The organism is Algoriphagus sp. SE2, from assembly GCF_039563885.1.
Lineage (GTDB): Bacteria > Bacteroidota > Bacteroidia > Cytophagales > Cyclobacteriaceae > Algoriphagus.
This window is the reverse complement of sequence record NZ_JBCLWJ010000022.1, coordinates 1-56,491: the sequence shown is the minus strand read 5'-3', so window position 1 is coordinate 56,491 and position 56,491 is coordinate 1. Positions and strand designations below refer to the sequence as shown.

The following is a 56,491-nucleotide window of genomic DNA, read 5'->3' as shown; positions in this document are numbered from 1 at the left end:
GGTCGAAATGACAATGAAACGAATCAATCTTTTTGGAATTTTAAGATTTATATTTTTCAAGCATTCCTTTGCCCCTTTTGTCTCCTCACGAACATAAATAGCCCATGGTTTAAACCATGGGCTAGGAATTTACAACCCGAATTTCTCTCCCATCTCCCGAATCATCTTGTAGCCATTCTCGGCCATATCCCAAGGTTCGGAGAAATTCCTCCATACCCCGATGGAATTTGCGAAAGCTGGATCATTTCTGGTAAAGCCCTCGATAGTCAGCCAGCCCTTATAGTTCACATCGGCTAAGGCCTTAAACGTTTCATCAAAGTTCACATGACCGGAACCCGGGGTACCTCGATCATTTTCCGAAATATGGAAATGCCCTAGTTGCGGAGCAATAAACTTGATCGCATCACCAAGCTTCTTTTCTTCGATATTCGCATGGTGCGTATCAAACATCGCCTGCACATTCGAATGATTGACTTTTTTGAGCAGATAGGAAAGTTGCTGCATGGTATTGCAGAGGTAGCACTCGAATCGGTTTAAGGCTTCTGGAGTTAATAAAACCCCGGCATCTTTTGCATAATCTGCAACGCCATGAAGGACTTCTGCCGACCAGTTATACTCGTCTTCAATCGGTTCGCGGGAAGCAAAAACCGTAAAAGCCGAATGAAATGGACCACAAAGCACCTGAGCGTTCAGATCGTTAGCACGATCGATCACCCATTTGAGTTGCTCGCTTGCGGCAGCTCTAACTTGGGCATCCGGTGAAATCGGGTTTTGTTCCGGACCCATCACGGTAACCGCAGTTACCTCCAATCCAATGTCCGCACAATGCTTTCCGATCATTTTGAAGGATTCTTCCGGTGAACCCCCAATAAAAAATTCAGCCCCATCATATCCGATTTTCTTCAATCGATCGAGAATGGGTAAAAGTGAATCCGACATTTCAGCCGACCAGGCCAGCACATTAAATCCTATTTTGTTCATGAGTTTATTTATGTTTTTTAAATCCCCCTACCCCCTTAAAAAAGGGGGAGTCGATCTTCTTTAACCTCAATCTTTTCAGAAGAAAATCACAATTCTTGCTTTGAATATTTAAAATATATCTAGGTCAAATCCCCCTTCCAAAGGGGGCAAGGGGGATTTTTGAATTATTTAAAATCACTAACCTTCATTCCTTTTCGGAAGCTATCGAATCCAAACATCGTTGGATCATAGTTCCCTACGATATCCACAGACAATTCAGGAGTAATAACTTCAGGCATTTTCAGTAACCAAAAAGAAGCATTTAAGATTAATCTTCTCATATCTTCTGATTCAAAATCGAGTGAAGATCCCAAAGTGCTCCCAAAAACCATCCCGGTCTTCCCGCCTTCCAAAGAGTATTCCTTGGTCCAGGCAATCGGCATGATGGATTTTTCATACATCAAAGGAGCTTCTGCTGTCATTCCCGCAGTGGATTGTCCGTAAAGTAAGACATTGGCTGAGGAAGGAAGATTCTTGATAGAATACACATCGGTCGGTGCCCAAATATCATCTACTCCTCGAAGAATAGGATGATCTGCATCCCGGTCCACTCCATCGATCAAAGCACGTGTTCCCTCAGATTTATGGATGCCGTGGTGGGCAACCCAAGTTTCTCCAACAACCTGCTGACCGAATCCACCCTCCCAGCCTGGGACTTTACTGTTCCAGGTCCATTTGAAATAGGGTGAGTTTTGATCCTTGATAGCAAAAGGATGCGTGGATGTTCTTAAGGCAATGAAAGGTTTCCCAGCTTTAAAATAATCCTCTAAATGTTTCATCTGATCCATTGGCAAATCCCGAAAACGGATCAGCATGATCATCAGATCAGCATCTTTTAAATGCTCTAGCCCGGGAATATTATTTTGATAACTTGGTACTACATCCCCGGTTTCGGGGTTGATTGGAAATAATACGGTAGTGGTAAAACCATATTTCTCAGAAAGTATTTTTGCCATCATCGGCATAGATTCCTCGGAGCGATATTCGTCGTCACCGGAAATCAAAACGACATGCTTGCCTTTTCCCGGACCAGATTTACCTTCGAACTGCAAGAAAGTTTCTCCATTTTGGGCACAAGCCAAAGAAAATATCAAGGCAAAAGCCACTGTCATAATGCCTGTAAATTTCCTTCTAAAAGTTGTTTTCATAGTATTTTGGGATTGAGGATAGAAGAAATAAAATAATCACCCCCTATCCAAGTAGTTTTTATAATTACGGTTATTTCGCTTCAAAAATCAATGGGAAAAATTTCCCGTCCATTTTTTCACCTTTGGGGATCACAGGAACACCTTCCAGCAAAGGTTCATCCGTATCTGAAAGTGTTCCATCTGCAAAGACATTCAATACAAAAGCTCTTCTTGATCGATCTGAGAAATTCGCATAGCTCCCATGTACCATTAATGGGTGATGAAACGTGGCATATCCTGCCTTCAGGGGAACAGCAACGGGATTAAATGCAGCCAACTGCTCTTTATTCAGCATGGCTTTTAGTCCATCCATTTCTCCGGCAAGAGCAGGCTTATCCAGTAATCCCCAATTATGGCTTCCGGGAATGTAATTTAAACAACCATTCGCTTCAGTAGCATCATCCAGACCGCACCAGCAAGTCAGGTGCTGCATGGCAATGGTTCGCGTCCAATAGGAATAATCCTGGTGCCACGCGACATTCCCTCCATGTTTTGCTGGCTTGCAAAAAAGCTGATCGTGCCAAAATCGAACTGATTTATTTCCTAGCAGTTGACTTGCTGCCATGAGAAAGGCTGGATTCCAGATCACATCATGAAATGCCGGATGAATTCTCCAATGGCCCAATGAGTGAAAAAGCACTTGATTTGGGTCCGAAGATTCATTGCTATGAAATTCATGAAATAAATGGTGCATCGGATGTTTTGGATCAGAAACTTCTTCTAAAGCTTCTTTTAATGTCCGGATTTGATCTTCATCCAATAATTTGATTCCTGATAAATAGCCATTCTCGTGAAAAAAATCGACTTGATCCTGGGTGAGTCGATACTTCTCCCACTCGGTTTTTGTTTTTGGCTGATCAAACAGATTGGTAATCGGTTGAGAATAATCAGATAGATCTCTCATAATATTGCTGCGTTAAGTATGCTAGGAAGTTAAGAAAAAGAAGAATTTTAAATGGTCAAATTCACTTGAAATTCATCAATTGTTTCGAAATCCATTCCGTTACTTTTCGTTATTGCTAGCTGTAAATCGAAACAAATAACAATGAATTTAAATAGTTTTTAATTACTATTAAATTAGCAAAACCCTCTAATAATCAAGATATGAATAACAAAAGAAGAAATTTTTTAAAAACCAGTGCCCTTGGGTTTGCTGGTATTTCCTTTATCCCTTCCTCGGTATTAGGAAAACCACTTGGCCATGTCGCTCCAAGTGATAAAGTAGATTTAGCCTGCTGCGGCATCGGTAATAGAGGTGCACAGATTATTAATGATCTTTATAAAACCGGTCTTTGTAATATTGTCGCACTCTGTGATGTGGATATGGGTGCGCCCCATACCCTGGAAATCATGAATAAATTCCCAAATGCAAAGAGATTCCAGGACTTCAGAGAAATGTTTGACCAGTTTGGAAATGGTTTTGAGGCAATCACCGTTGGAACACCGGATTTTTCTCATTTCCCCATCACCATGCTTGCCATGTCTGAAGGAAAACATGTGTATGTAGAAAAGCCAATGGCCAGAACCTTCAATGAAATCACCTTGATGATGGATTGTGCCAAAAGACACAGCGTAGTTACCCAAATGGGAAATCAAGGACATTCCGAGGGAAATTATTTTCAGTTCAAAGCATGGAAGGATGCTGGAATCATCTCGGATGTTACGGCTGTGACAGCTCATATGAACAGCCCAAGAAGATGGCATGGATGGGATGTAAACATGCAAAGTTTCCCCAAAGCCGAGCCCCTACCAAGTACCATGGAATGGGACACTTGGTTGATGGCAAGAAGCCAGCATGACTATAACAAGGATTTTGTCAATGGCCAATGGCGCTGCTGGTATGACTTTGGAATGGGAGCCTTGGGAGATTGGGGAGCACATACTATGGACACGGTTCATGAATTCCTTGAATTGGGATTGCCTTATGAGGTAGATCCGGTTATGCTGAGGGGACATAACAACTTCTTTTTTCCGATGTCCACCACCTTGGCTTTCAAATTCCCAGAAAGAAATGGTATGCCTGCACTGACACTTTCTTGGTATGATGGGGTTGACAATATCCCCCCTGTTCCGGAAAATTATGGCGTATCTGAATTAAATGCAGATATTCCTGCAGCAAGCAATGGACAGATTCAGCCTGCGAAACTAAATCCGGGTAAAATTATTTATGGAAAAGATCTAACCTTCAAAGGCGGATCCCATGGCAGTACCTTATCGATCATCGGTGAGGATAAAGCAAATGATATGGCAAGCAAACTTCCAGAAGTACCGGAAAGCCCATCCAATCATTTTGCGAACTTCCTGAAAGCTTCGATGGGCCAAGAAAAAACACGTTCACCTTTTGAAATTGCGGGACCTTTAAGTCAGGTATTTTGTTTAGGAGTTTTGGCGCAGCAGCTAAATGCTAAACTGGAATTTGACAGGGAAACGCATCGAATCACTAACAACCCACTGGCTAACCAATTGCTGGCTGGTGAAGCACCAAGAAAAGGCTGGGAAGAATTTTACACTTTGTAAATAATCTGACAAAAACCAAAAAAGCTGAAGCGAGTAATCGTTTCAGCTTTTTTTACGATCTATTTTTTTCTCCTTTATTAAAATTTCGGGCAAGGAAGAATGGTATCTCTTCTATTTGGCTGTCCCTCATATTTATTCGGTAAAGTCCAGGAAAGACTGATTTCGTGTGCCCCTCCAGATTGTATACCTAATTGTGAAACGGTGTAATCAAAACTGTAACCAATGTTTAGTCCGCTGAGTAAATTGACACCAACCATCATGACAATTGCATCTCTATTACTTTGATTTTCCACAGGTTTGTAAGGTAAGCCTCTGTACCAAAGTCCAAAAACTATGGGTTCCACATAGAAATAGGCTCCAACATCCAACTGCTCAAATGGCCCTTGTCTCTTATAATTGATAGTAGGCGTGAAATAACGTTTACGACGAATATGAGTAAAATCCTGTCTCATGCTACCTTCTCCCAAGTCAAAGCGATAGCCTGCATGCAAGGAAAACTTGGCAGGCAACTTACTGACTCCATCTAAAAATGATTGATTTGGTTCGTTTACATGATGGGCAGAAACTCCTACCCAAAAATCATCTGTGAAAAACATTCCACCAAGTGAAAGGGACAACATACTAACTGGATCACCTAATCCCGGTATATCTGTACCTGGAAGAATTGGACCAAAAGGATCACTTGGGTTTATTTGGTTGGCAAAAATAAGATTTTCATAAAACCCAATTTCTCTTCGGATGTATGAAGCTTGAAAACCTGGTCGGAAATAAGCATTATCACTTATTTTTAATTCATAAGAATATAATGCAGAAATAGTCGTCGATCTTAACTTTGAAGCTCCTTCTGTATCTTGCATGACCATAACGCCAATTCCAGAATTGTAATTTGGTAAATATGTGTCATAATAGGCGGAGAAAGTGGTAAACTGTGCATCGATGCTCGGCCATTGGTTGCGATAGTTGAATCCAACCCGACCCGTCAACTCCCCTCCTGTCATTGCCGGGTTGAGATAAAGTGGCGCGGCATAATATTGGCTATATTGAGGGTCTTGCCCAAAGGCATGAAACTGCAGTCCGAGAAAGCAGAGTGAAAAAAAAACTATTAAATGCAGAGACCGTAACAAAGATTTGTTCGTTTATTTGATTATTCAGTTGGCTTTTAAAACGATTTACATGTTTGGTTGTTTTAAAAGCAGTTCGAAAATTATGAAAAGCAACCCTAATTCCATAAGGTTCAAGTACATTTTTACCCTTTCGCTTCTATTTACCCTATTTGCGATAGATTCAAAAGTCCTTTCGCAGGGATATAATGAAAACGAATGGATTTTTGGAAGCTGCGAAACCGGAGAAAGTAATTACCTCTCTTTTGGTAAAGGTAGCACACCTACTGTTCAAACCTTACCAAATACCGTGCTACTTGGTAAAAATAATAGTGCAATAGCAATAGATCCCATAACAGGTCAGCCTCTTTTTCAAACAAACGGGGAATTAGTCTACGATTTTAGCCAATCTCCCATAGAGGGATCTGCTCCAGGACTCAACGGAAATGTAGACGGGACGCAGCAGGTGGCAACCGGTTTTTTGGAATACGACCCGGAGGGAAATAAATTATTCTACATTTTTTACATTTCACTTTCCGGCGAACTCCAATATTCACTGGTGGATATGAATGCTCCTGGACAAGCAGCAGGAAATGAACGGCCTTTGGGTGAAGTTATTTCAAAAGATATTAGTATAGGAAATGCCTCTGGGGCATTACTTGTTGTCAAAAATGCCTCCTCACCTTCTTATTTAATAAGTTTTGATGGGGGGAATTTAGTGTCTCAAAGATTGGATGATGGAGAGGGAAATTTCACAACCACAGACACAAAAGGGGTACCGTTCACTCCAGAGAGAATTGTCTATAAGGAGGAAATGGGTCAATTGATTCTAATTCCCTCTGATAGCAATGATCAAATTCAGATTTTAGGTTTTGATGCATCCACAGGAACTTTTGGCGCTGAAAACCCAATCACAAATGTTACCGGATCAGGAGCTTATGGAGGTGCAGATTACTCTCCTGATGGCGGATTTATTTATTATTCCTTGGGAAATCAGCTTTTTAGAGTCCCAACCAACAATCTTGCTGCAGAACCTGAGGAGATTCCACTTGCTGCTGATTTAAATGGTGTTTATGATGTTAAAGTTGGTCCCGATGGAAGCCTTTATTACATCTATGAAGAAGTAGCAGGAGGTCCTCAATTAATTGGAAAGGTAGAAAACCCGAATGAAGTAGATTTGACTTTATTGAATTTGGACGAAGATCCATTTATGGGTGCGGATTTTTGTGGCCGGGTATTTCCGGTGTTTGCTCCCAATGCAGACATAAATCCTAGTGTTGATTTCACTTGGGATCCGGAAATGCCCTGTGCAAATAATCCCATTCAATTAACAAGTACACTCACTCCAGAAAATTATAGTCCTGCAAGTTACACTTGGGAATTTAATCCTCCACTGACAGATTCTGATGGAAATCCAGTGGAAGCAGATTATAATCAGGAACATTTTTTAGTTCCGGCAGATGCCGCTCAGGGAACAGATATCACGGTCACATTGACTGTAGAATATGAGGATGGGGAAACTCAAACCTCCACGAAAACAATCCCCTTAACTGAGAATAATTTAGAAGCCAATTTCTCTCCTTCTGATACTACCCTTTGTAATACCTGTATTGACATAGGACCTTTATTGCAAGCTCAGGCAGCCGGTCAAGATGGTGAAGGCCCAGGGGGAGGCGGTACAGGAGGCGGAGGCGGTGCTGGTGGCGGTGATAACTACGAATATTTTTGGTCAAATTATAGAGATGAAGGATGGGGAACAAGACAGGAAAATGAGGTTTGTCAACCAGGATTGTACTGGGCGCTTGTTAGAGAGCCTGGTTCATCGTGTTATGCTTATGCAGAAATCCGAATTAAAATCTGGGACTTAGATGATCAAAGTAACAATATCTGGTATTTTGGTGATGGGGCTGGATTGGATTTTAACCCCGATCCCGATGATCCCGATGCACCAACTCCAAGACCCATAGAAAATCGTCATCCTCAGGATATTCCAGCAGGAACAACCACAATCTCAGATGAAACTGGACAAGTTCTTTTTTATACCGATGGAGCCACTGTCTGGGATCTAAATGGAAATGTCATGGAAAACGGTGACTCTATCGGTGGGGATAATTCTGCCAGTCAATCAGTAATGGCAGTCCCAGTCCCAGATGAACAAACTTTATTTTACCTATTTACCACCCAGGAATCAGCAAATGGAACCAATGAAGTAAGCTATTCTTTGGTTGATATTAAAGCTGAAAATCAAACCGGAGTCGGAAATGTAGTATCAAAAGATAACTTTTTATTCAGTCCTTCCACGGAACATACTGCCGCTTTAAATGCGGGAGATACCACTTGGATGATGTTTCATGAGCTCGGAAACAATACTTTTAGAGCATATCCTGTTTCCGCATTAGGAATAGGCCCCCCGGTATTAAGTTCAGTCGGCAGTAATCACGGATTTAATTCCGGCGTGGGAGCGATGAAATTCAATTCAGATGGTGACAAATTAGCTGTTACCATCTCTGAAGGCGGGTGTAATAAATTAGAAATTTTTGATTTCGATCAGAGTACAGGAGAATTGACTGAATATGCAAGAATAGATCTTGGTTGTGATGGGGATGTCTACGGTTTAGAATTTTCGGAGGATGGAGATCGAGTATTGGTTTCCTATAGAAATGGGGGGCCAGGGATTGAAGAATTTATTATTAAACCAGTTGAAAATGATGACCCGGATGCCGCCATCTGTCCAAGCTGTTTTGAAAATGCAAATACAAGAGCAGAGATAGAAGCCTGTATCAATAGTACAAAAAATGCTATCAGCGGGACCTCAGGATTGGATCTAGGTGCAATCCAAATTGGTCCTAATGGACAGGTTTATGTGGCAGTAGTGGGATCAGATAGAATTGGTCAGGTAAGTGTAGGCTCAGGCTGTAACTCTTCCAGTACTTTTACTACAGATGCTGTTGAACGAATGCCCGGGACAACCAATTTAGGTCTTCCTTCCTTCGTGCAAAATTCAGGAAGCTCTATTCCTGAACCGTCTTTATCAGGACCACCAAGGATTTGTTTGGATCCCGATGAGGGTGGCGGAGCATTGTTTGAAGGTGCCGGAGAACCTGATATTGACAGTTATTTCTATACCATAACCGATGAAAATGGACTTGTAGTATTGGATAATTTTGGAGGACCAGGAGATGAATTCCAGAGTTATGAGCATAATTTTTCAGAACCAGGTTTATACACTGTTGACTTGAGAGTAGACAGATGTGGTGATCCAACTTATTATGAAGCCAGCCTGGAAGTTCAGGTTGATGCACCACCCGTTTTAACCCTGGAAGACGATGTGACATTATGTTCCGATGCGCCGGTTACTTTAACCGCTATTGATGGCTATGATCCAGCAGAAGGAATCTATGATTTCCAGTGGACAAACGCAGCCGGTCAAGTAATTGGAGATGAAAATTCAAATGAAATAACGGTAGAAGAAGAAAGTATCTATACTGTAACCGTAAGCTATAGACTGCCTGATGGCCTTTCAGATGATGAAGCCTTGCTTTATGAAACCTGTCCATCTACTGCAGAGGTTTTTGTTGGTCCTGCTTTTGAGTTTGATTTGACACAAACTTCAGAAGAAGTATGCTATGAAGAGACTACCGTCACTTTTGCTCCAGATACACCTATTTCTGGTGAATGGTTCTATACCCTAAATGGAGACCCAGCTAGAACCTCTTTGGGTACCTTCTTCGAATTGGAGTTATTTATTACCAGCTTACCTGGCCCAGGTGAGTATGAGATAATTTTCGTCACTCAAGATCCAATTTTAGAGGGTTGCACAGTAGAGAAAAAATTAGATTTATTGGTTAATGAATTGCCAATTTTCATAGCTGCGCAAACCACTCCTGCAACAGATTGTAATACGGCAGACGGATCATTTGAAATCACCATGCAGGCTGATGCTGATGAAGTCAGAATTCCTGAATTAAGTCAGGTATTTTCCAATGTATCTGCAGGTGACATTATTCCTGTAACCGGTCTTTTTCCTGGAGCTTATACCATTGAGGCAGAAAATTCAACAGGCTGTCTTTTTTCAGCCACAGTAACAATTGAAAATTCAAACCCTCCAGTAGGATTTGAATATACTGTTACCCCAACAGATGAAATCTGTAGTGAAGACGGAATTGAAAATGGTGTTTTAACGATTGATTTCACCTCCTCGCCACAATCTGGAAGCTATACTATAACCAGAGAGGGAGATGGACAGGTCTTTTCAGGGGTTTTCACTAATACTTCTCAGGTGATAGTCAATGTGCCATATGGTGACTATGTTGTAGAAATTCAAGATCCTACAAATTGTGCGATACCTGACCCTAACATTTATACCATAAATCAAAAATTCGAAGTCACTTTCTCTGTACCTTCAAATTTCACTGCTTGTGGCAGTTATACCTTTACACCGGAATCTCCAGAAACACTTGAATATTCTGTTACAAACAGCTTGGGAACGACCATTTTCCCTGAGGCAGATGGCAGTTTCACGATTACTCAAAGCGGAGATTATACTGTACGAGGGGTAGACCCTAGCGGAATCAACTGTCCTAAAGAATTACCAATCACGGTGACAATTACAGAGCCCATTGATTTTGAGGTTTCAGAGCCGATAGTTGACTGTCAAGTGGGAACGAGATATGAGGCAATTCTAAATAATGCAGACCCGGCTGATGTCATTTTCCTTTGGAAAGATGAAAGTGGAATCATTGTAGGAAGATCTCAAAGTTTTGTGCCTGTCCGTTCAGGAAATTATTCATTGGAAGTCCAACCTAGAGCTGGTGGTTTATGCCCAGTTGATAGAAAGCCATTCCAGGCTGAAGTAATTTCTCAAAATCTTGACGTAGAGTTAGATGTGGTTCCATTCTGTATCGACCAAACTAGTACTACAATCACTATTGTTGCAGATCTAACTACTGTTGCCGAAATCGAATGGTATTCTGTGCAGGGAACGACAAGAACAAGAATACCTGCTTTTGACAACCTGCCAATTATCGAAGTTTCTCAAGAAGGTACTTATGAGGCACTATTAAGAAGTGCGGCAGGATGTGACCTTGGAAGGGCCAGCGGAGTTGTTGCGAAATCTGTTATTATTCCTCCTGTGCTTCCTACTTCAATTACTATTTGTGCTGTTGAGGGTGTAGACCAAAGTCTTGACCCTGGAGTTTATGATAATTATTCCTGGATCTTAAATGGAGAGGAAGTTTCACAAGAAGCTGTTTTCACTCCTTCTCTTCCTGGTATATATACTCTGGTAGTATCTGACAACCTTGGATGTGAGTATAGTACAACGATTGAGGTAATTGAGGATTGTGCACTGAAAATCTCATTTCCAAATGGTGTTGTATTGAATGATCCAAACAGAAATTTTATTCTTTATGCTAACGATTATATTGACTTTGTAGAGGTCTATATTTATAATCGATGGGGAGAACTGATTTTCTATTGTGAACATGAAAATATAGAACCGGCACAGGCATTTTGTCCTTGGGATGGAACATTAAATGGAAATTTCGTACCAAATGGAACATATGCGGTCGTTGTGAAGTTAACTAGTGAAGACCAAAATATTACCCAAAAAATCACTAAAGCTATAACAGTAATTCAGTAATGCTTATCCTTATTTCACCTGCCAAAACATTAGATTACAGCGTTCCACCTATTAAATCCCATTCTTTGCCGGATTTTCAATCTGACACGCAATCCCTTGTCAGAATAATGAAAAAGAAATCAGCAAGTGAGATTTCTGGACTAATGGATATAAGTGATTCCTTGGCCACACTTAATGAAGAGAGATACAAAACCTTTCAAAAAGAGTTTAATTTTGAAAATTCGAAACAAGCACTTTTAGCCTTCAAAGGGGATGTCTATACTAAAATTGATGTTGACCAATACGATGAGTCTGATTATGATTTTGCTCAAAACCATCTAAGAATCCTTTCCGGTCTTTATGGTCTTCTAAAGCCTTTAGACTTAATTCAGCCTTATCGGTTGGAAATGGGAACGAAGCTAGAAAACAAAAAAGGAAAAAATTTATATGCGTTTTGGGATAAAAAAATAGCAAAAGCAATCAATAAAGTGGCTCAAGGAGAAACAATTATTAATCTAGCAAGCCAAGAATACTTTAAAGCTGTTGATCAAAAATCATTAAAATCCCCAGTAGTTACTATTCATTTTAAAGAATACAAAGACGAGACTTACAAAGTGGTTGGATTTTTTGCCAAACAAGCTAGAGGCATGATGACTAACTTTGCCATTAAAAATAGAATTACCGAGCCTCAGGATCTTAAGAGCTTTAACCAGGAAGGGTATGAATATTCAGAAAATCTAAGTTCAAAAACCGACTGGGTTTTTGTAAGATAGATTTCTAATTTTTGTCCTGAACGAGTTTGGAGTAAATATTTCAGAAATTAATTGGTGTGTTTAAATAAATCTGGAATAAACTTTGAACTACTAAAAATGAACTTTATAAACATTAAAGTTTATCCGGTACAAATAGGTAAATTTGCACGCATCCAAAAAAGAAGAGATTTTGCAAGCACAAAACCATTTTCCACTCTGGAAGATTGGAATAATGTTGATATGGATCAGTTTAGTCACTGGTTCTACTTCTAATTACGCCTTCAGTTTTAATGAATCCGATCAACCCAATTTTGAAAAAAATGAGTTTGCGGCGTTAGAACTTACAGGTTCGGAATACTTATGTATCATTTTTGGAGGAGTGATTGGGACTTACAGCGCTGGAGGAGACCCTGCAACTGACGTGTACTCTTGGGTAGTCACCAATCAAAATGGGGATGAAATCTTCAACCAATCAGGAGGTGGTACTCAATATGAAACAATTAAAGTTTCATTCAATGAGATTGGGATTTATAAAGTAAAGGTGAATGTAAGAAGGAATAATGACAGTGACTTCTATGAAGAGACCATGGAGGTAAATGTTAAGAAAGGTCCAGAATTAGTCCTTTTACCAGATTACTTACTTTGTAGCGGAAACCCTGTTGAACTAACAGCGATCAATGCTTCTACGGCAAATGTTGAAGAATACTCAATCATATGGAAAGATGTTCTGGGAAATGAGCTAGCTACTGGAAATACAATTCAAGCCTATTTTGAAGGCTATTACAAAGTTGAAATCTTTTTATTGAATTCTGAAGGTGGACAAGATTGTTTGATTACAGCTTCCACCTTTGTTGGGCCTTCTTTAGATTTCAAAATTATTCAGAGCTCTGAAGAAATTTGCGAAGGTGAGAACATCGTTTACTCTTTAGACACTCCTCTTTCTGGGGAATGGTTTATTAGAAAAGATAATGAAACCGAAAAAACAAGTCTTGGTTCAGGTTATGAAAAAGTAATAACACCAGAATATATTAATGGGCTCGGATATTTTGAAGTATCATTTCGCGCTATTGACCCTGAATTTCCTGATTGTAGTTCAGAGAGAAAGCAGTTTTTCTTTGTTAAAGAACCTCCAAAATTCAACTTGGTAATTACCAGTCAACCTCAGGATTGTTCTGATCCATCCGGCGGATTTCAAATTACTGCTCAATCAGACCTTGACTCCTTGTTTATCCCTGAATTAGGTATCACTGAAACAAATATTTCAGTAGGACAAACGCTTCCTTTTTCAAATATAATTCCTAAGATCTACACCGTAAGTGCTTATCAAAACGGTTGTCAAGTCACCAAATTAATAGAAATGGCCGGCTTACCGGAAAATCCGTCCACGATCCTTGAAGTTAAATATGAGGAAACTCCGGAAACCTGTAACCCTAGAGGGATAGAGCCAGGCAACCTTTCAATAAACTTCCCAACTTCAGTGACTGGTGAGTATAGAGTTCTTTCTAAACGCTCTGGAATAGTTAAATCAGGATTATTTCAAAACGAATCTAGCAAAGAAATCAGTTTATCAGATGGGGCATATCTTGTTGAATTAATAATAGGAGGTTGTACATATCCATTTAAATCTGTTGTAATAGGGAAAGCCGAACAAGTAAAATTCTCAATTCCTGAGACCATCAATATTTGTGAAACTTTCGACTTAATACCAGAAACTGACCAGGATTTGATTTTTACGCTGACATTTCCAGATGGACATGAGGAGCAATCAAACTCCGAAAATGGCTTTTCCCTGACAGAAGCTGGAGAATATGAATTATTAGGAGTTTCCAATGATCCAAACCTTGATGCTTGCCCCAAAGTGCAAAAATTTACAACATCGCTATCAGAGTCCCTTTCATTTGAAGTCGAATTAATAGAAGAGGATTGCTTTGGCAATAAAATTTACGAAGCTAAAATTCAAGGGATTCCCTCTGATCAAGCAAGTATTCGCTGGCAAAATCCAGCAGGTGAAATTGTAGGAAGGGGCCCTATGTTTTATCATTCTGAATATGGAACCCATTCTCTTTTAGTGCAACCTTTAGGTAGTGGGTATTGCCCTGTAGAAAAAATCTTCTTCGATATCACCCGACCTGTTTTGAATGTTGAGGTGGAATTAGAAGCAACCAAAATATGTCCTGTACCCTACGAAGCCACTGTTACATTACTGACAAATGAAGAGGAAGTCAACCACACAGAATGGATCTTCTATGATTCTGATAACAACAGGCTTAATCTGACGCAATTCGACGATTTATTTGAAATTCAAGCGGAACAAGAGGGTACCTATGAGGCAGTCGTGTTTAATAAACTTGGATGTGAGATAGGTAGAAATTTAATAGAGGTGGAGGAAAGTATGTTTACCACACCTCCAGCGATAGAGGATTCTTATGCTTTTTGCTCTATCAAAAACAATACTATCGCTCCAATAAACCCTGGGGAGTTTGCAGAATATAAATGGTACTTTGAGGATCAATTAGTTTCTTCAAATCCTACCTATAAGCCTGAAGATGTCGGAGATTATCAATTAATAGTTACAACAGAAGATGGCTGTGAATTTTCTGCTGAATTCAGCACCTATGATGCATGTAATTTTAATGTTATCTATCCCAATGCAATGGTACTAGGTGATCCTGCAAAGGACTTCCGCGTCATTCTGAGTGAAGGCGTTTCAGAGGCCGAATTATTTATATTAAATCGCCAAGGATCTTTGATACACCATGATATTGCAACCGAAATAGCTATCGAATCCCCCATCCTATTATGGGATGGAAATGTGGAGGGCGGCACCATACCAAGTGGGACTTATGTAGTTGTAATTTTGTTAAGAAACGATGAGTACGGTTTTGAAGAAAAAGTAACCGGCTCACTTTTGGTAATAGAATAAGATTTCATTTTTTAATCCTTGAAATATTATTTAATCGGAAAAGGCCAAATCCGATATTTTTCCTATTTTCAACCGTGTAAAATGTTTTAATTAATGACCCTATAACCAAAAAACCTAGCTTATGACTCAAGCCATCAACAAAAGTGCACTCTTCAACGCAAGCTGTTTCGCACTAATCACAACTGCCTTTACATTTGCGATTAGGGCAGGAATTTTACCCCAGTTAGGAGACCAATTTGGCCTAAATGCAGAACAGTTGGGGTTTATTAACTCTATGTGGTTCCTTGGATTCCCTATTTCAATGATTCTTGGAGGATTATTCTACCATGTTGTAGGACCTGCAAATATCATGAGGATAGCATTCGTAATGCATACATTGGGGATTATTCTTACAATTTTTGCAGGTGGATACACCACATTATTGTTATCCACATTATTTATTGGATTTGGAAATGGATGTACAGAAGCTGCTTGTAATCCGATGATTGCAGATATGTATACCGGTGTCAAAATGAATAAAATGCTTAATAGATTTCATATGTGGTTCCCTGGTGGGATCGTACTAGGAAGTCTCATTTCAAAGTTTATGACAGATTTTGGCTTCAGCTGGCAGATGCAAATGTGGGTGCTGATGGTGCCTACTATTATCTATGCGGTACTTTTCTTTGGTAAGACATTTCCAAAACCACATGAAGATGATGCAATGTCTATTACTCAGAATCTGAAAGCAATGTTTTCTCCCGTATTTATCTTCTTGTTCATAGCCATGTCCCTAACTGCAATTTCAGAGTTTGGACCACAGCAATGGGTAGGCTTAATCATGGGAGCGAGTGGCGCTAGTCCAATGTTGATTCTAGCCTTGACCACAGGTGTAATGGCTGTTGCGCGATTCTTTGCAGGTCCGGTAGTAAGTAAATTAGGACAAACAGGAGTATTACTTGCAGGTGCCGTACTAGCTACTTTGGGGATTTATTTATTCAGTACAGTCACTGGACCCTTGGCTTATGCTGCAGCAGTTATATTTGCTTTGGGAGTAGGTTATTTCTGGCCCGTAATGGTAGGCGCAGTAGCTCAAAGAGTTCCTTTAAGCGGTGCTTTAGGAATGTCAATTATTGGAGGTATAGGTATGTTTTCTACTGCTATATGGCAACCCGTAATTGGATCATGGATTGATGGATCCCTAGCTGAAAAAGCAGCAGAAGGACTTAGCGGCGAAGCATTAGAATTAGCAGCAGGTCAGGCAACACTTCAAAACATCATGCTATTCCCTGCTATATTAATTGTATTGTTTACGATTTTCTACTTCTGGCAAAAAGGTTCTAAACCTGCAACAGCCTTAGCTCACTAAAAATTAAAGCAGCCTTCGGGCTGCTTTTTTTATCTAATTACCACAGGAATACGATTCATATTCTTCCTTAAATAAGGACCAGATTTTTCCATCTTCATCACGGTAGGTGATGCCTTCATACCTTTTTGTAACTTCAATACCACCGGTAGTTTCTATAGTAGAACCATCCTTCAGGGTGATTATGCAAGGACCTTCAAGTTTTTGAATATCCACAAGCTTGGTATCCTCAAAGAGGCTACAGCCCATAAAAACAAAGAATACAAATGGAAGACATTTTCTCATGACAGCCTAATAATCTAGTGGGTAAAAATGGCCAAAAAAGATTTCTTATTGTAGTGAATCCAAAATAAAAATGTGACTATGGATTGAATAAGGAAAAAATAGCTAGAATCAAGAAGGAATTTACTTGTTATCCAACCCTTTCGACTAATCCTATCAATTATCATTTTTCTTTCTTATTAAAAAGCAAAAAACCTCTGAAGTCTTTACACCTTCAGAGGTTTTCATCTTTTTTACTTTAGCTTTCAGCCTTCAGATTTCACTTCAAATTCTTATACCGAATTCGCTTCGGGGTCACATCTCCCAGTCTTTTCTTTTTGTTCTCTTCGTAATCGGAGAAGTTTCCTTCAAACCACACTACCTGAGAATCTCCTTCAAAAGCAAGAATATGCGTGCAGATTCTATCTAGAAACCATCTGTCGTGGGAAATAACAACCGCACAACCTCCGAAGTTTTCCAATGCTTCTTCCAATGCACGTAGTGTATTTACATCCAAATCATTGGTTGGCTCATCGAGTAGCAATAAGTTACCGCCTTCTTTGAGCGTCAATGCCAGGTGAACCCTGTTTCTTTCTCCACCTGAAAGTACGCCCACTTTCTTTTCCTGATCTCCTCCACCGAAGTTGAATTTGGAAACATAAGCTCGCGAATTCACTTCTTTGTTGCCAAGCTTCATCAATTCATTTCCTTCAGAAATTGTTTCGTAAACTGACTTATTTGGGTCTAGAATATCATGTCCTTGATCTACATAGGCAAGTTGAACAGTCTCCCCCACTTCGAAATGACCGGAATCTGGATTCTCTTGACCTGTGATCAATTTGAAAAGCGTAGACTTACCGGCACCATTGGGTCCAATTACTCCGACTATTCCTCCCTGAGGCAGTGCAAAACTCAAATTTTCAAATAATAATTTATCTCCATAAGCCTTAGAAACGCCATTTACTTCAATGACCTTGGCTCCCAATCTAGGTCCGGGTGGAATAAACAATTCCAATTTTGCTTCTCTTTCCTTGGACTCCTCTCCGACTAATTTATCATAAGCGCTCAAACGAGCTTTTCCTTTGGCTTGACGTGCTTTCGGAGTCATTCTGATCCACTCCAACTCACGTTCCAAAGTTTTCTGACGCTTGGATTCAGTTTTCTCTTCCTGCTTCAATCGGTTTTGTTTCTGATCCAGCCAAGAAGAATAATTCCCTTTCCAAGGAATCCCTTCCCCCCGATCCAATTCCAAAATCCATCCTGCCACATTATCTAAGAAGTATCTATCGTGTGTTACTGCGATTACTGTTCCTTTATAATTCTGTAAATGCTGCTCCAGCCAATGGACTGATTCAGCATCCAAGTGGTTAGTAGGTTCATCGAGGAGCAATACATCAGGTTCCTGTAAAAGGAGACGACAGAGTGCTACTCTTCTCTTTTCGCCACCAGATAAATTCGCCACACTGGCATCACTAGGGGGAAGTCTAAGCGCATCCATGGCTTTGTCAAGCATGACATCAAGCTCCCATGCATTCGCAGCATCAAGCTTCTCCTGTACCTCTCCTTGCTTCTCGATCAAGTCATTCATTGCATCAGGGTCTTCCATTAAAGCCGGATCCATAAATTTCTCGTTGATAGCTTCGAATTCCTTTAGCAAGGCCACCGTTTCTGAAACAGCTTCTTCTACCACTTCTTTCACCGTTTTGGATGGATCCAGCTGCGGCTCCTGCTCAAGCATTCCAACAGAATACCCTGGAGACCAAACTACTTCTCCAAGAAACTCTTTGTCAACTCCAGCGATAATTTTCAGCAAGGAAGATTTACCAGAACCGTTGAGACCTAAGACCCCGATTTTAGCTCCATAAAAAAATGATAGGTAAATATCTTTTAGTACTTTTTTCTGTGGTGGATAGATTTTTGACACTCCCGCCATCGAAAAGATTATTTTTTCTGCACTCATATGGTAATTTTTACGTTACAATTTCACTTAATTGGTAAAGATGGCAAAAAAACCCCTTTCTTAGGATAAGTGCTTTTGAATTAATTAATTTGCCAAAAATTGAAAACGACCACCTAACCTAATGTAGAGCAATGGAGCATCCGTACGGATATATAAAGGATAATAAAGTTTATTTAAAGGGATTTTTAGGTCAAGACGACAGGATCATTGGTGAGGTAAAGGAAGATGAGGCGTCAACTTTAAATTATTTTGAAGCTCGATTCGAGCAATTAAAAGAAAAGGTCGAAAAATTAAAATCAGATATTCAGGAGAATCAGAATAAGGGATCTTTTCTAATGAAGTTGATTCATTTGAGAGATTCACTGATGCAAGCGGATGCATTAGGTGATTTCGTTCCTTTGATTGAAGACCTTAACAAGGAAGAAGAATTCTTGAATGAAATAATTCAAGCTAACCGTTCTAAAAACTTAGAAGTCAAAAAAGCCTTGATCCTCGAAGCTGAGGAACTAAAGGATGACACAGATTGGAGAGAAACCACGGAGGCTTTTAAGGACTTGAAATTACGTTGGATAAAGACGGGTCCTGTTGAAAAGGAATTTGAGGAAGAAATTGAAAAAAAATTCAATGATGCCGTTCAACATTTTTTCGAAAACAGAAGACATTATTACGAAGGCTTAGCTTTACAGGCTGAAGAGAATATCAAAGTTTACGAAGCTTTGGTTGTACAAGCTCGTGAGGCACATGACTTTCCAGATGCAAAAGTCGCATTTGAGATCAGCAAAAAGATTCAAAAGGAATGGAAGTCATCTGGTAAAGTTCCTGCGGAAAAACGTCAACCGCTCTGGGATGAGTTCTCTAGGCTGAATAACCGAATCTTCTCCAGGTATAAGAGAACATTGAATCCTGGGCCAAGCATGCACCCCAGAGAAATCATTCGGAAAGTAGAGCAATTGACAGAAGAAATCAAGAAACTATCCGGTCAGCCAACTACTTATGAATTGATTAATCGGGCGAAGAAAATTCAAGAAGAATGGAAAAAACTTCCCATGAGGAAGCCAAAAGAGGTAAATCTTACTGCTAGATCCTATCAATTCTTCATGGACATCGTTTTTGAAAAAGCTTTCTTGGAAAAATTGGTTCATGGAAAATATGCTGACTTTGATGAAAAGCCTGCAGAGGAGCAAAAACAAATAAAAATAGCTTTAATTAAAGATTTACTGCGCAGGGACCAAACTGAACTGGAAACTGTTCAAAACAATTCTGAAAATTTTCGCGTTCAGACGCAGGATTTCGAGATAATGATGAGAAAAAAACTTTCTGGCTTAAAAAGAAAAGTTGATGTAAAAAATTATATTTTGAGACAACTTTCTTTTAATTAATGAGTACTTGATTACATATCTGAAAAAAAAGATAATTTTGCAACCCTATTAATATCCGGAACACCTATTAATAAAATAAACACTATGTACTGGACACTTGAACTTGCCTCTTATTTAGAAGATGCTCCTTGGCCTGCAACTAAGGATGAATTAATTGATTACGGCATCAGATCTGGCGCACCACTAGAAGTGGTTGAGAATCTCCAGGAATTAGAAGATGATGGCGAACCTTATGAAACAATTGAGGAAATTTGGCCGGATTATCCGACCAAAGATGACTTCTTCTTCAACGAGGACGAATACTAAAAATAGAGCCCCAAGATTCGGGGCTTTATACTTTTCATAATCCAAGCACTTGCCTGAGTCGGGAATATCCTGATTTGCTTACGGGTACTTGCTCCCCATTTCTAAGTTTGACAAGGAAATTTTCCCTTTCATAAGGTTCTATTTGCGTCACTTCATTTAAATTGACCAAGTATGATCTATGGACTCGTGCGAATTTAGAAGGGTCTAAAGCCTCCTCGAGAGATTTCATTGTCATTTTCTTGAGGAATTTACCATTCTTGGTATGAATGGCTATGTAATCATCTTCTGCTTCAAAGTAAGTCACATCCTTAATGGAAATGATCTTTATTTCATTTTTCACCCGTACAACTAAACGATTGCTTTTTTCAGCAAGGTGATTAATGTTGCTTTGATCTTCCACCGATGATTGATTTAAAAACCGCTCGATCGCCTGATTAAATCTATCTTTTGAAAAGGGTTTTAATAAATAATCAATTGCCTTGGAATCAAATGCCTTTAATGCATACTCGTCAAATGCTGTTGTGAATATTACTGAAGGAGCTTCATCCAATAATTCCAGCATTTCAAACCCTGTGATTTTAGGCATTTGAACATCTAGAAATATTAAATCAGGCTTATACTTCTGAATCGCCTTTATTCCTTGGAGGCCATCCTGGCAAATTTCCAATAGTTCAAATTGGGGAAATTCTTTTAAATACTCTGCTACAATAGAAGCCGCTAATGGCTCATCATCTATGATTAGTGTTTGGATCATTTCAATTGTGGAATTTTAAGAGTTACCATAAATCTTCCTTCTTTTGAACATGTAATCAATAAATCAGATCTCCCAAAAAGCAATTCAAGTCTTCTATTTACAGAACTTAAACCAAAGCCGACGCCTGAAGAAGGAGAACTTTCTTCATCAAATGGGTTCTCAATTTGGATAACCAAATAATTTTGTTCCTTAAAAGTAGAAACTATAATATCTACTTCACCGATAAGCCCATAAAGACCATGCTTAATAGCGTTTTCTAACAAAGGCTGAATAATCAGCTGTGGGAGCATCATATCCATGGAGGATTCATCCGAGTTGATCTGCACGTGAAGCCTATGGCCAAAGCGAACCCGCTCAATATCCAGGTACATTTTTAAATAGTTCAATTCCTCCTTTAAGCTAACCCAAACTTTATGATCCTTTCGAATAGTCCCTCTTAGGAAGTCTGAGAGTTGCAAAACCATTTCCCTTGCTTTCTGGGGCTGAGAAACTACCAAAGCACTGATTGAATTTAAGCTATTAAACAAAAAATGCGGTTGTAATTGCTGTCTGATAGAATTTAGTTCAACTTCCCTTGATAGCTCATTTATACTTGCTTCCCTTTTTTGTGTCTCTTCTTGAAGCTCCAATTTTGATACAACCAAAGCCATCACAGAAATCAAAATTTCAGGAATCGCTAGAAATGCCCATCGAAGGAAAAAACTATTTTTCAACAGATCTAAATAGTTGGTTTCTTCTACAAATAACCACTTGAGAATAAAACCATGCATGGCTGCCCCTACAAAACTTAGAAAGAGGGGAATAATTATTAGTAGCCAACTGTTGGTACCTTTTGGTATATAAAAGCCAAATATTAATTCCAACACAAAAATTCCGCTCAGGAATAATCCGGTAAAAGCCAAAGCATCAGGCCAGGCGATCTCAACCTCCACCCCATAACCTTTAAGAATAAAAAAGCATCCCAGAAACCACGAAATCGCAGTTCCTGAGATGATATACTTTATTAATTGAGGTTTATTAAATGCTTTAAAAATCAATGGTTTCTGGTTTTATCTGATTTGAATCTCGTTAAAATGATCTGATTTCCAAGCCTCCAAATAGGACCGTTCCCTTCAAAATCAAAACTTTATCCGGATCAATTGCCGTTTCTCTGTAGGTTCGTTTATCTTCAATACCTGCTGCGATATTGCTTACTTCTGTTCTGATATCCCAATGAGGTGGAACAATAAGCTTCATCCCTCCAAAAATCACATCCACTTGAATCGTAACAGATCCTTGTATATCTGCTTGCGTCAAATCCAGATCGATTCCTCCAAAGGCTGCAGTTAATTTACCTCCTTTTAGATTTTTACTCATGATTCTTTTATTTACTCCACTTAAAATCGCATCAATATTCAGCGTATCGGAAAAAGAGGATCCTGACATATTTCCTAAATTTGATTTTGACCCTGAGGCAAAAGAACTATCAGATGAAGAAGAATCACTTTTCACTTCCTCGGCATAGGTTCCGTCTGGATTTTTCTTTTTGTTTACCTGCCAATTCGCTTGAATGTCCCGAATCAGATCCTGCTCCTTTTTCTTTTTTGTGATCAAATAAACACCCAATACAATCAATGCTACAGGTAGAATATATCTATCCAATCCAAAATCCAAACCGAACTCATTCGTCAAAAGGAAATAAGATCCTAAGGCCAATAGAAAGGCCCCAAACAAACTTTTAAACTCGTGCTTGATTAGTGTAAATAAACCAATCGCAATTAGAATCATTGGCCAGGTAAATACAAAGGAAGGAATAAAGATGCCTACTTTTCTTAGAAGCAAAAGAACCCCTATCAGTAATATTACAAATCCAAAGACTATGCCGCCATCATTTCTAGGTGAAGAATATCTTTTCATGAGAGTATTTGTTTAAAATGTATGATCAAATGTAGATTATACATACTCTCTCTGAAATGACTAATAGGTCAACTGAACCAAAAAGTCGGTAAGCGCCCCAAAAAGGTCGGTGAAAATGTAAGCCCTAATTCTTTTTCTTTTTGGATAGAAGAAATTCACCATAATCCATATCCTCTGGTGTAGTGATCTTAATGTTTTCGGGGTTCCCTGCAATTAAAGAAACCTGCCAACCTTGGTGCTCATAAACTGTAGCATCATCAGTAAATTGCTGTAATTCTGTTACTTGAAAAGCTTTTCTAATTCTTGCAAGTTGAAAAGTTTGGGGTGTTTGAACCAATCTAAAATATTGTCGTTCCTCATATCTTGAGTTTCCATCATCTGAAAGTTTGCGAATAGAGTCCTTTAAAGCTACAACAGCGATAGCACTTCCTGATTTCTCAGCTTCTGAAAATGAGTTTAAGATCACCTCTCTGCTCACAAATGGTCTTACTCCGTCATGGATTGCTACCAATCCCTCTTCCCAGTTTATGGTGTTCAGGCCATTTCTTACAGACTGAAATCGGGAATTCCCTCCTGGAACCAAATCATGTGGGATTTTAAATTTAAATTGGGTACAAAGCTCTTTCCAATATTTAAAATCCGATTCTGGAATAACCAAGATCAATTTCATCGAAGGGTCTACTTCATGAAAAATTGATAGGGTGTGCATCAAAATTGGTTTGCCTCCAATAGGTAAATACTGTTTGGAAATAGGACTACCCATTCGCGTTCCCTTACCTCCGGCAACAATAACCACTGCTTTATTCATTTTGAGAATTTTGCGATAAAAATATCCATTACATGATTAGAAAATCTATCCTGTAAATTATCAAACTGTAAAGGAATAAAAAAAGCTCCCGATTATGGGAGCTTTAAATATTAGAGGATTAACATGGCATCTCCATAAGAGAAGAAGCGATATTTTTCCTTGATAGCTTCTTTATAAGCCTTCATTACCAAATCATATCCTCCAAAAGCTGCTGTCGTCATTAATAAAGTCGACTCAGGTAAATGGAAATTAGTAATCAAAGCATTAGCAATCTTGAATTCGTAAGGAGGAATAATAAATTTATCTGTCCAACCTGCGCTTGCCTTCAATCTTCCATTGGCTGTAACAGAAGATTCGACTGTTTTTAGGGAAGTAGTTCCCACCGCAACAACACGCTTTTTATTATCCAATGCCTTGTTAACCAAGTCTACGGTTCCTTCCGGAATACTATAATTCTCAGAGTCCATCTTGTGCTTTGTCAAATCTTCCACATCCACTTGACGGAATGTGCCAAGACCAACGTGAAGCGTAATAGGAGTCACCTCAACACCTTGCAGTTCTAAACGCTTTAACAAATGGGGAGTAAAGTGAAGTCCGGCAGTTGGCGCTGCAACAGCACCTACATTCTTTGCAAAAACAGTTTGATACCTTTCTCTGTCTTCAGCTTCTACTTTTCTTTCAATAAACTCTTTTAATAATGGGGTTTCACCCAAGGAATCTATAGTCTTATGGAACTCTTCTTCGGTCCCATCAAATAAGAATCGGATAGTTCTTCCTCTTGAAGTAGTATTATCAATTACTTCTGCAACAAGGTCAGAATTGCCAAAATAAAGTTTATTACCCACCCTGATCTTACGTGCAGGATCTACTAGAACATCCCAAAGTCTCAATTCAGGATTAAGTTCTCTAAGTAAGAAAACTTCGATTTCCGCACCCGTTTTCTCTTTGTTTCCGTAGAGTCTAGCAGGGAATACTTTTGTATCATTTGTAACAAAAACATCCCCTTCACCAAAGTATTCAATAATATCTTTGAAAACTCTGTGTTCGATTTTTCCAGTATCTCGGTGCAATACCATAAGACGGGATTCATCGCGGTTTTCAGTTGGATAAAGAGAAACTAGTTTTTTTGGAACGTCAAATTTGAAATCTGATAATTTCATAGGAAAACTTTAGATGTCTAAGCTTGATTTGTTTGATTTAGATTAACTCTAAAAAATGCAAAGATAATAACAATAATGCCCAATTTCAGCTATCTTAACAAATTGTTTTAACCAACTATAATAAAGTATGCTCTTTTTCCAATTAACTTGGGAGAGTTTTAGGTTTGCTTTCTCTGCTTTAAAATCTAATATAACCAGAACTATCCTTTCTCTCTTAGGAGTAACTATAGGGATTTTTGCTATCATAGCAGTATTTACTTTGGTAGATTCCTTGGAGAATAATATAAAATCTTCCTTTTCCTTTCTTGGTACAAATGTGATGCGCGTTGACCGCTTTCCATTTGCAAGCGGACCTCAGGATTACCCTTGGTGGAAATATTTCAGAAGACCTCCAGGAACTCTGGCTGAATATAGGTTTCTAGAAGAAAGACTTAATTCAGCCCAGGCAGTTACGATTTCAGCCTCAGCTGGAACTACAGTAAAAGCAGGGAGTAATGCATATCAAGGCATGCAGCTGACTGGCATAGAATACACATATCAGGATGTATATGAATTACCATTAGAAGAGGGCAGGTATTTTCTGGAGTCAGAAGTTAATGCTTCCCGAAATCTGGCTATTGTGGGAAGAAAAATAGCAAATACACTTTACCCAAACCTTCCAATTTTGGGAAAAGAGATTAAAATAAAAGGACTTAAGTTCACTGTGATTGGAGTATTTGAAGAGGAGGGCGAAGGCTTATTTGATGCCCCATCAAAGGATGAGGCCTGTATCATCCCTTATGGAGCATTTAGTAAAATGTTCTACACGGGAAGGAATGGAGTAGAGCCAACTATCGCCGCAAAAGGCAAAGAAGAGGACATCGGTCTTGTTGAATTGGAAAACGAACTTACTGGCTTATTGCGGGCGAAAAGAGGCCTAAAACCTACGGAAGAAGATAATTTCGCTTTAAATAAAACAGAGTTTATTCAAAATGCTATTGGATCTATTTTCGATGTGATTTCTATTGCTGGATGGGTAATCGGAGGGTTTTCTATCTTGGTGGGTGGTTTTGGTATTGCTAACATCATGTTTGTGTCGGTTAGAGAACGAACCAATATCATCGGGATTCAAAAATCATTAGGTGCAAAAAATTACTTTATCCTTTTTCAATTTTTATTCGAAGCTATCTTTTTAAGCTTAATAGGTGGAATTACTGGAATATTGATAGTTTTTGGATTGAGCTTTATTCAATTAGGTAGCTTAGAACTTATTCTATCTTTTAAAAATATTGTTCTTGGACTTGGGGTCTCTTCTATTATTGGTGTAGTTTCAGGAATAGTCCCTGCCACTTTAGCTGCAAGACTGGATCCTGTTGAAGCCATCAGAACTGCCTAAAAAGAAAAATACCCCCATTAAATATCTAACTTATTGGGGGTATTTTAATTACTTATATCGATAGATCGATCGTCCGAATAAGAAAAAGTTATTATTCTTTTAGCTCCTTTTGAGGGGCGTCTCCCAAACCAGCGGCAGCTTTTATTTTGACTTCTAGCTCTTCCATCAATTCAGGATTATCCAATAATAAATTCTTCACAGAATCTCTTCCTTGTCCCAGTTTTTCCCCATTATAAGAAAACCAAGAACCAGCTTTCTTAATAATTTCAAACTCTACGCCCAGGTCAATAATTTCACCCACCTTAGAAATTCCCTGACCATACATGATATCAAACTCTACGACCTTGAAAGGTGGAGCAACTTTATTTTTTACGACTTTAACTCGGGTCCGATTTCCTAAAATATTATCTGCACTCTCTTTAATCTGACCAATTCTTCTGATATCCAATCGGACAGAGGCATAAAATTTCAGCGCATTACCGCCAGTGGTGGTCTCTGGATTTCCAAACATCACACCTATTTTCTCTCTTAACTGGTTGATGAAAATACAAGCACATCCCGTCTTATTGATAGCGCCCGTAAGCTTTCTAAGTGCCTGAGACATGAGTCTGGCCTGCAATCCCATTTTTGAATCACCCATATCACCCTCTAGCTCACCCTTTGGAACTAAAGCTGCCACAGAGTCAATAACCAAAATATCAATGGCTCCTGAACGAATTAGATGTTCCGCAATTTCAAGCGCTTGCTCACCATTATCTGGTTGTGAAATCAACAGGTTTTCAGTATCAATCCCTAATTTTTCGGCATAGGTTTTGTCGAATGCGTGTTCAGCATCTATAAACGCAGCCAAACCTCCAGCCTTTTGGGCTTCAGCAATACAGTGCATCGTTAATGTGGTTTTACCAGAGGATTCCGGACCGTAAATTTCAATCACCCGGCCACGCGGAATACCTCCCACACCAAGTGCCATATCGAGCCCAAGAGAACCAGTGGAAATAGCGGGAACGTCTAACACCTTATTGTCGCTAAGCTTCATTACGGTCCCTTTTCCATAAGTTTTCTCCAATTTATCTATCGTAAGTTGAAGGGCTTTAAGTTTTTCTGCGTTATTACTCATGAGTTTTCGTTTAAAAGAATCTTTAGTAGGTGAAATTAACTAATCAACATGCTATTACCAAAGGAGAATTAGCCATTGTTTTCGAAGGCCAAATTCGTAATTTTATTCACCAAACGACTCTTTTTTTCGTAATACCTTTTAAAAAATTTAATTTTCGTCAGGTATTGTCAATAAAATTTATGAGAAGACTTTCTGTACTTTTTTACATTTTGCTGTTCCTATGGAATTCTAATGCATTTTCCCAAGAGAATTCTACGAATGATGCATTCACTTTTGGAGAGGAATTAAACTTCGAAGTAAGTTATGGTTGGTTAAATCTGGCTGATGCAAAGCTTGAAATAAATCGTCGTACTCACACCCAGAATAATAGACCTCATTATAAAATTGATGTGTATGGAAAAACAAAAGGGGCTGCCACAATTTTTGGGAAAGTGAATGATAACTGGGGAACCTATTTGGATACAAGCACCATCAACCCTTCTGTATTTTACCAACATATTGAAGAAGGCAGGTATAGGAAGCATGAAAAAGTTTCTTTTGATCAGAAAAATAATAAAGCACTGGTTGAAGTTTTCGAAAAAGATAATCGAACTCTAAAAAGTGTAAAAGAATATGATCTGCCGGGTAAGGTTCAGGATATCGTAAGTGGGTTTTATTATTTGAGAACTTTGGATCTTGAAAAATTGAAGGTTGGCGAAACCGTTTTAATCCGGGGTTTCTTTGATAAAGAGATATATAACATAAAGTTAATATACGAAGGCACTGAGCTTCTGGAAACTGAGATTGGAGAAAAGGATACCTATATATTCTCACCACAAATCCCAAAAAACAAATTATTCCGAGGGGATTATCCTGTAAAAGTATGGGTAACTCGCGATCAGAATAAAATCCCAGTAAAAATAAAGGCAAGCTTATTTTTAGGGTCATTGAATTTTGACATAATCAATGCAAAGGGCTTACGCAACAATTAATTAAGAATGAGATAACCATTTGTTAATCTCAGTGAATTCAAACAGAATAATTATTAGGGATTCCTGATAGTCAGAATCAAATCCTACTTTTTATTTGGTACCTGTCTTCAAATATTCCTTATTTTTAAGCAAATTTTTAAGAAATGCCAGTATGAGTGAAAAGCAAAAAAAAATCAAAGTTCTCGTGGTTGACGATGAACCGGACATCGTCGAGATTCTAAAATATAACCTTCAAAAAGAAGGCTATGAAGTGGCTACCGCAGAAGATGGTTTGAAAGCAGTAAAAGTAGCTTCCAAGTTTTTTCCAGATGTAATTCTATTAGATATCATGATGCCTGGCCAAGACGGCGTGGAGACCTGTCTACAAATAAGACAGATTCCTGAACTCAAAAATGCATTTATAATTTTTCTAACTGCCAGAATGGAGGAATACTCTGAAGTTGCTGCTTTTGACGTAGGTGCGGACGATTACATAACCAAACCGATCAAACCTCGAGCATTGATGAGTAGAATTGCCGCATTGTTTAGAAGGGAATCCAAAAAGGAGCAGGAACAAATCCAGATAAAAATTAAAGATCTTATTATCGATAGGGGCAGCTATACGATCGATAAAGCTGGAAAAACAATCACCCTACCAAAGAAGGAATTTGAATTATTGTATTTCCTCGCTAAAAACCCTAATATGGTTTTTAGTAGAGATGAGCTTCTCCAAAATATTTGGGGAGCTGATGTTTTTGTACTTGCCAGAACAGTGGATGTACATATCAGAAAAGTCAGAGAAAAAATTGGAGACGACTACATCACTACTGTTAAAGGAGTAGGGTACAAGTTCGATTTAGGCTAAGATGCTTACAAATTCCCGAAGTATTGCTTTTATTTTAGCATTGGCTATCAGCGCAATGGTAGCTGCTTTTTTATCATTATTAGAGTCTACCAATTCCACTATTTTATTAGTAGCAGGAGGTATTTCCTTTTCAGTAGCTTTCCTTCTAACCAATATCACGTTGGAATTTTTGGTTTTCAGAGAGATTGGAAATGTTTATTCCCTTTTAGAAAAAATCCAGAAGAAAGACTTTTCCGAAATCAGCGATAAATCATCTAAATCTTCTATTTCTCCATTAAGAAGGATTAATAAAGTAATAAATTCCTATGCTTTGACCAAGCAGAAAGAAATCGAAGCATTGCAAAAAAATGCTGAATTTAGAAGAGAGTTTATTGCAGACATCTCGCATGAGTTAAAGACTCCAATTTTTGCTACACAAGGGTATATCCACACCTTGTTAGATGGAGCAATTGATGACAAGCAGGTTCGGATGAAGTTCTTGAAACGTGCCGCAAAAAGTCTCGACTCCTTGGATGTGCTTGTTCAGGATCTATTGACATTAAACCAAATGGAAAGTGGTGTGATCAAATTCACTTTCACACAGTTTGATTTAAAAGACCTGATTATCGAAGTTATTGACCAACTGGAGCACAAAGCATCCAAAAGGGATGTAGAAATAATTTTTGATTTTGAGGAAGGCAAAAACTACATCACTTCTGCAGATCGGCAGAAAATCTACCGAGTCTGTCAAAATCTGATTTTTAATGCCGTCAAGTACAACAATAACGAAGGGGAAGTAAAAGTAACTTTAAGGACCAGTAAGAATAGCATTCAGGTTGACATCAAGGATGATGGACAAGGAATTCCACCGGAGGATCTGAAGCGGATTTTCGAACGATTTTACCGAGTTGAGAAGAGCAGGAACAAAAAAGAAGGCGGTACCGGATTGGGATTAGCGATCGTGAAGCATATTCTGGAAGGGCACAAAAGCAAGATATCTGTCAGCTCGACGGTGGGCAAGGGGTCAATTTTTAGTTTTTCGCTGCCACTGATCAAGTCGGATGTCTCATCAGAAAAACAAAAGACTGTAACTAGTTAAAGATTAATCTGACCTTAATTTTTTACCGGATAATTTTTTCCTACTTTTGCACCCTCTTTGAAGAGGCAGGAGAATCCATGAAGAAAGTAGATTTTGAAAATCTTATTCTGTTTGAAAACGAGGATTACCTGGTAATCAACAAACCGCCTTACCTATCAAGCTTAGACGATAGGCATGAAGCGCAGAACATCTTAGACTTAGCCAAGGCACACACCCCCGATTCACAACTGTGCCACAGATTGGATAAGGAAACTTCAGGATGTCTAGTGATTGCCAAGAATCCAGTGGCCTACAGGCATTTGGCCATGCAGTTTGAAAGTAGAAAAGTAGACAAAGTCTATCATGCAGTGGTGGAAGGGATTAAGGAATTCAGCAATGAGCTGGTAGACCGAAACCTGATCGCTACTAGAAAAGGAGTTGCCAAAGTCAGTAAAGAGGGTAAGTCAGCGCAGACCTATTTCAACACGTTGAAAACATACTATGCGCATACTTTAGTCGAATGCAGACCTGTAACAGGCAGATTGCATCAGATCAGGGTACATTTAGCTTACCTGAAGTCCCCCATCTGTGGAGACACGCTATATGGAGGCAAACCTTTATTACTTTCTTCACTCAAGCGCCGCTTCAATCTTAAGAAGGACACGGAAGAGTTGCCCATCATGCAGCGGGTTTCTCTACATGCCTTTTCAATAGAATTTGAGGGACTGGACAGGAAGAAGCTTAAAATCGAAGCTCCATACCCAAAAGATTTTCAGGTACTGGTAAAACAGCTGGAAAAAACCGCCTAAAAAATTTTATTGATAAAAAGCATCCAAAATCAATCTCCTGAGAGGGATTTTGGGCTAAGCCAATGAAAATTAGGACTTAGTAATGGAAATATTTTGCATGAAAAATAAAATACTTCTATCTTTGTGTCCCTTTTTGAGGGTGAAATAAATTTAACAAGCTAAAAATTAAACAGTTACACAGTGGATACTTTGAGCTATAAGACCATATCAGCCAATGCCGCGACTGTAGAAAAGCAATGGGTCGTAGTGGATGCCCAAGCTGCAGTTTTGGGTAGATTGGCGAGTGAGGTCGCAAAAATCTTAAGAGGTAAGACAAAGCCAAGCTTTACTCCTCACGTAGATTGTGGTGACAATGTCATCGTGATCAACGCAGACAAAGTTCGTTTAACTGGTGATAAGTGGAACTCCAAAGTTTATGTGAGACACACTGGATACCCAGGCGGACAGCGTATTTCTACCCCAAAATTGTTGAAAGACAAATCTGCATCTATTTTAGTAGAGAAAGCCGTTAGAGGCATGCTACCTAAGAATAGATTGGGAAGAAAATTATATGGCAACTTGTACGTGTATAATGGATCCGAGCATCCACACGAAGCACAGCAGCCTAAAACTATCACCCTATAATCGTCTAAATCATGGAAATGATCAACACAATCGGTAGAAGAAAGACCTCTGTAGCCAGAATTTACATGGCTCCGGGAAATGGTGAAATCTCCGTAAACAATCAGTCATTAGAAGTTTACTTCCCATTCGACCTACATCAGATCGTTGTGAAGCAGCCTTTGGCTCTTGTTGGCGTAGAGGGGAATTATGATATTAAAATAAATGTAGACGGTGGTGGTATCAAAGGGCAAGCGGAAGCAGCTCGTATGGCCATTTCTAGAGCTTTGTGTGAATTTGACGGAGAGCATAGAGCAGCATTGAAAAAAGAAGGTTTCCTTACGCGTGACCCTAGAATGGTTGAACGTAAGAAGCCAGGACGTAGAAAAGCAAGAAGAAAATTCCAGTTCTCTAAACGTTAATCAGGAACTTCTTCACTTTATAAAAACATATTTATGGCCAAATTAGAATATAAAGACTTACTAGATGCTGGTGTTCACTTCGGACACTTGACGAGAAAGTGGGATCCAAGAATGGCTCCATACATTTTCATGGAGAAAAATGGTATCCACATTATCGATTTGAATAAAACGCTTGCTTGCCTCGACGAAGCATCTAACGCAATCAAGCAGGTAGTACGCTCAGGCAAAAAAGTGATGTTCGTAGCTACTAAGAAACAAGCTAAAGATCTAGTTGCAGCGGAAGCTCAGCGTCTAAACATGCCTTATGTAACCGAGAGATGGTTAGGTGGTATGTTGACCAACTTCGCTACAATCAGAAAGTCCTTGAAAAAGATGTCCGGATTGGACAAATTGATGAAGGAAGAAGCTTATATGAACTTAGCTAAGAAAGAACGTCTGATGGTTTCTCGTCAAAAAGACAAGATGGAAGATGTTTTAGGTGGTATCTCTGATTTGAGTAGACTTCCTGCAGCTCTTTTCATTGTTGATATCAAAAGAGAACACATCGCAATTGCTGAAGCAAAAAAGCTTGGTATCCCTGTTTTCGCATTAGTTGATACGAACTCAAACCCAAATGAGGTTGATTTCCCTATCCCTGCTAATGACGATGCATTCAAATCCGTATCCTTACTAGTTAAGGCGTTTGGAGCAGCTATCGAAGAAGGTCTATCTGAAAGAAAGAAAGACAAAGAAGAGGCTAAACTTTCTGAAGAGGAAGAAGCTAAGAAAGCTGTGGACGCCGAAACTAAAGAATAATCCACACTTGATTTGAAATAAAAAAATTGAACATGAGGTTTCGCCCTATGTTCAATTTTTTGTTTAAAAGACTATAAGAAACATTTTCTTCTAGCTAATAAAATTTTAAAACCTTTGAGATAACTATTTTCCAAAGGCAAATATTATAATATCCCGTTTAATATTTAAACCGATAATACGATGGCAATTACTGCACAAGAAGTAAACAAACTAAGACAAATGACCGGTGCCGGTATGATGGATTGCAAAAAAGCTTTGACTGAAGCTGAAGGTGATTTTGAAAAAGCTGTGGACATTCTTAGAAAAAAAGGTCAAAAGGTATCCGCTTCTAGAGCTGATCGTGAGACTAAAGAAGGAGTAGTTGTAACAAACGTTTCTGCAGATGGATCAAAAGGAACTTTGCTTTCTTTGACTTGTGAAACTGACTTTGTTGCTAAAAACGATGAATATGTAGCTTTCGCTAATACACTTCTTGATATGGCTGTTGCAGCTGAAGCTTCTACAGTTGAAGAAATTCAAGCATTGCCATTCGAAAACATCACTGTTGCTGAGAAAATCGTTGAGATGACTGGTAAAATCGGTGAAAAAATTGAAATCTCAAATTACGAAGTAGTAAGCGCTGAAACTGTTGTTCCTTACATTCACTCTAATGGTAAATTAGGTGTTTTGGTAGGTTTGGTAAACACTTCTGGTGCTAATGTGGAAGAAGCTGGTAAAGATGTAGCAATGCAAATTGCAGCGATGAATCCAGTTGCTGTTGACAAAGACGGAGTAGACTCTTCTGTTGTAGAAAGAGAAATTGCAGTTGGAATGGAGCAGGCAAAAGCAGAAGGTAAACCAGAAGCAATGCTTGAGAAAATTGCAATGGGAAAATTGAACAAGTTCTACAAAGAGAATACCCTGTTGAGCCAAACCTTCGTAAAGGATAACAGTAAAACTATCGCTCAATACCTTGACTCGGTAAGCAAAGGATTGACAGTTTCTGCTTTCAAAAGAATCTCTATCGGATAATTTATCCTTATTCAAACATAAAAAATCCCCTCCAATTGATTTTGGAGGGGATTTTTATTTTTATGCAAATCTTAATCAGGAATTCATCAACTCCTCAATCTCCTCAGCTTCAATCGGAATATCTCCCATCAGATCCAAGTAGCCATTTTCCTGAACCACAATATTATTTTCCAATCGTATTCCCATTCCCTCAGCAGGAATATAAATCCCAGGCTCCACAGTAAATACCATTCCTGGTTTGATCGGTCCATGCATGGTCCCAACATCATGCACATCTAAACCTATATGATGGGATGTCCCATGCATGAAATACTTTTTATAGGCTGGCCATTTAGGATCCTGGTTCTTAATATCAGTCTGATCGATCAAACCTAATCCGATCAATTCACTCTGCATGATCAATCCTACCTCCTTATGGTAATCCTGAATATTTTGTCCTGGGATAAGCATGCTGGAAGCTTGATTTTTTACCCGTAAAACAGCATCATAAACAGCTCGTTGTCTCTCGGTAAATCTCCCACTGACAGGAATAGTGCGGGTCATATCCGCATTGTAATTCCCATATTCCGCTCCAACATCCATCAAAATCAATTCCCCATCTTTACATTCCTTGTTATTTTCTAAATAGTGTAAAACACAGGCACTACTACCTGAAGCAATGATTGGCTCATAAGCAAATCCCTTGCTCCTATTTCCCACAAACTCATGTAAATATTCTGCCTCGATCTCATATTCAGTCACACCAGGCTTTACAAATTTCAGCACCCTCCTGAAACCCTTATTTGTGATATCACAGGCTATCTGTAGCTGATTAATTTCCTCCTGCTCCTTTACCCCTCGCAACTCATGCATAATCGGGGCTGCGCGCTCGTATTCGTGAAGTGGAAATCTATTTTTGCAAGATTTAATAAATCTGGAATCACGGGTTTCTACCACTACCCCAGCTCTCAGATGTTCATTAGTGTTCAGATAAACCCTTTCAGAAAGAGCCATAACAGAATTGAAGACCTGATCAAAATTGGAAAGCCATTGAATATTCTTTATTCCAGAAGCAGCTTCCGCCTCCTCTTTTGTATACTTATGGCCTTCCCAAATTGCAATCAGCTCACTTGTTTCACGAAGGAACAACACTTCTTTCATAGCCGGATTGGGGCAATCAGGAGCCAATAACAAAATGGTTTCTTCTTGATCTATTCCGCAGAGATAAAATAAGTCGTTATTCTGGCGAAATTTCATAGTACCATCTGCGTTGGTAGGCATAATGTCATTTGCATTGAAAATGGCTACACTATTCTCCTTAAGTTTCGCTGTAAACTTTGCTCTATTTTTAATATATAAACTCTGGGGTAAGGGTTGATATTTCATAAATCGATTTTGATTTTTTCTAATTCGAAGTTACTAAAATATGCTTCAAAAGGAGAGCAAAACAAGGCAGGAAACAAATTGATGCTTTTCTTTGTATTTTACCGAATGGGTAAGCAAGCATGAATTTAAATATTAAAGAATTAAGCAACGGCATCCGCATTGTCCATCAGGAAGTTACACATACCAGACTGGTACATTGTGGTTTCATTCTGAATATCGGAAGCCGGGACGAAACAAAGGAACAAGAGGGTTTAGCCCATTTTTGGGAGCACATGGCTTTTAAGGGCACACAAAAAAGAAAAACATTTCATATTCTGAATAGACTTGAATCCTTAGGAGGAGAATTAAATGCTTATACCACGAAAGAGAAGGTTTGCTTTTATGCTTCTACTTTAAAAGAGCATTACCCGAAAGCCGCTGACTTACTTTTCGACATTACATTCAACAGTACCTTTCCCCAGAAACAGATAGAAAAAGAGCGACAGGTCATTTTGGAAGAAATGGCTATGTACAGAGATTCTCCCGAAGATTCCATACAGGACGAACTCGATGAACTGGTATTTGAAAATCATTCATTGGGCAGAAATATCCTTGGAACCGAAGAAACGGTAGGAAATTTCTCACATCTTGATTTTATAGATTTTATTTCAACTCGTCTTGACACTTTTCAACTCGTCTTTTCAGTAGTCGGAAATATAAATTTCAAAAAAGTTCTAAAAGCAATAGAGGGTCCTTTAAACAGTATCCAGGCAAAAAGAAGTCTTTATATTAGGAATGGATTTCATAATTATCAGCCTAAAATAAAAACTGTAGAAAGAGATATTACTCAGTCCCTTTGCGCCTTGGGAAGACCTGCCTATTCCTTACATGATCCAAATAGGTACAAATTATTCCTACTTAATAATATTCTTGGAGGACCAAGTATGAACAGCAGGTTGAATTTAAGTCTGAGAGAAAAATATGGATATGTTTATAATATCGAGTCTACCTATTCGACCTTTTCTGATACTGGCTTCTTTGGGGTTTACTTTGGAACTGAAGAAAAAACGCTGAAAAAAGCCAAAAATCTGGTCATGAAAGAAATGGCTAAACTTCAACAGAAAAAACTTGGTACTGTACAGTTGCATATGGCAAAAGAACAAGCGATTGGTCAAATGGCCATGGCAGAAGAAAATTATGCTGGCTTGATGCTTGTATACGGCAAAAGCCTGATAGATCATGGAAAAGTAGACCCTTTAGAAAACATCTTTGGTCAAATCAGGAATACTTCTGCCGACGAACTCCAGGAAATTGCCAATGATATTTTCAATCCTGAATACATGAGTTTTTTAACATATAAGCCACAATAACCATGGAGTTTATATCTTCTGAATTATCCCTGTATTGTGATAATCACACCTCAGATGAGGATCCTCTACTTAAAAAAATCACAAGAGAAACTCAATTAAAAGTTCTGAAACCTAGGATGCTCTCTGGACAACTTCAAGGAAAAATGCTTGAGATTCTCACTAAAATGATCAACCCTAAGTTGATTCTAGAAATTGGCACCTACACTGGGTATTCGGCGATATGTATGGCGAGAGGTTTGAGCAAATCCGGAAAACTTATCACCATTGATATCAATGATGAGTTAGAAACAATGGTAAGAGGTTTTTTTAAAGAGAGTGGATTACAGGAACAAATCGATTATCGCTTAGGAAATGCACTTGATATTCTTCCGGAATTAGAAGGCCCCTTTGATATGGTATTTATTGATGCTGATAAAATCAACAATGAGAAATATTTCGATTTGCTTATAGATAAAATGACTACTGGCAGTGTTTTGATGGTAGATAATGTACTTTGGTCAGGTAAAGTTTTATCAGAAAGTGACCAGAAAATTGATAAGGACACGAAGGCTATTATTGATTTTAATGCCAAAATAAATAATGATCCAAGGGTAGAAAATGTACTACTTCCAGTACGTGACGGAATAATGATAGCCAGAAAATTATAGTATAATCAAAAAAGGAATCATTTTTGCTAAAAACAGGCTGAGCACAAGAATAAAGCCTTTTTGAATGATTAAAAATAAATTTTCTTCCCTTCTCATTTACCTTACGTTTTTCAATAGCCTGCCTTTGTTGGCACAAATTCCACAAGTTCCTGCTGAATTAGAGTTTGCCGATTTGATTGTTAGAATCAACCCTCAGGCAAGGAGAGAAATACAACTTGACGTTGACGCTCAATACAGGAATCCGAATTACCTGAAGGTAAAACAGGACAGAGTGAATTTGTATATGCCTATAATCGAGGGCATTCTAAGAGACAATGGTGTTCCAGAGGATTTTAAATACCTGGTAATTCAAGAGAGTTCCTTAATTGCTGATGCAGTTTCCACCTCCAATGCAGTTGGGTTTTGGCAATTTAAGCAAGGAACAGCTGAAGAAGTATTTTTAAGAGTTGACAATCACATTGATGAGCGAAAAAACATCGTTTCCTCCACCAGAGGAGCTGCGCTTTATTTGAAAAAGCACAATAACACTTTTGACAATTGGATGTGCGCTTTAGTTTCCTATCAGATGGGTCTCGGAGGTGCCAAGGCTTATTTTGGAACCAGATATAATGGCAAGAGGATCATCGATGTTGATAGAAATACCCACTGGTATTTTAAAAAGTTTTTAGCACATAAAATTGCTTTCGAAAGCCAAATTGGGGTTTTTACTTCTAATTCGAGATTGGTAGAGGTACCTGTAAAAGGTCCAACTTCCCTTGCAGCATTGGCAAAAAAATATGGGGTTTCGGAATCGCAATTGGAAGAATACAATAAATGGACCTCGAACGGTAAAATTCCAAATGATCGAACCTATTCTTTGGTCTATTTGCAGGAAGGGTCACTTTCGATTCAACCTGCCATTATCCAAGAGAATAAACCTAAATCGAAGAATTCTACTAATGCTACAAGTAATTCTCCTGCCTATAAACAAGCAAATTCATTCCCTAGGATTGATGGAAATACAATAAAGGCAAATCAACCCAACCAAATTACGGTAAATGATATTGATGGGGTAAAAGCATCCAAGACTACTACCCAAAGCAATTTCTCAGATCAAATAGGCTTAAAAGAAAGAAAGCTTCGAAAACTGAATGATTTGGAACCTGGAGAAAGAATTGAAGCTGGGGAATATTATTACACGAAGAAAAAGAAAACGAAAGCTGATGTTGAAAATCATATCGTCATGCCCGGAGAAACACTTTGGAGTATTTCTCAAAAATATGGTATCAAGCTTTCTTCTTTGAAAGCTAAAAATAGAATCCGAAAAGACTCTGATTTGAAAGTAGGAATGGTTCTTAATCTTCAGGAGCACAGAAAACGTGGTGAGGAAATAAAGATTGTAAAAATCAATCAATCAGCCCCTCCCAAAAAATCTGTACTTGCAACTAATAATGCAAATACTCGGACTCAGCAAGAAGTCAAAACCATGACACCACCAATTCAAAGTGCTTCGAGCAAATTAACCCATGTGGTCAGTAAGGGAGAAACACTATTTGCAATTAGTAAAAAATACGGAGTCACTGTCAATGACTTAAAATCCTGGAACAATATCGGGAGCCAAAACATCATCAGCATCGGTCAGAAATTGGTTATCTTCACACCCTGATCCTATTATTTTCATTTTTGAATGCGTAATTACCTCCTAATTATAGGATTTCTATTTATCGGTTTAGGTCAGCAGGCTTTTTCCCAAGACCGGATTGTGATCCCAGATACCGTCTTGATCAATGGAGATACGCTTTTGATGCTGGGTGATTCTTTACTGATTGAAGAACATGAGAAGGAGATTTTCTGGGAGACTGGCGGAAACTATAACCTCAACATCCAACAGGTTACTTTGAGTAACTGGGCGGCTGGTGGATCCAGCTCATTTGCCCTTAATTCAGGGGTTTCTTTATTTGCAAATTATAAGAAAGAAAAGAAAGTCTGGGACACACAGCTCACAATAAATCTGGGCATGACCAGACAAGGAGATCGGGACTTTCAAACCAGAAAAAGTAATGACAACTTTATTTTTGTTAGCAACTATGGCCGGGAGCTCTCCGAAAAATTCTATCTCTCCACCCAACTAGATGCCAGGACACAGCTTTTGGCTGGGTATAAATATTCCAGACCATCTGGAAGTGATAAAGAAATAAGAACAAAAATATCGGACCTTCTTTCCCCAGGATATGTGCAGTCATCTACTGGTTTGAATTACAGGAAAACCTACGAGGATAAGAGTAAACTATCTGTAATTCTTTCTCCTTTTACCGGTCGATTCACCATTGTCATGAATGATTCCCTCAGCCAAGCAGGTGCTTTTGGGGTGATACCTGGAGAAAATGTCAGAGCTGAGGCTGGAATGTCTTTTGCTACGTCAGTTGTGGATATCCAACTCATGGAGAATATTACTTGGAAAGCAGACCTAAATCTTTTCTCAAACTACGAGCGATTTGGAAACATGGTCGTAAATTTTAATTCAACGATTCGAATGAAAGTAAATAAGTTCATTTCAACTAGAATGGAAACCAGGCTAATCTACGATGAGGAAGTTTTTATCAAGCAAGATGATGACACATCCAAACAGGCTGTCCAGCTCCAAAATCTTATAAATTTTGGAATATCTCTGGACTTTTAAAAATCAGTTTCCAATCCAAATTTTCGCTGAAAATCCACAAGCGCAGGATGTTTCTCTTTTAAGAATCTGAATTTATCAGAGCTTGTATAAAGTTTGTTCGTTGTAGATTCCAATTCCTCTTTAACCAGCAATTTAATTCCTAATTTACCAGCACCTGTTAGGTCTCTGATCAGAGATAAGAGTTCTGGTTTCATCTTTTGTGCAATCTCTTCCTGCACGTGCCCCATCACTTCAAAACAAATCTCATGGCCATCCATTTTGGAAGGTTGATTTAAAATGGCAAGTTCAAGGACCTTATTTTGTTTTTTAAAATGAGTTAAAACCTCAGGCATTATTTCGTCCAATTTTTCCTGAGTAAGCTGCCGCGTGTTTTCAGGTTCAATAGTCTTTGCATCAGCCTTTTTTTGCTCGATTCTTCGCTCCTCTTTTTTAGCCTTTTCTGCTAAAATTTCTTTTGTATGCGACAAGCTTGTCGGAATAGACATGGTCCGCTGAACTGGAATCGATTTGGATTCAGAACTTGGGTTTTTCGAAATACCGGAAGATGAAGGTGTACTTGGAGTTGAATCCGTTTCTGATTTACTCAGACTTTTTTTTTTGACTCTTCTGATGCTGAGACAGCTAATTTGAAGACCTGGGGAAGCTTCGCTATTTTCATTAAGGCCAATTCAACATGCAAACGTTGATTTTTGGAAGTCTTATAATGAATGTCGCATTGATTGGCAATATTAAGTGCCGAAAGTAAAAATGATACCGAGGCCGCTTCAGTTTGTTGAAGATACCTCTCTTTGGCACTTTCTGAAACTTGGATCAACTCCACAGTCGCAGGATCTTTTGCCACTAATAAGTCTCTGAAATGCTCACATAGTCCAACGATGAAGTTATGCCCATCAAATCCTTTTTTAAGAATTTCATCAAAAATCAACAAGACTTTGGATAAATCTTCCTGTAGGAGTGCATCTACTACCCTGAAATAATAATCATAATCAAGGATATGAAGATTATCAATTGTCTCATGGTAAGTTACTTTTTTACCTGCAGAGTAAGTGACAATCAAATCAAAAATAGAAAGGGCATCTCTGAGTGCTCCGTCCGCTTTGGTAGCAATTAATCTTAATGCTTCCTCCTCATAATCTACTTGTTCTTTCTCAGCAATGTACTTCAAGTGTTCAGCTATATGTTTGATCTGAATTCTATTGAAATCAAAGATTTGACAACGAGAAAGAATGGTAGGAATAATTTTATGCTTCTCTGTCGTAGCCAGAATGAAGATGGCGTATTTTGGAGGTTCTTCTAATGTTTTCAAAAAGGCGTTGAATGCCTGGTTGGAAAGCATGTGGACCTCATCAATAATATATACCTTGTACTGACCCTTTTGCGGAGCATATCGAACCTGTTCAACGAGATTTCTGATATCGTCTACTGAATTATTGGATGCAGCGTCCAATTCATAGATATTGAAAGAACCGTTATTTTTAAAGGAAACACAGGAATCACAGACACCACAGGCTTCCTGATCGGCTTGACGATTTTCACAATTAATTGTTTTTGCCAAAATTCGGGCACAGGTAGTTTTACCCACACCACGAGGACCACAGAAAAGAAAAGCCTGAGCTAGATGATTATTTTTGATTGCATTTTGAAGCGTGGTAGTAATATGCTGCTGCCCCACTACGCTCTTAAAATCTGCCGGTCTGTATTTTCTTGCCGAAACGACGAAATTTTCCATCACCGCAAGATATAAAAATCTCTTTATAGGAAAACCTAGAAATTTGTGCAATTCAAAAGATTTTCCATAAAGGGTTGAGATTGAATAGAATGCTGTTAATAGATTTTAAGATCGAAAAACAGTAACAATGTTTTCAATTATAATTAGTCATGTTGTCGACGGTCGACTGTTAACTGTAAGCTGATCCAAAGTCTTTCTAGACTTACCATCACCAATTTTACCAAATCATTTCCTTGGAACTAAAATTAGGTTACTTTTGTCTCCCTAATAAATGGGGCTGACCGGTATTGACAGTAAGTGTAAAGATCGGGCTCGCATGCAGGCTGGAGTATGTACGGCCTTGAAAGATTCATACGAACTATAATTGGCGAAAATTCTTACGCCATGGCTGCCTAATCTTACCTTAACAGGAAAGAACGCTTAAAGGGTTGAGTTACTAGAGTAATTCCCCAGCCACATCTCACCGTCCGTTATCTGATCCGGACGGATTTGAGGTGTCGACTTGATCGGGTTGCGGCTTGTGATGCTATTAAGCAAGTCTAAGATCAATAGCTAAGCCGAGACAAGGTGTGTCATCCAGCATATTTCGGTCGAAAACCTAACAGGTGACTAAGCATGTAGACGGTACGTTGTTTCCTTATCTGGACGCGAGTTCGAATCTCGCCAGCTCCACAAAAAACCCTCTGGCATTTCCTTCAGAGGGTTTCTTTTTTTAATATCTTAATTTGGTGACTTTTCAGTTTCTATTTCATAATCCGATCAGTTGGATTGCGCTGCCAACCACTGCATGATCGTCACAGGTACCCCATTAACTTTTACCGGTTTGCCATCGAAATCATTTTGGCTCAAATTGGCATGTGAATAGATCCATGACCAGTGTCCAGGGTAATAGTAATCCTCTCCACCCAATAAGCCGGTAATATCTACCACATGGTCGTAGAAGGTCAAGTGAACATCTTTTGCGCCTGCCTTCATCAATTTATCATAAACTGGCAAAACCGTTTGATCTGCTACGGTCGTTGAATCGTCTTTTGAATGAACAAACCAGATTGGGACATTTTTAATGCTTTTTGCCTGCTCATCTGATAAATAAGCTCCTCTATATGCTAGTGCGCTGATATAGCCACCTGCAAAATATTCAGGATATTCTAAGATCAGTTTTAAACTTATGTATCCACCATTGCTACACCCTCCTACATAAATCCTATCCATATCCACATTCGGATGCTTCGCTGCAAAATCATCAAATAGCGCCTTCAAAGCTTCGAAATAAATATCGTCTACTTGGCCACTTGTCGAACCTTCTCCACTGTCCATCCATCTGGTAGGCGTTTGTGGTACCAAAACGTAAGCACCTCCAAAATAATCCTGGATTTCAGGAGACGCATAATTTGCCGCACGATTACCCAAAAGAGGGATTGTGGTATCTGTTCCACCTTCCCCTCCACCATGCAACCAAATGATTAATGGTACCTTTTCTTGATTGGTTTCAGGGGTATAGGAAGCATAGGTGAGACTTACATTATCATGAGTAAATTTACCATTCAGTTCGTATTCATCAACCAAAGGCATCACTCTATCACCTTCTTTATTCCAAACTTCCAGCGTTGCTGTGTTTGAAACTGACAATTTATAATCCACCCACACATTGCCATAGGAACGCATGTATTGAAAAGGAGAACCCAAAGGAAGATTTGGAGCAACAGAAAGATTAAGTGTCACATGCTCTCCGTCAGCATTGCGGTTGCCTTTTGCATCTGAATTGTATGCTGAAATAACAGTCCTTTCTCCGCTTGCGGGATTAATTGGGTTTTCTGATAAATCAGAACTTCGGGTTGCAAATACTTTATATTGAGAAGGATCTGTACTCAAATCTGCATCACCTTTGGATAACACAACTTTGTTGACAGCTGGTCCCCAGTCAAAACCTTCAATGACAATCGTATATGAATTTTGTGCCAAACCTAATTGAGACACGAGCAATAGGATAAGGCTAAAAAGAATAAAGGGTCTATTTTTCATTGTTGTTGAATTTACTGAACCCTCAATATAATAATCCATTTTATTCATTCACAGATATTTATTTAAGCGCTGAGTTTCCTTTTTCAAATAGGCGTTAAATATTCATCAAATAGCATGCAGTAGGAGTAATTAAAAATGATGGTGAAATTTAGAAAAGCATTAAAATATGAGATTGAAATGTGTCTATTCATTTCTGTTTTTAAAAATTAAACAAAAAAATGATCTGCTCCATTTGAAGTTAGATTGTGATTAATAAAATAAAATCACCTAAACTCTTTAAGAAATGTAATAAAAAGTTCAATTTTGTGAATAATTACTAATAGCTGAACTTACTTCATATTCTAAGTGATTTAGGAAAAATGATTTTCTAATCCTTTGGAATAGAATAACAATAGGTTTCAAAACTTAGCAAGACCGTTAACAGGAATTAACGGTTAAAAATTATGCAGAGTGTAGAACATTAGTTTATTTCGCACCCAAATGATAAAGTTGATTACCAGGTTTGTACTTTCCCTTTGCATTCTGCTATCCAGTGGGTACAGTCAACTTTATGCTCATGCTATTCAAGAAGGAGTTCAATACGCCCCGGCAAATTCATTGTTGAGCCACCAAAGTTCAACTGTAGATACAGATTTTAGCAATCATATCCATATTCTTCATACCCATACATCAGGCACTGTAAAAGTCGATGTAACAGATATTGAAGAAAAAGACGATATTCTCGTTTCTTTCAAAAAATTTGTTCAAAGCAGTAATTACTACACTGCTATTTTTTGCACCTTAATTCTAGGGTTTTTATTCAGGTTTATTCAGAAAAGCTTATTCTTCAGTAAGAACTTTTACTATAAGTTATCCCATCGGAAACATCTGCTCATTCAGGTGTTTACGATATAATATTTTTTCAACAGAGATAATCTAATTACCTCTAATTCTTTAATGCTGTGAGTCATTTTGCTTAAGCAATTCGCTTAGCCTGATTCACGCCGTGCATTTCTTTTGATGCACCAGAAAAAACCAATAAAAAATCCAGTTTAATAACAACTAATTATTATGAACACGAGAATTCTTATGCTCGCAGGTCTGTGTGCATTGCTATTCCACACAGGTTGCAACTCGCATAGCGAAGAGCACCATGAAGCTGAAACTACCTTTCAGGTAACCAGCCCATTACAAAAGGATACGTTGATCACTAAACAGTACGTATCACAAGTCCATTCCATTCAACACATAGAAATCAGAGCCTTGGAAAGAGGTTACCTACAGAAGATTTATGTGGATGAAGGTCAGTTTGTTAAAAAAGGTACTTTGCTTTTCAAAATCATGCCTAATATCTACCAGGCAGAATTTGAAAGTGCTAAAGCTGAGGCTGAATTTGCCAGAATTGAATACGAAAACACAAAGTCATTGGCAGATAGAAATATCGTAGCTCCTAATGAGCTAGCCATGGCAAAAGCAAAAGTTGACAAAGCAAATGCAGAGCTTTCCTTAGCTCAAGTACATTTACAATTTACTGAAATCAGAGCTCCTTTTGACGGAATCATTGATAGATTCCTGGTGAGAGAAGGTTCATTACTTGATGAAGGTGAATTACTCACCAACTTCTCTGACAACAGCAAAATGTGGATTTATTACAATGTCCCAGAAGCTGAATATTTGGACTACAAAGCCCAAGTAAAAACTGATGAGAAAGTTCAAGTAGTATTCCAAATGGCTAACCAGAAGCAATTTGATTACCCAGGAGTAGTTGAAACCATTGAAGCCGACTTCAACAATGAAACAGGTAACATCGCTTTCAGAGCTACATTCCCTAATCCAAATAGTCTCTTGAGACATGGAGAAACAGGAAATATTCAAATGACCATTTCTCTTTCAAACGTCCTTTTGATTCCACAGAAATCAACATTTGAGGTACTGGACAAGAAATATGTTTTTGTCATAAATGAAGAAAATGTGGTTCATTCAAGAGAAATCACGATCTCAGCAGAATTGCCTCATATCTATGCCATTTCAGCAGGTCTTGAACCTACTGACAAAATCCTCCTTGAAGGTCTTCGTCTTGTAAGAGAAAATGATGAAATCCATTATGACTTTATAAAGCCGGATGTCGCTTTATCAAATCTGGACTTGTATGCCGAATAACTCAACTCCTAAAAAATAGAATTGATGTTTAGCAAATTCATAAAAAGACCAGTTTTAGCGATTGTAATTTCCATCATTATTGTTTTTGTAGGCTTACTTTCAATGAAGCAAATGCCTATTTCACAGTTCCCGGAAATTGCTCCGACAACGGTAAGTATTTTCATCGCATATCCAGGTTCCAGTGCTGATGTGCTTGTAAAATCAACTTTGATTACTCTCGAAAACTCTATCAATGGAGTGCAGGGAATGAGATACATGGCTACCGATGCTACCAGTGCGGGTGAGGCAACTATCAACATTATCTTCGAGCCCGGGACAGACCCGAACCAAGCGGTCATACGGGTCAAGACCAGGGTGGATCAAGTCATGCCACTTTTACCTGAACTTGTTCAGCGGGAAGGTGTAATTATCACCCCGATCCAGCCTAGTATGTTGATGTATGTCAACCTCTACTCAACGAGCGAAAGCATGGATGAAAAGTTCCTTTACAACTACGCCAATGTGAATATGATCCCCGAAATCAACCGTATCAAAGGTGTAGCAAGATCCCAAATATTGGGAAGTAGGACTTATGCGATGCGTGTTTGGTTAAACCCAGATCGTATGCGAGCCTATAACATCTCTGTAGAAGATGTCATGGAAGCTATGCAGGAGCAAAGTATTGTAGGTAGGCCTGGCCGAATCGGCCAGAGTTCTGGTATTGCCGCACAATCTCTTGAGTACGTTTTGACCTATAAAGGCCGATTCAGCACTTCTGAAGAATACGATAATATTATCATCAGAGCGAATGCCGAAGGAGAAAGCATCAAATTAAAGGATATTGCCAGAACAGAATTGGGAAGTGAATTCTTTGATATTTATTCCAATTTGGATGGTCATCCATCTGCCGCAATTGTATTAAAGCAAAACTATGGCAGTAATGCCAGTGATGTTATCGAAGAGGTAAAAGCCACTTTGGAAGAAATGAAGAAATCCTTCCCTCCGGGAGTTGATTACCAAATCAGTTATGATGTTTCCCAATTCCTAGATGCTTCCATTGAGCAAGTCATACATACGCTACGAGATGCTTTTATCCTGGTGGCTTTGGTTGTATTTATCTTCTTGGGAGATTGGAGATCTACTTTGATTCCGATTTTGGCCGTACCGGTTTCTTTGGTCGGGGCTTTCTTCGTAATCCAGTTCTTCGGGCTCTCGATTAACCTCGTCACGCTTTTCGCACTTGTATTGGCAATCGGTATTGTGGTCGATGACGCCATTGTGGTGGTGGAAGCTGTCCATGCCAAAATGGAAGACTTCCCGCATTTGACTCCCTATCAGGCTGTGAAAAGAGTATTGGGTGAAATCAGTGGTGCGATAATCGCCATTACTGCGGTTATGGTATCTGTGTTCTTGCCGATTTCCTTTATGTCCGGACCGGTGGGTACTTTCTACCGTCAGTTCTCTATCACCATGGCAAGTTCCATCGTGATTTCTGCAGTTATCGCTTTGACTTTGACACCAGTATTATGTGCGATGTTGCTTAAAAACCACCACGGGCATGAGAGAAAACAAAATATCCTAACCAAAGCATTGGACAGTTTCAACAGAGTCTTCGATAAGCTGACAGGAAAATATGTGGATTTACTAAAATCCATGGTTAGTAGAAGATGGCTGACTTTCGGAATCCTCCTTCTTTTCGGAGCTGGTATTTTCTTCGAAAGTGAAATCCTTCCTTCAGGTTTCATTCCGAGTGAAGATCAGGGAACCATTTACGCGATCATCCAAACACCTCCTGGAGCTACTTTGGAAAGAACCAATCAGGTTTCCCAAAAACTACAGAAAATATGCGAGGAAATTGACGGGGTAGAATCTGTCTCTTCTTTGGCAGGATATGAAATCATGACAGAGGGCCGTGGATCCAACGCCGGTACTTGTTTGATCAACTTAAAACCATGGGGAGAAAGAAAGCATACGGTGAAAGAGATCATGGAAGAACTGGAAGAAGAATCCAAGGGATTAGGTGCCATCGTGGAATTCTTCGAACCACCGGCAATTCCAGGTTTCGGTTCATCCGGTGGTTTTTCAATGAGGTTGCTCGATCAAACAACTAATACCGATTATCAGGAGTTTGATAAGATCAATAAGGATTTTATGGATAACCTCAGCAAACGTGAGGAGATCACTGGTCTGTTTACATTCTTTGCTGCCAACTATCCTCAATACGAACTTGAAATTGACAACAATAAGGCTATGCAAAAAGGGGTTTCTATTGGTAAAGCAATGGAAAATCTGAACATCCTGATCGGTAGTACTTATGAGCAAGGCTTTATCCGTTTCGGAAGATTCTTTAAGGTGTATGTACAATCAGATCCTTCATTTAGAAGACTTCCAACAGATGTACTAAACCTGTTTGTGAAAAATGAAGCAGGTGAAATGGTTCCTTATTCAGCATTTATGACCATGAAGAAAACTCAGGGTCCTAATGAGGTCACTCGTTTCAACATGTATAACTCAGCTGCTATCAGGGGTCTCCCGGCGCCTGGCTTTACCACGGCGGATGCAATCCAAGCTATCCGAGAGGTAGCTACTGAAACGTTACCGAGAGGATATGACATTGCCTGGGAAGGTCTCTCTTATGATGAGGCAAGTCGAGGTAATGAAGCACTATACGTTTTCATCATCGTTTTGGTATTCGTTTACTTCGTGCTGGCAGCACAGTACGAAAGTTTCATCATTCCGCTGGCAGTCGTATTCTCACTCCCTGTTGGGGTTTTTGGCTCCTTCTTCTTACTGAAGTTGATGGGTCTGGACAATGATATTTATGCACAGATTGGGCTGATTATGCTTGTTGGTCTCCTTGGTAAAAACGCAGTATTGATTGTAGAATTTGCCGTGCAAAAACGACAGGAAGGAGCTACTATTCTTGCGGCAGCCATCGAAGGAGCAAAAGTTCGTTTCAGACCTATTTTGATGACATCTTTTGCATTCATCGCTGGTCTGGTTCCTTTGATAATTGCAACAGGAGCTGGTGCAATAGGAAACCGAACCATCGGTGCTTCCGCAATGGGTGGTATGCTCTTCGGAACCATCTTTGGGGTGATCATCGTCCCTGGACTTTACTACATTTTCGGTAGTCTAGCAGATGGTCGTCACTTGATCAAGAATGAAGATGAAAGTCCATTATCCGAACAAACTCAGCACAAACATGCTTAAAAGAATCATTTATATAAGTCTTGGAGTTGCAGGTCTGTCCTTTGCTGTTTCTTCGTGTAAGACTCCAGAATTGACAGAAAAAGCAATCAATAGTGCGGTTCCTGAAAGCTATACTGGTTCTCAGGACACAACTAATACTGCTGATTTGGTTTGGCAGGAATATTTTTCCGACCCATACCTAAGATCGCTGATTGATACCGCTTTGAACAATAATCAGGAACTGAACATAACCCTTCAGGAAATCCAGATAGCACAAAACGAGGTAAGAGCCAGAAAAGGTGAAATATTACCCTCTGTAAATATTGGGGCTGCCGCTGGCGTGGATAAAGTAGGCCGATACACCAGCCAAGGTGCGAATGATGCAAATACCGAGATCAAGCCTGGAAAAGAAATGCCTGATCCATTGCAAGATTACATGGTAGGAGCATTTGCGACTTGGGAAGTAGATATCTGGAAAAAGCTAAGAAATGCTAAAAAATCAGCTTTGACCAGGTATTTGGGAAGTGTAGAAGGTAAAAATTTCATGGTCACAAACTTGATCGCTGAAATTGCGAACTCTTACTATGAACTGCTTGCACTTGATAATGAATTGGAAATTGTCAAGCAGAATGTTGAAATCCAGACCAATGCACTCGAAATTGTAAAATTTCAAAAACAAGCGGCACGGGTAACGGAATTAGCAGTAAGAAGATTTGAAGCTCAAGTGCTCAGCACAAAAAGTCTTCAATATGGAATCCAGCAGGAGATCATTGAAACTGAAAACAGAATTAATTTCTTGGTTGGTAGATTCCCACAGAAAGTCGAAAGAGATCATAAAGTATTTACTGAATTGGTTCCTGAGATGATTCATGCAGGGATTCCTTCCCAACTTTTGGCCAATAGACCGGATATCCGACAGGCAGAACTCGAGTTGGCAGCATCCAAAATTGATGTTCAGGTAGCCAAAGCAGACTTTTATCCTAAATTGGAAATATCTGCTGGATTAGGCTATAATGCTTTCAATACCGCTTATCTATTCACCACTCCTCAGTCTCTGATTTATTCCTTGGCAGGAGAACTGGTTGCTCCCCTAATTAATAGGAATGCAATCAAAGCGCGATATTTGACTGCTAATTCAATGCAGATTCAAGCAATCTACAACTATGAGCAGACTATTTTAAATGCTTATATCGAGGTGGCTAATCAGCTTTCCAATATCGAAAACCTGGAAAAAACTTATAGTTTAAAATCAGAACAAGTCAATGCTCTAACTGAATCGATCGATATTTCCAATGAACTATTTAAATCTGCCAGAGCAGACTATATGGAAGTATTGTTGACTCAACGGGATGCACTTGAATCCAAGTTTGAGTTGATAGAAACCAAAATGAGACAGATGCATGCCAAAGTGGATTTTTACCAGGCATTGGGAGGCGGTTGGAATTAAAGGTTAAACTGGATTACCGAACTTATAATCAAAAAGCCCTTCGGAATATTCTGAAGGGCCTTTTTTATTTTTCTAATCAATTTTTTTCTCAACCAGTAAAGTAAGCATCTAATTCAGACATCATTGCAGATTTATCACGCAAATCATTAATGATCTTCCCTTTTTCCAAAAGTACAATTCGGTCGCAAATCTCAGTTACATGATTCAAATCATGGCTGGATATCAAAAAGGTAATTTGTGAATTTTCCTTTTCACTCAAAATCAATTTCTTCAATCGAATCTGAGAACTGGGGTCTAGATTTTCGAAAGGCTCATCCAGAAAGACAACTTCTGGGTTTCCCATCATCGCAGCAGCAATTCCAACTTTTTTTAAGTTTCCTTTTGATAAATCTCTGATATATTTCTTTTTTCCAATAATCTCATCGTTGAACAACTCTCTGAATTTTTCTAAATGAACTCCTAAATCCGCTTCTGACATTCCATAGATTTTACGCAAAGTCTCGAAATATTCGTCCGGTGTTAGGTAAGTCAATAACATATGCTCATCGAGATAGGCCCCTGTTTTTGCTTTCCAATCTTCAGATTTACTTACATCTTGCCCTTCAATAGTTACCGTGCCTGATGTGGCTCGAACAAGATCAAGCATGATTCTAAAAAGAGTTGTTTTACCGGCACCATTATTTCCCACCAATCCAAAACACTCAGAATTGGGGATTTCAAGGTGGTCTACATCTAAGACTACTGTTTCTTTATATTGCTTTTTTAGCTCATTGACTTGGATCATGATTCTTGACGGAATGAAGATGAAATTTCGTAACGATTTGAATTAATACGATTGATAATTATTTTACTTAAAGGTTTGAAGGACAAAATCCCTATGATTCCACTTATACCAAGTGCGAGCAAACCTACGTAATCATTGAATAGTAAGGAAAAAGGAAGGTAGATCAGATAAGGCCCCGCCATCATAGGAATAATAATCAGAAATTGTGCTGCCCCTACCCCTTCATAATTAAACATAGCACCTTTGTTAAGATCCATTGGCTTGGGTTTCCAAAGTGCCAGATAAATTATCACATGGATTAATATTCCAATATTGAATAAGAAGGTGGCGAGATGGATCAAAAGAATATTCCAACCGAAATAAACATAAGGAATTGAAGCTAAAAAACAGATCATAGAGATACTTATAAAAAGCAAATATTTTCCTTTTACTAAGGCTTCTACACCATCTTTTCGATTTAGAAAAAAATCAAAATTCCCGGAATTCCAGCTCAAAAACTGCTGTCCGTATTGAATCATAAAGATGCCTGTGATAAAAACTCCCACAAAAATAAAGATTGCAGAGATTCCGCCATCTTCACTTTGGTATACTGGATTAGTATAGAAAATCAATCCATAAAGCAAGAAAAAAGCTGAAAGCATTAAATAAGTCCTGCTCTTCTTATGTCGGATGATTAGTTTCCACTCTAGGTTTGCCAACTCTCCAGCTAAACCAAAACGAGTGAAAAAGCCAATTGACTGCCCTACAAATCTAATTTCATCCTCCTCTGCCAAATCTTCCAAATAGGCATTTTCCAAATAAAATCTCCTACAAAGAATAAAAGTCCCAATCATTAAAATGGCTAAAACTAGCATAGGAATCGGGCTAGATAAAGCCAAATCGAAGATTGGTTTAGTAATTTCTCCAAGATTAAACCAGCCCATGTAGCTTGAGCCTGCTCCCAAAGCCAGGATAGCAAACACAACGATAATCCCAATTAAGCCATCCTCAAATCGCTGTTTGAACCAAAGCATAAACCAATGTAAGGTATAGCTAGTAAAGACTATACTTCCAATCCAAAATATTGCTCCGGAAGTACCATAAATAGGCTCAATAATTTGAAATGCTGATGGTAAAAACAATAAAACAGGAATCAAACTCATCGCTGAAATAAAAGAACGCGCTAGGAGAATTGAAATAATCTTGCCTTTACCTATCGGCAAATGAAGTAAACTCTCCAAATCCAATACAGGAAGCTTTTGGAGAAAATAGCGATACATAAATTCAAACAAAAAGAAATAGATCAAATAGCTATTAATTACTATTATGGGATCTTCACCCTCTGCCAAAAGTTCAATTATTTTCGGAAGGAAAATACCTGCACCGAATACGTATCCAAGTAATACTAAGACTATAAAGCCAAGAAAAATATTTGCCATAGCGCTCTTGGCAAATGAAGTAGACCTGAAACTTTTAAGAAACTGTAATTTGACTAATTCAAAAATCATAGCGTGGCTAGTTGGTTATTCTTCCTAAATTCGCCCAAAATATAACTAAACAAGCAGAAAACGTTGCAGTTTAAAGATAAAATTAAGCAAATGATAGAATCAGATAAGGAGTTGCGATTTTTCGAAGCAGTAAAACAGAGAAGGTCAGTAAGAATATTTGATCAGGAAAGCCCCTTTGACTATGAGATTGTATCAAAATGTATTCAAGCCTCCATATTATCTCCTAACAGTTCAAATTTGCAATTGTATCAATTTATTAGGATACCAGAGACCTCCCCTTTTAAAGAACCTCTTTCCCAACTTTGCATGCGCCAAAAAGCGGCAGTGACAGCCAGAGAATTGATAGTAGTAGTAACACGTCGAGATTTATGGAAATCAAGAGCAAAAGCAAATTTTGAATACATCCAAACCACTGTTCAAAACCAGTCAGAAAAAAAGAAAAAGCAGGCGTTAAGCTATTATGGTAATCTGATTCCAAAGCTATATTCTAGATTTCCAGGTTGGTCAATTATAAAGCAAGTGATTGCTTGGTTTGTTGGCTTAAAAAGGCCGATGGTGCGGGAAGTCAGTGAAACGGATGTCCGTATTTCAGTTCACAAATCTGCAGCATTAGCATCTATGACTTTTATGTTCGGCATGAAAGCCTCTGGTTACGATACTTGTCCGATGGAAGGATACGACTCCAAACGTATATCAAAACTGCTAAACCTACCTAAAGGAGCAGAAATCTGCATGATTATCGGTTGTGGAAAAGGCCTTCCTGAAGGAGTGTATGGAGATCGATTTAGGGTCAATTCAGAATTACTGATAAAAGAAATTTAACTTAATCAACCTATTAAATCTTGTGGATTTACCAACCCAATTTTCTTTGGGAATCTACCCAAACCATAAATCATTTTATCGAGTTTTATCACAGAAAAAGTCTTGAATTTCTTATATAATTTCTTAAACAATTTTTATTTTTGGCTGTTTAAAAATCAAATTTGGAAGCTTGGTCAAGTGAATCTTGATTTGAAATTCAATTTCTGATAAAATCACCATGACCCACTGAATTTCAAGCTTCTAATTGATTTTTAATTATCGTAATTAAAGTTTAATCACCAATTTTGGTTGAAAAATAATTAAATCTAACCATCTCATTTTCAGTGATTTATTTAAATAAATTTAGCATGTTCAAATAATTAATCTGTAACTTTACTGTACGGCGTTATTTATGCTTTCATATGAAGATTAGTGTATTTAAAATAAACCTATCGAGACCATCTTTATTTCATCTATGATTTCAGAAGCCACCAAACGCTTCATATTTGTCACCTCGACAGTTCTTGTTTTCGCATACTCTGCAAAGGCTCAGCTTGTGAACTCCGGAGATCTTTATGTCAAAGAAGGTGCTGTTCTCTATTCTGCTTTCACTCTTGAAAATCAGACTACTGGGAGATTTATAAATGATGGAACTCTAATTCTTAAATCCGATCTGACTAATAATGGTCTATTTGGGTTTTCCCCAAACTTAAGTTCAGGGCTCACTCGTTTGGAGGGATTATCTAATCAATCAATTTCAGGATCAAGTGAATTTCAATTTTGGAATTTGAATCTTGATAACGGTCAAGGTTTTTCTCTTGAAAATAATCTTCGCGTTTTCGGCTCGGGAGAATTCAAATCTGGGATTGTGCTTTCTGACCTTAGTGAACCTGTTTTTGGTTTTGGGCTAGGCGGTATTTCACAAAATTCTTCAGACGAGAGTTTTGTGGATGGCATAGTCGGCACTGAGACCGATTCAGATTTTTTCTTCCCGGTAGGGGATGACCAGTTTCTTAGATTTCTTCGTGCGAGTCCAAATGATGGAGGCGAAAACCTAAATTTAAATGCCCAGTACTTCTTAGATGACCCTGATGGCCTTTATCCGAGAAATCAGGCAAATAGAAATATTCGATTGATTGACGATGCAGAATATTGGGAAGTAGAAAACCTGAATGAAAGCGAAGACGAGATGGCTCTAACTCTTTCCTGGAGAGATGTGACCACTCCCCCATTCATCCTGGGAGAACTCAACCAAATGTCTATTGTCAGTTGGGATTTCGATCAGGAACTCTGGGTAAGTGAAGGCGGTGTGATAGATAGCAATGATCAAATCATCACAGCAGATGTGGAATTTGCTGGAAATGGGGTTTTTACTCTAGGCATATTAGTAGGAAAAACAAATTTAGGGATTTCGAAAACTTCCTTTAATGCCTCGATTTGGGAAGGCGACGAGTTTGATTACGAACTCACCCTTCAAAACAATAGTCAGGTAACTGCTACTGATGTGGTATTGGTTGACAACCTTCCAAATGGATTGGAATATATCTCGGTCGAGGGAGAATCTATTTTTGGCCTTTTGGAATTTGAAGTGGAAGTGATCGGTCAGACAGTGATTATCCGCATACCTGAATTCATCGGAGGAGATGAAGCTACCTTCAAACTTCGGGTTCGAGCAAGTGATCCTGGCAGAATATTCAATGTAGCCGAGGTAGAATCTTTCGAAGAGGATGAGAATTTAGATGATAATGTTGATACAGACGAGAATGAAGTGAAAACATTCTTCATTCCAAATGTGATCACTCCAAATAATGATGGCTTGAATGATCGATTTGAAATCAAAGGACTAAACAAATTCCTCTCAAACAAGATCACCATTTTCAACAGATGGGGCGATACTCTCCTTGAGAAGGATAATTATGGTAATGATTGGCAAGGCGAAGGTCTCGTAGCAGGGACCTACTTCTACACCCTCGAAGTAGTTGAAGAAGATGGAAGTGACCAAACCTTTAAAGGCTGGATCCAAATAATCAGAGAAGACTAAAGAAATAGGCTTTGGCCGAAAGGCCGAAGAATAAAAAAAATTGAAAGTGAAGGTTAAATCTAATTAAGAAGAAATGAAAAAATTACTACTCTCAGGGTTCCTGGTGCTTCTATTTGGCAGCGCTTACTCTCAAGTAGGGATCGGGACAGAAAATCCTCATCCGTCCACTATTCTTCATATTGAATCTGAGAATCTTGGAATATTAATCCCTAGGTTATCCCTTAATTCCCCTGATGATGCAGCCTTGTTGCCTGGAGGTCCGGTGGATGGACTATTGGTTTTCAATATCAATCAGGGTGAAAATATTGATCCTGGCTTTTATTTCTGGAGCAATAACACCTGGAATAAGGTTCTGGACACAGAAAACCTAGATGCCATCAACGCTGAGATTGGCGATGTAGAGATGAAATTGCAGGGTAGTCTCACTATATCAGATGATGGAACTATTGGATTCCTAGATGAGAACCTTGATTTCCAACCTCTTGATCTGGACGAAATCGTCCAAAATCTTCAGACCATCACCACCCTTGTTGATAACAGTGATGGAACCTTCACTTACACTTCAGAAGACGGAACTGAAGTCACTTTCAATGCCAATAATGATCTAATCGATAACGGTAACGGCACCTTCACTTTCACCAATGCCGCAGGAATAAGCTTGAGTTTCGATGCCAGGCAAACCCTTATCACAGATAATGGAGATGGAACAATATCCATCACGGATGATTTCGGGAATACTGATATAGTTGATGGATCCATCACGAACGAATTACAAACACTTGCCATCGATGGTGATCAATTATCCATCTCAGATGGAAATACCATAACTCTTCCTACCGCTTCTGGACCAGAAGGTCCGCA

At 38.8% G+C, this 56,491-nt stretch carries 44 protein-coding genes, 1 other RNA gene and 1 pseudogene; 28 read left to right on the top strand and 18 right to left on the bottom strand.

Going from position 1 to position 56,491, the window contains the following annotated elements; genetic code table 11:
* Positions 1 to 129 precede the first annotated feature (129 nt).
* The 3 genes from AAGF08_RS18775 to AAGF08_RS18765 form a co-directional block, all read right to left on the bottom strand.
* The gene (locus AAGF08_RS18775) at positions 130 to 981 is read right to left on the bottom strand and encodes a sugar phosphate isomerase/epimerase family protein (protein ID WP_343512928.1); all 852 of its coding nucleotides are present in this window, start codon (positions 979 to 981) and stop codon (positions 130 to 132) included.
* A 164-nt stretch (positions 982 to 1,145) separates the two neighbouring features.
* Positions 1,146 to 2,168 carry a ThuA domain-containing protein gene (locus tag AAGF08_RS18770; protein ID WP_343512927.1) on the bottom strand — a complete coding sequence of 341 codons (1,023 nt, stop codon included), beginning with the start codon at positions 2,166 to 2,168 and terminating at the stop codon, positions 1,146 to 1,148.
* A gap of 70 nt (positions 2,169 to 2,238) precedes the next feature.
* Positions 2,239 to 3,111 carry a phytanoyl-CoA dioxygenase family protein gene (locus AAGF08_RS18765; RefSeq protein WP_343512926.1) on the bottom strand — a complete coding sequence of 291 codons (873 nt, stop codon included), beginning with the start codon at positions 3,109 to 3,111 and terminating at the stop codon, positions 2,239 to 2,241.
* Positions 3,112 to 3,311: 200 nt separating this feature from the next.
* On the opposite strand from AAGF08_RS18765, the gene AAGF08_RS18760 reads away from it, so the two are divergent.
* The gene (locus AAGF08_RS18760; RefSeq protein ID WP_343512925.1) at positions 3,312 to 4,724 is read left to right on the top strand and encodes a Gfo/Idh/MocA family oxidoreductase; all 1,413 of its coding nucleotides are present in this window, start codon (positions 3,312 to 3,314) and stop codon (positions 4,722 to 4,724) included.
* A gap of 77 nt (positions 4,725 to 4,801) precedes the next feature.
* Here AAGF08_RS18760 and AAGF08_RS18755 read toward each other — a convergent pair whose 3' ends face one another.
* Positions 4,802 to 5,848 carry a type IX secretion system membrane protein PorP/SprF gene (locus tag AAGF08_RS18755; RefSeq protein WP_343512924.1) on the bottom strand — a complete coding sequence of 349 codons (1,047 nt, stop codon included), beginning with the start codon at positions 5,846 to 5,848 and terminating at the stop codon, positions 4,802 to 4,804.
* Positions 5,849 to 5,930: 82 nt separating this feature from the next.
* Here AAGF08_RS18755 and AAGF08_RS18750 point away from each other — a divergent pair, with 82 nt between their 5' ends.
* From AAGF08_RS18750 to AAGF08_RS18735, 4 genes are all read left to right on the top strand, one after another.
* On the top strand, positions 5,931 to 11,465 hold the full coding sequence (locus AAGF08_RS18750; protein ID WP_343512923.1) for a gliding motility-associated C-terminal domain-containing protein: 5,535 nt from the start codon (positions 5,931 to 5,933) through the stop codon (positions 11,463 to 11,465).
* Entirely contained in the window at positions 11,465 to 12,217 is a 753-nt protein-coding gene (yaaA, locus tag AAGF08_RS18745; protein ID WP_343512922.1) for a peroxide stress protein YaaA, read from the top strand. Before AAGF08_RS18750 ends, yaaA begins: the two co-directional genes overlap by 1 nt.
* A gap of 142 nt (positions 12,218 to 12,359) precedes the next feature.
* Positions 12,360 to 15,119: a hypothetical protein gene (locus tag AAGF08_RS18740; protein ID WP_343512920.1), complete on the top strand. Its 2,760-nt coding sequence runs from the start codon at positions 12,360 to 12,362 to the stop codon at positions 15,117 to 15,119.
* Between the two features lie 121 nt (positions 15,120 to 15,240).
* Positions 15,241 to 16,467, top strand: coding sequence for an MFS transporter (locus AAGF08_RS18735; RefSeq protein WP_343512919.1), 1,227 nt, complete (start codon positions 15,241 to 15,243; stop codon positions 16,465 to 16,467).
* Between the two features lie 33 nt (positions 16,468 to 16,500).
* Here AAGF08_RS18735 and AAGF08_RS18730 read toward each other — a convergent pair whose 3' ends face one another.
* Both AAGF08_RS18730 and ettA read right to left on the bottom strand, forming a co-directional pair.
* The gene (locus tag AAGF08_RS18730) at positions 16,501 to 16,749 is read right to left on the bottom strand and encodes a hypothetical protein (protein ID WP_343512917.1); all 249 of its coding nucleotides are present in this window, start codon (positions 16,747 to 16,749) and stop codon (positions 16,501 to 16,503) included.
* A gap of 256 nt (positions 16,750 to 17,005) precedes the next feature.
* Entirely contained in the window at positions 17,006 to 18,685 is a 1,680-nt protein-coding gene (gene ettA, locus AAGF08_RS18725; protein ID WP_343512916.1) for an energy-dependent translational throttle protein EttA, read from the bottom strand.
* Between the two features lie 131 nt (positions 18,686 to 18,816).
* Between ettA and AAGF08_RS18720 the strand changes: the two genes are divergently transcribed.
* A complete protein-coding gene (locus AAGF08_RS18720; RefSeq protein WP_343512915.1) occupies positions 18,817 to 20,064 on the top strand; it encodes a DUF349 domain-containing protein in 1,248 nt (415 codons plus the stop codon).
* Positions 20,065 to 20,148: 84 nt separating this feature from the next.
* Positions 20,149 to 20,370: a DUF2795 domain-containing protein gene (locus AAGF08_RS18715; protein WP_008202749.1), complete on the top strand. Its 222-nt coding sequence runs from the start codon at positions 20,149 to 20,151 to the stop codon at positions 20,368 to 20,370.
* A 34-nt stretch (positions 20,371 to 20,404) separates the two neighbouring features.
* On the opposite strand, the gene AAGF08_RS18710 is transcribed toward AAGF08_RS18715, so the two are convergent.
* The 5 genes from AAGF08_RS18710 to queA form a co-directional block, all read right to left on the bottom strand.
* A complete protein-coding gene (locus tag AAGF08_RS18710) occupies positions 20,405 to 21,124 on the bottom strand; it encodes a LytTR family transcriptional regulator DNA-binding domain-containing protein (protein WP_343512913.1) in 720 nt (239 codons plus the stop codon).
* Positions 21,121 to 22,161, bottom strand: a complete 1,041-nt coding sequence (locus AAGF08_RS18705; RefSeq protein ID WP_343512912.1) for a histidine kinase — start codon at positions 22,159 to 22,161, stop codon at positions 21,121 to 21,123. The genes AAGF08_RS18710 and AAGF08_RS18705 overlap by 4 nt, the downstream gene beginning before the upstream one ends.
* 31 nt (positions 22,162 to 22,192) lie before the next feature.
* Positions 22,193 to 23,020, bottom strand: coding sequence for a DUF5668 domain-containing protein (locus AAGF08_RS18700; protein WP_343512911.1), 828 nt, complete (start codon positions 23,018 to 23,020; stop codon positions 22,193 to 22,195).
* Between the two features lie 124 nt (positions 23,021 to 23,144).
* A complete protein-coding gene (locus AAGF08_RS18695; protein ID WP_343512910.1) occupies positions 23,145 to 23,828 on the bottom strand; it encodes a 2-C-methyl-D-erythritol 4-phosphate cytidylyltransferase in 684 nt (227 codons plus the stop codon).
* Between the two features lie 110 nt (positions 23,829 to 23,938).
* Positions 23,939 to 24,988 (bottom strand): tRNA preQ1(34) S-adenosylmethionine ribosyltransferase-isomerase QueA, encoded by a 1,050-nt coding sequence (gene queA / locus AAGF08_RS18690; protein ID WP_343512909.1) that lies wholly within the window; start codon positions 24,986 to 24,988, stop codon positions 23,939 to 23,941.
* Between the two features lie 127 nt (positions 24,989 to 25,115).
* Here queA and AAGF08_RS18685 point away from each other — a divergent pair, with 127 nt between their 5' ends.
* Positions 25,116 to 26,363: an ABC transporter permease gene (locus AAGF08_RS18685; protein WP_343512908.1), complete on the top strand. Its 1,248-nt coding sequence runs from the start codon at positions 25,116 to 25,118 to the stop codon at positions 26,361 to 26,363.
* 91 nt (positions 26,364 to 26,454) lie between these two features.
* Here the strand turns inward: AAGF08_RS18685 and recA are convergent, their stop codons facing one another.
* Complete coding sequence (gene recA / locus AAGF08_RS18680) at positions 26,455 to 27,480, bottom strand: recombinase RecA (protein ID WP_343512907.1); 1,026 nt, start codon at positions 27,478 to 27,480, stop codon at positions 26,455 to 26,457.
* 179 nt (positions 27,481 to 27,659) lie between these two features.
* On the opposite strand from recA, the gene AAGF08_RS18675 reads away from it, so the two are divergent.
* The 8 genes from AAGF08_RS18675 (at position 27,660) to tsf (ending at position 33,989) form a co-directional block, all read left to right on the top strand.
* Positions 27,660 to 28,451: a DUF3108 domain-containing protein gene (locus tag AAGF08_RS18675; protein ID WP_343512906.1), complete on the top strand. Its 792-nt coding sequence runs from the start codon at positions 27,660 to 27,662 to the stop codon at positions 28,449 to 28,451.
* Positions 28,452 to 28,602: 151 nt separating this feature from the next.
* Complete coding sequence (locus AAGF08_RS18670; RefSeq protein ID WP_343512905.1) at positions 28,603 to 29,295, top strand: response regulator transcription factor; 693 nt, start codon at positions 28,603 to 28,605, stop codon at positions 29,293 to 29,295.
* Position 29,296: 1 nt separating this feature from the next.
* Positions 29,297 to 30,373 carry an ATP-binding protein gene (locus AAGF08_RS18665; RefSeq protein WP_343512904.1) on the top strand — a complete coding sequence of 359 codons (1,077 nt, stop codon included), beginning with the start codon at positions 29,297 to 29,299 and terminating at the stop codon, positions 30,371 to 30,373.
* Positions 30,374 to 30,450: 77 nt separating this feature from the next.
* Positions 30,451 to 31,161 carry a pseudouridine synthase gene (locus AAGF08_RS18660; RefSeq protein WP_343512902.1) on the top strand — a complete coding sequence of 237 codons (711 nt, stop codon included), beginning with the start codon at positions 30,451 to 30,453 and terminating at the stop codon, positions 31,159 to 31,161.
* Between the two features lie 180 nt (positions 31,162 to 31,341).
* Positions 31,342 to 31,785: a 50S ribosomal protein L13 gene (rplM, locus tag AAGF08_RS18655; RefSeq protein WP_184492502.1), complete on the top strand. Its 444-nt coding sequence runs from the start codon at positions 31,342 to 31,344 to the stop codon at positions 31,783 to 31,785.
* A gap of 11 nt (positions 31,786 to 31,796) precedes the next feature.
* The gene (rpsI, locus tag AAGF08_RS18650) at positions 31,797 to 32,183 is read left to right on the top strand and encodes a 30S ribosomal protein S9 (protein ID WP_343512899.1); all 387 of its coding nucleotides are present in this window, start codon (positions 31,797 to 31,799) and stop codon (positions 32,181 to 32,183) included.
* A gap of 33 nt (positions 32,184 to 32,216) precedes the next feature.
* Positions 32,217 to 32,978: a 30S ribosomal protein S2 gene (rpsB, locus tag AAGF08_RS18645; protein WP_343512897.1), complete on the top strand. Its 762-nt coding sequence runs from the start codon at positions 32,217 to 32,219 to the stop codon at positions 32,976 to 32,978.
* A gap of 180 nt (positions 32,979 to 33,158) precedes the next feature.
* A complete protein-coding gene (tsf, locus tag AAGF08_RS18640) occupies positions 33,159 to 33,989 on the top strand; it encodes a translation elongation factor Ts (RefSeq protein WP_343512896.1) in 831 nt (276 codons plus the stop codon).
* Positions 33,990 to 34,064: 75 nt separating this feature from the next.
* Here the strand turns inward: tsf and AAGF08_RS18635 are convergent, their stop codons facing one another.
* The gene (locus tag AAGF08_RS18635; RefSeq protein ID WP_343512895.1) at positions 34,065 to 35,354 is read right to left on the bottom strand and encodes an aminopeptidase P family protein; all 1,290 of its coding nucleotides are present in this window, start codon (positions 35,352 to 35,354) and stop codon (positions 34,065 to 34,067) included.
* Between the two features lie 119 nt (positions 35,355 to 35,473).
* Here AAGF08_RS18635 and AAGF08_RS18630 point away from each other — a divergent pair, with 119 nt between their 5' ends.
* From AAGF08_RS18630 to AAGF08_RS18615, 4 genes are all read left to right on the top strand, one after another.
* Positions 35,474 to 36,703, top strand: a complete 1,230-nt coding sequence (locus tag AAGF08_RS18630) for a pitrilysin family protein (RefSeq protein ID WP_343512894.1) — start codon at positions 35,474 to 35,476, stop codon at positions 36,701 to 36,703.
* 2 nt (positions 36,704 to 36,705) lie between these two features.
* Entirely contained in the window at positions 36,706 to 37,350 is a 645-nt protein-coding gene (locus AAGF08_RS18625) for an O-methyltransferase (RefSeq protein WP_343512893.1), read from the top strand.
* A 64-nt stretch (positions 37,351 to 37,414) separates the two neighbouring features.
* Positions 37,415 to 38,995 (top strand): LysM peptidoglycan-binding domain-containing protein, encoded by a 1,581-nt coding sequence (locus AAGF08_RS18620; RefSeq protein WP_343512892.1) that lies wholly within the window; start codon positions 37,415 to 37,417, stop codon positions 38,993 to 38,995.
* A gap of 21 nt (positions 38,996 to 39,016) precedes the next feature.
* On the top strand, positions 39,017 to 40,009 hold the full coding sequence (locus AAGF08_RS18615; RefSeq protein ID WP_343512891.1) for a DUF3078 domain-containing protein: 993 nt from the start codon (positions 39,017 to 39,019) through the stop codon (positions 40,007 to 40,009).
* On the opposite strand, the gene AAGF08_RS18610 is transcribed toward AAGF08_RS18615, so the two are convergent.
* Both AAGF08_RS18610 and AAGF08_RS18605 read right to left on the bottom strand, forming a co-directional pair.
* A complete protein-coding gene (locus tag AAGF08_RS18610) occupies positions 40,006 to 40,494 on the bottom strand; it encodes a hypothetical protein (protein WP_343512890.1) in 489 nt (162 codons plus the stop codon). The genes AAGF08_RS18615 and AAGF08_RS18610 overlap by 4 nt on opposite strands.
* Positions 40,495 to 40,592: 98 nt before the next feature.
* The gene (locus AAGF08_RS18605) at positions 40,593 to 41,738 is read right to left on the bottom strand and encodes a DNA polymerase III subunit gamma/tau (protein WP_343512889.1); all 1,146 of its coding nucleotides are present in this window, start codon (positions 41,736 to 41,738) and stop codon (positions 40,593 to 40,595) included.
* Positions 41,739 to 42,011: 273 nt separating this feature from the next.
* On the opposite strand from AAGF08_RS18605, the gene ssrA reads away from it, so the two are divergent.
* Positions 42,012 to 42,413: a transfer-messenger RNA gene (ssrA, locus tag AAGF08_RS18600) on the top strand.
* Positions 42,414 to 42,497: 84 nt separating this feature from the next.
* Here ssrA and AAGF08_RS18595 read toward each other — a convergent pair.
* Complete coding sequence (locus AAGF08_RS18595; RefSeq protein ID WP_343512888.1) at positions 42,498 to 43,760, bottom strand: glucan-binding protein; 1,263 nt, start codon at positions 43,758 to 43,760, stop codon at positions 42,498 to 42,500.
* Between the two features lie 480 nt (positions 43,761 to 44,240).
* Here AAGF08_RS18595 and AAGF08_RS18590 point away from each other — a divergent pair, with 480 nt between their 5' ends.
* The 4 genes from AAGF08_RS18590 to AAGF08_RS18575 all read left to right on the top strand — a co-directional run bounded on the left by AAGF08_RS18590 (position 44,241) and on the right by AAGF08_RS18575 (position 50,517).
* Entirely contained in the window at positions 44,241 to 44,654 is a 414-nt protein-coding gene (locus AAGF08_RS18590; protein ID WP_343512886.1) for a hypothetical protein, read from the top strand.
* Positions 44,655 to 44,810: 156 nt separating this feature from the next.
* The gene (locus AAGF08_RS18585; RefSeq protein ID WP_343512885.1) at positions 44,811 to 45,899 is read left to right on the top strand and encodes an efflux RND transporter periplasmic adaptor subunit; all 1,089 of its coding nucleotides are present in this window, start codon (positions 44,811 to 44,813) and stop codon (positions 45,897 to 45,899) included.
* Positions 45,900 to 45,923: 24 nt separating this feature from the next.
* Positions 45,924 to 49,091: an efflux RND transporter permease subunit gene (locus tag AAGF08_RS18580; protein WP_343512884.1), complete on the top strand. Its 3,168-nt coding sequence runs from the start codon at positions 45,924 to 45,926 to the stop codon at positions 49,089 to 49,091.
* Entirely contained in the window at positions 49,084 to 50,517 is a 1,434-nt protein-coding gene (locus AAGF08_RS18575) for a TolC family protein (RefSeq protein WP_343512883.1), read from the top strand. The genes AAGF08_RS18580 and AAGF08_RS18575 overlap by 8 nt, the downstream gene beginning before the upstream one ends.
* 88 nt (positions 50,518 to 50,605) lie before the next feature.
* Here AAGF08_RS18575 and AAGF08_RS18570 read toward each other — a convergent pair whose 3' ends face one another.
* Both AAGF08_RS18570 and AAGF08_RS18565 read right to left on the bottom strand, forming a co-directional pair.
* Entirely contained in the window at positions 50,606 to 51,301 is a 696-nt protein-coding gene (locus AAGF08_RS18570; protein WP_343512882.1) for an ABC transporter ATP-binding protein, read from the bottom strand.
* The gene (locus AAGF08_RS18565) at positions 51,298 to 52,788 is read right to left on the bottom strand and encodes a DUF5687 family protein (protein WP_343512881.1); all 1,491 of its coding nucleotides are present in this window, start codon (positions 52,786 to 52,788) and stop codon (positions 51,298 to 51,300) included. Before AAGF08_RS18565 ends, AAGF08_RS18570 begins: the two co-directional genes overlap by 4 nt.
* A gap of 90 nt (positions 52,789 to 52,878) precedes the next feature.
* On the opposite strand from AAGF08_RS18565, the gene AAGF08_RS18560 reads away from it, so the two are divergent.
* From AAGF08_RS18560 to AAGF08_RS18550, 3 genes and pseudogenes are all read left to right on the top strand, one after another.
* Positions 52,879 to 53,610, top strand: a complete 732-nt coding sequence (locus tag AAGF08_RS18560; protein WP_343512880.1) for a nitroreductase family protein — start codon at positions 52,879 to 52,881, stop codon at positions 53,608 to 53,610.
* A 454-nt stretch (positions 53,611 to 54,064) separates the two neighbouring features.
* Positions 54,065 to 55,630 (top strand): gliding motility-associated C-terminal domain-containing protein, encoded by a 1,566-nt coding sequence (locus AAGF08_RS18555; protein WP_343512879.1) that lies wholly within the window; start codon positions 54,065 to 54,067, stop codon positions 55,628 to 55,630.
* 73 nt (positions 55,631 to 55,703) lie between these two features.
* Positions 55,704 to 56,491: pseudogene (locus AAGF08_RS18550) on the top strand (hypothetical protein); the annotation flags it as partial.

Excerpts from the sequence above, each read along its gene's own strand:
- AAGF08_RS18775 (WP_343512928.1), bottom strand. The coding sequence starts at position 981 with ATGAACAAAATAGGATTTAATGTGCTGGCCTGGTCGGCTGAAATGTCG.
- AAGF08_RS18585 (WP_343512885.1), top strand. The coding sequence starts at position 44,811 with ATGAACACGAGAATTCTTATGCTCGCAGGTCTGTGTGCATTGCTATTC.
- AAGF08_RS18565 (WP_343512881.1), bottom strand. The coding sequence starts at position 52,788 with ATGATTTTTGAATTAGTCAAATTACAGTTTCTTAAAAGTTTCAGGTCT.
- AAGF08_RS18730 (WP_343512917.1), bottom strand. The coding sequence starts at position 16,749 with ATGAGAAAATGTCTTCCATTTGTATTCTTTGTTTTTATGGGCTGTAGC.
- AAGF08_RS18710 (WP_343512913.1), bottom strand. The coding sequence starts at position 21,124 with ATGATCCAAACACTAATCATAGATGATGAGCCATTAGCGGCTTCTATT.
- AAGF08_RS18625 (WP_343512893.1), top strand. The coding sequence starts at position 36,706 with ATGGAGTTTATATCTTCTGAATTATCCCTGTATTGTGATAATCACACC.
- rpsB (WP_343512897.1), top strand. The coding sequence starts at position 32,217 with ATGGCCAAATTAGAATATAAAGACTTACTAGATGCTGGTGTTCACTTC.
- AAGF08_RS18620 (WP_343512892.1), top strand. The coding sequence starts at position 37,415 with ATGATTAAAAATAAATTTTCTTCCCTTCTCATTTACCTTACGTTTTTC.
- AAGF08_RS18760 (WP_343512925.1), top strand. The coding sequence starts at position 3,312 with ATGAATAACAAAAGAAGAAATTTTTTAAAAACCAGTGCCCTTGGGTTT.
- AAGF08_RS18715 (WP_008202749.1), top strand. The coding sequence starts at position 20,149 with ATGTACTGGACACTTGAACTTGCCTCTTATTTAGAAGATGCTCCTTGG.
- queA (WP_343512909.1), bottom strand. The coding sequence starts at position 24,988 with ATGAAATTATCAGATTTCAAATTTGACGTTCCAAAAAAACTAGTTTCT.
- AAGF08_RS18700 (WP_343512911.1), bottom strand. The coding sequence starts at position 23,020 with ATGAAAAGATATTCTTCACCTAGAAATGATGGCGGCATAGTCTTTGGA.
- AAGF08_RS18660 (WP_343512902.1), top strand. The coding sequence starts at position 30,451 with ATGAAGAAAGTAGATTTTGAAAATCTTATTCTGTTTGAAAACGAGGAT.
- AAGF08_RS18590 (WP_343512886.1), top strand. The coding sequence starts at position 44,241 with ATGATAAAGTTGATTACCAGGTTTGTACTTTCCCTTTGCATTCTGCTA.
- AAGF08_RS18595 (WP_343512888.1), bottom strand. The coding sequence starts at position 43,760 with ATGAAAAATAGACCCTTTATTCTTTTTAGCCTTATCCTATTGCTCGTG.
- rpsI (WP_343512899.1), top strand. The coding sequence starts at position 31,797 with ATGGAAATGATCAACACAATCGGTAGAAGAAAGACCTCTGTAGCCAGA.
- ettA (WP_343512916.1), bottom strand. The coding sequence starts at position 18,685 with ATGAGTGCAGAAAAAATAATCTTTTCGATGGCGGGAGTGTCAAAAATC.
- yaaA (WP_343512922.1), top strand. The coding sequence starts at position 11,465 with ATGCTTATCCTTATTTCACCTGCCAAAACATTAGATTACAGCGTTCCA.
- AAGF08_RS18665 (WP_343512904.1), top strand. The coding sequence starts at position 29,297 with ATGCTTACAAATTCCCGAAGTATTGCTTTTATTTTAGCATTGGCTATC.
- recA (WP_343512907.1), bottom strand. The coding sequence starts at position 27,480 with ATGAGTAATAACGCAGAAAAACTTAAAGCCCTTCAACTTACGATAGAT.
- AAGF08_RS18635 (WP_343512895.1), bottom strand. The coding sequence starts at position 35,354 with ATGAAATATCAACCCTTACCCCAGAGTTTATATATTAAAAATAGAGCA.
- AAGF08_RS18630 (WP_343512894.1), top strand. The coding sequence starts at position 35,474 with ATGAATTTAAATATTAAAGAATTAAGCAACGGCATCCGCATTGTCCAT.
- AAGF08_RS18685 (WP_343512908.1), top strand. The coding sequence starts at position 25,116 with ATGCTCTTTTTCCAATTAACTTGGGAGAGTTTTAGGTTTGCTTTCTCT.
- AAGF08_RS18615 (WP_343512891.1), top strand. The coding sequence starts at position 39,017 with ATGCGTAATTACCTCCTAATTATAGGATTTCTATTTATCGGTTTAGGT.
- AAGF08_RS18675 (WP_343512906.1), top strand. The coding sequence starts at position 27,660 with ATGAGAAGACTTTCTGTACTTTTTTACATTTTGCTGTTCCTATGGAAT.
- AAGF08_RS18560 (WP_343512880.1), top strand. The coding sequence starts at position 52,879 with ATGATAGAATCAGATAAGGAGTTGCGATTTTTCGAAGCAGTAAAACAG.
- AAGF08_RS18555 (WP_343512879.1), top strand. The coding sequence starts at position 54,065 with ATGATTTCAGAAGCCACCAAACGCTTCATATTTGTCACCTCGACAGTT.
- AAGF08_RS18720 (WP_343512915.1), top strand. The coding sequence starts at position 18,817 with ATGGAGCATCCGTACGGATATATAAAGGATAATAAAGTTTATTTAAAG.
- tsf (WP_343512896.1), top strand. The coding sequence starts at position 33,159 with ATGGCAATTACTGCACAAGAAGTAAACAAACTAAGACAAATGACCGGT.
- AAGF08_RS18580 (WP_343512884.1), top strand. The coding sequence starts at position 45,924 with ATGTTTAGCAAATTCATAAAAAGACCAGTTTTAGCGATTGTAATTTCC.
- AAGF08_RS18695 (WP_343512910.1), bottom strand. The coding sequence starts at position 23,828 with ATGAATAAAGCAGTGGTTATTGTTGCCGGAGGTAAGGGAACGCGAATG.
- AAGF08_RS18765 (WP_343512926.1), bottom strand. The coding sequence starts at position 3,111 with ATGAGAGATCTATCTGATTATTCTCAACCGATTACCAATCTGTTTGAT.
- AAGF08_RS18750 (WP_343512923.1), top strand. The coding sequence starts at position 5,931 with ATGAAAAGCAACCCTAATTCCATAAGGTTCAAGTACATTTTTACCCTT.
- AAGF08_RS18570 (WP_343512882.1), bottom strand. The coding sequence starts at position 51,301 with ATGATCCAAGTCAATGAGCTAAAAAAGCAATATAAAGAAACAGTAGTC.
- AAGF08_RS18735 (WP_343512919.1), top strand. The coding sequence starts at position 15,241 with ATGACTCAAGCCATCAACAAAAGTGCACTCTTCAACGCAAGCTGTTTC.
- AAGF08_RS18670 (WP_343512905.1), top strand. The coding sequence starts at position 28,603 with ATGAGTGAAAAGCAAAAAAAAATCAAAGTTCTCGTGGTTGACGATGAA.
- AAGF08_RS18770 (WP_343512927.1), bottom strand. The coding sequence starts at position 2,168 with ATGAAAACAACTTTTAGAAGGAAATTTACAGGCATTATGACAGTGGCT.
- AAGF08_RS18610 (WP_343512890.1), bottom strand. The coding sequence starts at position 40,494 with ATGTCTATTCCGACAAGCTTGTCGCATACAAAAGAAATTTTAGCAGAA.
- AAGF08_RS18605 (WP_343512889.1), bottom strand. The coding sequence starts at position 41,738 with ATGGAAAATTTCGTCGTTTCGGCAAGAAAATACAGACCGGCAGATTTT.
- AAGF08_RS18575 (WP_343512883.1), top strand. The coding sequence starts at position 49,084 with ATGCTTAAAAGAATCATTTATATAAGTCTTGGAGTTGCAGGTCTGTCC.